The following is a 42,251-nucleotide window of genomic DNA, read 5'->3' on the forward strand; positions in this document are numbered from 1 at the left end:
CAAGCTGCCTTTCTGGCCCAGCATCGCCTACATGGCGGTGGGAAAATTGCTGCGCTACCTGACCATGACCACTCTGCTGTTGTACGTGCCGGACGGGGTTTGGCATAGGATAGGCCAATTGCTCGGCTAATTTGGTGCAAGCTATCATATTGCCATACGCCTCTGCGCATGAATTTCATTCAGTTTTATATCGGGTATTTATCCGTTATTGCCAACAAAAGCCGGAATTTGCAAATTTTTGGTGGGTTATTGCATGCCGGATAGCCCCTCGGCGGCCTAAGGGTGTTCCGGCGTGGTGCGCCGCAATACGCTAGAATGACCCTCCCGGGTTCAGTCTACAAGTCCAATCTCACAATGAATGCCCCTGCACAAATCCAAGCTTTGCTGGCGGAAACGCCCCACGGTCCCGAGGCCACGCGCCTTCGTGAAATTCCTTATAACTACACGTCGTTTTCCGATCGCGAGATCGTCATCCGGCTGCTGGGCGAGGAGTCGTGGAGCTTGCTGGATGCCTTGCGCGGCGCCCGCCAGACCGGCCGTTCGGCGCGCATGCTGTATGAGGTGCTGGGCGATATCTGGGCCGTCCGCCGCAATCCGTATCTGCAGGACGACATGCTGGACAACCCGAAGCGGCGCCAGGAACTGATCGACGCTTTGCATCACCGCCTGGCCGAGGTGGACAAGCGCCGCCTGACGGTCGACGACACCGGCGAGTATCAGGATGATGAGGCGGCGCGCGAACGCAGCACCAACGTCGCCAAGCTGCTGCGCGCGGCCGGCAAGGCGGTGGCCGACTTCGGCGAGGAATTCAAGCAGGTCTACGATCTGCGCAAGCGCACCAACAAGGTGCTGGGCCGCTACACCGACAAGCACAACATCTGCTTCGACGGCATGAAGCGCATCTCGCACGTGACCGACGCCACCGACTGGCGCGTCGAGTACCCGTTCGTGGTGCTGACCCCGGACACCGAGGAAGAAATGGCCGGCCTGGTCAAGGGCTGTATCGAACTGGGGCTGACCATCATCCCGCGCGGCGGCGGCACCGGCTACACCGGCGGCGCGATCCCGCTGACGCCGATGTCGGCCGTCATCAACACCGAGAAGCTGCTCAACATGGGCGCGGTGGAAATGAAAGTGCTGCCCGGCCTGGACCGCGAATACGCGACCATCTACACCGGCGCCGGCGTCATCACCAACAAGGTTTCCGAAGCGGCCGAGAAGGCCGGCTTCGTGTTCGCGGTCGATCCGACCTCGGCCCACGCCTCCTGCATCGGCGGCAATATCGCGATGAACGCGGGCGGCAAGAAGGCCGTGCTGTGGGGCACGGCGCTGGACAACCTGGCCTCGTGGCGCATGGTCGACCCGAACGGCGACTGGCTGGAAGTCACCCGCCTCGACCACAACCTGTCGAAGATCCACGACACGCCGCTGGCCCGCTTCAAGCTGGAGTGGACCCATCCGACCGCGCGCGGCGAATCGAAAGGCGAGCCGTTCAAGACCGAGCTGCTGGAAATCGAAGGCCGCAAGTTCCGCAAGGAAGGCCTGGGCAAGGACGTCACCGACAAATTCCTGGCCGGCCTGCCGGGCATCCAGAAAGAGGGGTGCGACGGCCTGATCACGTCGAGCCGCTGGATCCTGCACAAGATGCCGAAGTTCGCCCGCACCGTCTGCCTGGAGTTCTTCGGCCAGGCGCGCGACGCGATTCCATCGATCGTCGAAATCAAGGATTACCTGGACGGCCTGCCGGCCAAGGGCGAGCAGTTCAGCACGCTGCGCCTGGCCGGCCTGGAGCATCTGGACGAGCGCTACCTGCGCGCGGTCGGCTATGCCACCAAGTCGAAACGCGGCGTGCTGCCTAAGATGGCGCTGTTCGGCGACATCGTCGGCGACGATGAAAACGCCGTCGCGCTGGCCGCGTCGGAAGTGGTGCGCATCGCCAATACCCGCGTGGGCGAGGGCTTTGTCGCCGTCAGCCCGGAAGCGCGCAAGAAATTCTGGCTGGACCGCGCCCGCACCGCCGCCATCGCCAAGCACACCAACGCCTTCAAGATCAACGAAGACGTGGTAATCCCGCTGAACCGCATGGGTGAATATACCGACGGCATCGAGCGCATCAACATCGAACTGTCGATCAAGAACAAGCTGCAGCTGGCGGATGAATTGCAGCAGTTTTTCGCCGCCGGCAATCTGCCGATCGGCAAGAGCGACGACGCCGACGACGCCGTCGGCGACGAAGAAATGATGGGCGACCGCGCCGAGCAGGCGCAAGCGCTGCTGACCCAGGTGGCGGCGCGCTGGACCTTCCTGCTGGCCGAGCTGGACAAGCCGCTGACCGCCGTCACCGCGCAACTGGCCGAGCTGGGCCTGGAGCGCCTGCTGCCGGTGTTCGACGAACGCCTGAAAACCCAGCCGGACGCGACCTTGTTCGACGTGGTGCAGGACCGCACCATCCGCGTTACGTGGAAGCAGGAAATCCGCGCCCAGTTGCGCCAGATCTTCAACGGCGCGGCTTACAAGCTGATCCTCGACGAAGCGACCACCATCCACAAGCGCGTGCTGCGCGGCCGCGTGTTCGTGGCGCTGCACATGCACGCCGGCGACGGCAATGTGCACACCAACTTGCCGGTCAACTCGGACCATTACGAGATGCTGCAACTGGCGCACCAGGCCGTCGCGCGCATCATGAAGCTGGCCCGTTCGCTCAACGGCGTGATCTCGGGCGAGCACGGCATCGGCATCACCAAACTGGAATTCCTGACCGAAGAAGAAATCGGCCCGTTCCGCGACTACAAGCTGCGGGTCGATCCGGAAGGCCGCTTCAACAAGGGCAAGCTGCTGAACCTGGCCGGCATGGAAGCCGATTTGTCCAATGCCTACACGCCGTCGTTCGGCCTGATGGGCCACGAATCGCTGATCATGCAGCAAAGCGATATCGGCGAGATCGCCAACAGCGTCAAGGACTGCCTGCGTTGCGGCAAGTGTAAGCCGGTGTGCTCGACCCACGTGCCGCGCGCCAACCTGCTGTACTCGCCGCGCGACAAGATCCTCGCGACCTCGTCGCTGATCGAAGCTTTCCTGTACGAAGAGCAGACCCGCCGCGGCATTTCGATCAAGCACTGGGAAGAATTCGAGGACGTGGCCGACCACTGCACGGTCTGCCATAAATGCGTGACCCCATGCCCGGTCGACATCGATTTCGGCGACGTGTCGATGAATATGCGCAACCTGCTGCGCAAGATGGACAAGAAGAGCTTCAATCCCGGCAAGTCGGCGGCGATGTTCTTCCTCAACGCCACCGATCCGGCCACCATCAACGCCACCCGCGCGGCGATGGTCGGCATCGGCTACAAGGCCCAGCGCCTGGGCAACGACTTGCTGAAGAAGTTCGCCAAGAAGCAGACCAAGGCACCGCCTCCAACGGTGGGCAAGCCTAAGGTGCGCGAGCAGGTGATCCACTTCATCAACAAGAAAATGCCGGGCGGCCTGCCGAAGAAAACCGCGCGCGCCTTGCTGGATATCGAGGACGACAAGGTCATCCCTATCATCCGCAATCCCAAGGCCACCAATGCCGATACGGAAGCGGTGTTCTACTTCCCGGGCTGCGGCTCGGAGCGCCTGTTCTCGCAGGTGGGCCTGGCGACGCAAGCGATGCTGTGGGAAGTGGGCGTGCAGACCGTGCTGCCGCCGGGCTATCTGTGCTGCGGTTATCCGCAGCGCGGCGCCGGCGAGTACGACAAGGCCGAGAAGATGATGACCGATAACCGCGTGCTGTTCCATCGCATGGCGAATACGCTCAACTACCTGGACATCAAGACCGTGCTGGTCTCGTGCGGCACCTGCTACGACCAGCTGGCGACCTACGAGTTCGACAAGATCTTCCCGGGCTGCCGCATCATGGACATCCATGAGTACCTGATGGAAAAGCAGGTCCGGCTGGAAGGCGTGACCGGCACGCGCTATATGTACCACGAGCCTTGCCACACGCCGATGAAGCTGCAGGAAGCGACCAAGACCGTCAATACGCTGATCCAGACGCACGACAACGTCAAGATCGAGAAGAACGACCGCTGCTGCGGCGATTCGGGCACGCTGATGATCGCGCGTCCCGACATCTCGACGCAGGTGCGCTTCCGCAAGGAAGAGGAAGTCATCAAGGGCGCGGACAAGCTGCGCGCCGATGGCTTCGAGGGCGAAGTGAAGATCCTGACCAGCTGCCCGGCCTGCCTGGGCGGCGTGTCGCGCTACGGTGAAGATGCCGGCACGACGGCCGACTACATCGTGGTCGAGATCGCCAAGCACCTGCTGGGCGAGAACTGGATGGCCGACTACGTCAAGCGCGCCAACGACGGCGGCATCGAGCGGGTGCTGGTGTAATGGCCTGCGACCTGTGCAAGCTGCTGGAAGCGCCGATGCCGGTATCGGCGCTGATCTGGGGCGATCACCAATTGTCGGTGGTCGCCGTGGACGAGGCCGAGTATCCGGGCTTCACGCGCGTGGTGTGGAATGCCCACGTCAAGGAAATGACGGATCTGTCGCCGGCTGAACGCAGCCGCGTGATGGAGGTGGTGTGGGCGGTCGAGTCCGCACAACGCGCGGTGATGGCGCCGGAAAAAATCAACCTGGCCAGCTTTGGTAATATGACGCCCCATGTGCACTGGCATGTGATTCCGCGTTATGTGGACGATGCACATTTCCCGAATCCGACCTGGGCTGTTGCGCAGCGCTCGTCGGCGCCGGAAGTGCTGGCCGCGCGCCGCGCGCTGCTGCCGGCTTTGCACGCCGCGATAATCGAACGTTTGAAAGCATAAGCAATGAGCAAGCAAGTATGAGCAAGCAACCCATCGGCCTAACCGTCCACAACAAGTCCAAAGTGTTGGACATCGAATTTGACGACGGCGCCTCGTTCTCGATTCCGTTCGAGCTGCTGCGCGTGTATTCGCCGTCGGCCGAGGTGAAGGGACACGGGGAAGGGCAGGAGGTGCTGCAAGTGGGCAAGCGCGAAGTGGGCATCGCGGCGATGGACCCGGTCGGCAACTACGCGGTGCAGCCGACCTTTACCGACGGCCACAACACGGGGCTGTACACCTGGGACTATCTGTACAAGCTCGGCAATGAAAAAGAAGCGCTGTGGGCCAACTATATGGACCGCCTGCACGCCTCCGGCTTCGAAGGCGACAGCGGCCGCGAGACCGGCGTCACCCTGACCGGCCCAGGCTCAAAGAACCACACCGGCTGCGGCCACAAGCATTAATGCTCAGTATGTGACGTCGTCACGATGTGCGAAGACGAAGATGGCGCGTAGCTGGGGCGGCATTTTTCTCAGCGCTTCCACATCGATGGACGGAGGCGAGGGAGGTGGGCATTCTTTAAACCGCACGACTGCTGGTTGCCAGTCCCGTAAAGGCGATGCTGCCAGTCGCTGAGCTGCTTCTCTCCGGTATCGTCTGATTTCAACCAGCGTGGCTTCAAGCTCAGCCCTCGTCTTGTCATCCAGCTCGGGAATTTCCAGATCGGCGGGGATCTCTACGTCATAAATTTTCATAGCTGTTCTCCATGATTTCAAACGGGGCAACCAATTCCGGCAATGCGAATTTATCGCTGTACATAAGCAATCGCAGTAATGGCATTTTTCCCGTGTTCGCTATGTTTTTACAGTCCCAGGTCAACAGGATCTCGCAATGACTTAATGCTGCGCGTGCGATATGCCGACCTGCCGCAGAGGCTCCTGCTTTTGGACCACCTCCCAGTATTAAAAGTTCGCCAGCATATGCGACACGTGAGCTCGATAGGCATTGGGCCAGGTGCTGAACGGCCTTGATGCATCGGGTCGCCCTGAGCGGATCGCGCTCTTTTATGTCCTCCAAGACATACTCGGAAATGAAGGTCTTGCTTGGAACGCAGCGGGTGTGCCACCACAGCTGCGTCAACTGCTGGCACGCGTGGGTAATGGGGTTGGAACTCGGCGGGTCGGTCAGGTGAAAAATGACGGAAGTATCGAGATAGATCGTTGGAGACATGATTGGACCTCTGGTGACTTCACCCAGATTAGCCCGTCCAGTTGGCTGCGGTTTCGGCTAAATCAAACGGATTTCATCAAGCTGTCACAGCGCCGTGGGATAGTTGGCGGTTTTATTGCGCTGGATGGGAGATGGCATGAAGGATGTTTGCAAAGGGTTGGTGCTGGCGTTGGCCTTGATCGTCGCGCCGTTGCGTGCGCAGGAGTATTTCGGCGATGCGCGGCCCGATGCGCCTGAGCTGGCGGCGCGCGGACCATTGCAGGTCGGCGTGCGCACGCTGGTGGCCGAGCATGCGGACCAGCTCGACATCCTGCGCTACAGCGACGCCACACCGAACCCGCGTTACAGCCGCAAGCTGGTGCTGGAAGTCTGGTACCCGGCCCAGCTCCAGCCCGGCCAAAAAGAACATACCGTTTATACCGATGTGCTCGGATCCGGTCCGAACGATCCGGCCCGTCCCAACACGCAGTTCGAGTTCAACGGCCGCGCCGCGCGCGATGCCGCGCCGCAAGCTCCGGCAGCCACCGCGCCGGCCGGCGGCTATCCGCTGGTGATCGTCTCGCACGGCTATCCCGGTTCGCGCCTGCAAATGAGCTACCTGACCGAGAACCTCGCCTCCAAAGGCTACATCGTGGTGGCGATCGACCATCCCGAATCGACCCGCGCCGACAAGGCCGGCTTCGCCAGCACCTTGCTGAACCGCGCGCAGGACGACTTGTTCGTGCTGCAAACCGTGGCCGCCTGGGGCAAGCCGGGCAGCGGGCATTTCCTGTCCGGCCTGGTCGACGCCGACAACACCGCCTTGATCGGCTACTCGATGGGCGGCTACGGCGCGCTCAACACCGTCGGCGCCGGCGTCGGCCCGGTGGCGGCCGCGTATGTCCCCGGCGGCAAGCTGGCCGTCAACCAGCAGGGCAACGCGCAATATGAAGCGCGGCGCGATCCGCGCATCAAGGCGGTGGTGGCGTTTGCGCCATGGGGCGGCGCGCACCAGGTGTGGGAACCGGCCGGCCTGGCCGGCGTGCGCACGCCGATGCTGTTCGTCAGCGGCGACCAGGACGACGTGGCCGGCTACCAGGACGGCGTGCTGCGCCTGTTCCAGGGCGCCATCCACGCCGACCGCTACCTGCTGACCTATGTCGGCGGCCGCCACAATTCCGCGCCGAATCCGCCGTCGCCGGCCATGCTGGCCAATTTCGACGACTTCATGTCCTATTCCGAGCCGGTGTGGGACAGCCGCCGCATCAACAACATCAACCAGCACTTCGTCACGGCCTTCCTCGGCATCCACCTCAAGCAGCAGCCGTTCCAGCCGTATCTGGAGCTGCCGCCGCTGGGCGCGGACGGCACCATCAAGCCGGATCCTGCCCCGTGGAAGGGCTTTCGCCCGCGCACCGCGCTCGGCCTGGCCTGGCGCCATTTGCCGGCGCAGTAAGCGCAGCAAGCGTCAGGGACGCTCTTTCAGCCTTTCGTTGATGCAGCCCGACCGGTAGCACTCATCCAGGCGTTCCCGCAGGAAGCGGGTGCGTGTGACGGCGCGGCTGCTGCCGCAGTCCAGGTCGACGAAGACGCTGTTGCCCTCGCGCCTGGTGCAGCGTTCGACCCGGGTCTTCTTCCACTCCTGCTGGCTGCGTTCGAGCTGCTCCCTGCCGCGGCTGTCCAGCCTGAGGTTCAGGGAGCTGTAGCGCTCATTCAGCTCGCGCTCCGTCCGCTGGTATTCCTGGCTCAGGCAGGGCACGCCTTCGAGATCGTTATGCCAGCCGCATGGGGAGTAGGCGAGGGCGCTGCCCGAGGCGCACAGCAGTAACGCAGCAAACACTTTTTTCATCGTGGGACTCGTGGTGGGACGGAGTTGCCGATTTTGCCATAGTTGCGGCCCGCCCTCAATGCTGTCAGCTTGTATAATGCAGGCAAACTAACAGGCCTGCCTACCATGACCAATACCACTCACTTCGGTTACAAAACCGTCGCGGAAGACGACAAAGTCCGCGAAGTCGCCAAGGTTTTCCATTCTGTCGCCGCCAAGTACGACATCATGAACGACGTCATGTCGGCCGGCCTGCACCGCCTGTGGAAGACTTTCACCATCGCCAACGCCGCCGTGCGTCCCGGTTTCAAGTGCCTGGACATCGCCGGCGGCACCGGTGACCTGGCCAAGGTATTCGCCAAGCAAGCGGGCCCGACCGGCGAGGTCTGGCTCACCGACATCAACGAGTCGATGCTGCGCGTGGGCCGCGACCGCCTCTTGAATCGCGGCCTGTTGACCCCCACATTGCTATGTGACGCAGAAAAACTGCCGTTCCCGGATAATTACTTCGACCGCGTCAGCGTCGCCTTCGGCCTGCGCAATATGACCCACAAGGACCAGGCGCTGGCTGAAATGCGCCGCGTGCTCAAGCCGGGCGGCAAGCTGCTGGTGCTGGAATTCTCGAAAGTGGCCGAGCCGCTGCAGAAACCTTACGATTTCTATTCGTTCAAGATCCTGCCGTGGATGGGCCAGAAGATCGCCAACGACGCCGAAAGCTACCGCTACCTGGCCGAGTCGATCCGCATGCACCCGGACCAGGAAACGCTGAAGACCATGATGGAAGAGGCGGGCCTGGAACGGGTAACGTATTACAACCTGACGGCAGGTGTGGCCGCTTTACACACCGGTATCAAACTGTAGTGATAGGAATGCCATGAACATCAAGAAAATCCTGATCGGCGCCGTGCTGGCCGTTTCCGCGCTGTCGATGCTGGGCGAGGCGCTGGCCCGTCCAATGGGCGGCGGCCGTTCGATCGGACGTCAATCGCAAAGCGTCAACCGCATGCCGCCGGCCGCCGCGCCTGCGCCAACAGCGCCGCGTCAGGCCGCGCCAACGCCGGCCGCCCCGCCGGCCGCGATCCCGCCGAAGCCGGCCAGCCCATGGAAAGGTATCCTGGGCGGCGCGCTGCTGGGCCTGGGTATCGGCGCACTGTTCTCGCACTTCGGTCTGGGTGGCGCCATGGGCGGCATGCTCGGTTCGCTGCTGATGCTGGCGCTGCTGGCCGGCGCGGTGTTCTTCGTCATCCGCCTGATCCGCGGCCGCTCGCAGCCTGCAGCTGCGGCGCCGGCCGCATTCGGCGGCAACAACGGCGGCAACAACGTGTATTCGATGCCGCCATCCAGCGGCACGCCGGAGATCGGTTCGCGCTTGCAGCCTGAGCCAGTGCAGCAAGCCGCCGCGCCGGTCGCCCACACGCCTTGGGGCGTGCCGGCCGACTTCGACGCGCCGTCCTTCCTGCGCGTGGCCAAGAGCAACTTCATCCGCCTGCAAGCGGCCTGGGACAAGGGCGATTCGGCCGATATCCGCGAATTCACCACGCCCGAGGTGTTTGCCGAGCTGAAGATGCAGATCAGCGAGCGCGGCGCGCAAAAGGACTACACCGACGTCGTCACCATCGACGCCGAGCTGCTGGGCATTGAAACCAGCGACAGCGATTACCTCGCCAGCGTCAAGTTCACCGGCACCATCAAGCCCGCGCCGGATGCGCTGGCCGAGCCGTTCAACGAGGTCTGGAACCTGTCCAAGCCGGTTTCCGGTGCGTCTGGCTGGCTGCTGGCTGGTATTCAACAGCTCGCGTAATTGCCGACAATTCGCGGCAAGCTGGTAAGATCAAGACCGCCCGTACTTCCGGGCGGTTTTGTTTTGCGGTTTTTGTTTTCACGGTAGACGAATGACACCACCGAATTTCTCCGCTGCGGCGCCGGCCAGCGCCGCCATCAATCACTTGCTGGCGCAGGAGCCGTGGGCGCGCAAGGAGTTGCAGCGCCACGCCGGCAAGATCGCCGCCATCGACACCGGCGCGGTGGTGCTGCGCCTGCGCGTGACGGCCGACGGCATGCTGGAAGCCGCGCCGCCCGAAGAGCCGGCCCGCGTCACCATCCGCGTCAAGCTGTCCGACCTGCCGCTGATCGCGCAGAACCGCGAGCGGGCGTTTTCCTACGTGCAGATCGAGGGCGACGCCGAATTCGCCAACGCCATCTCCAACCTGAGCAAGTCGCTGCGCTGGGAAGCCGAGCACGACCTGGAAAAAGTGGTGGGCCCGATCGCCGCCGTGCGCATGGTGTCCGGCGCCAGGTCGGTCTTTGAAGCGGTCAGGAACGGCCACCAGAAGCTGGCCGAAAACGTCGCCGAATTCCTGCTCGATGAAAAACCTGTGCTGATCCGCCCGCAAACGGTGGAAGCCTTCTCGGCCGACGTGGTGCGCCTGCGCGACGACGTCGAACGCGCCGCCAAGCGCCTGGCCAAACTGGAACAGAAACTGGATCCCAAATGATGTTGAAATTTTTACGCCTGCTGAAGATCCTGCGGGTATCGGTGCAATACGGCCTCGACGAAATCGCCATCTCCGGCCTGAAAAAACCGCGCATCGCCAAGCTGATCGATACCGTGTTCTTCTGGCGCGACCTGTCGGCGCCGCGCGGCGTGCGCCTGCGCATGGCGCTGGAAGACCTGGGGCCGATCTTCGTCAAGTTCGGCCAGGTGCTGTCGACCCGGCGCGACCTGATCCCGGCCGACCTGGTCGAGGAACTGTCGCGTCTGCAGGACCGCGTGCCGCCGTTCGATTCCGACCTGGCCATCGCGCAGATCCGCAAGTCGCTGGGCGCCCATCCCGACCAGCTGTTCGCCAGCTTCGAGCGCACGCCGGTGGCGTCGGCCTCGATCGCGCAGGTGCACTTCGCCACGCTCAAGGACGGCAAGCAGGTGGCGGTCAAGGTGCTGCGTCCGGGCATGAAGAAGTCCATCGACGAGGACGTGGCGCTGATGCACATCGCGGCCGAATGGATAGGCCGCATCTGGGCCGACAGCAAGCGCCTGAAGCCGAAGGAAGTGGTCGCCGAGTTCGACAAATACCTGCACGACGAGCTGGACCTGATGCGCGAGGCGGCCAACGCCAGCCAGCTGCGCCGCAACTTCGCCGACTCCAAGCTGCTGCTGGTGCCGGAGATGCATTGGGACTACTGCTCCAACAGCGTGATCGTGATGGAGCGCATGCACGGCATTCCGGTGTCGCAGATCGACCGGCTGGAGGCGGCCGGCGTCGACCTGAAAAAACTGTCCAGCGACGGCGTCGAGATCTTCTTCACGCAGGTGTTCCGCGACGGCTTTTTCCATGCCGATATGCATCCGGGGAATATCCTGGTGTCGATCGACCCGGCCACCTTCGGCCGCTACATCGCGCTCGACTTCGGCATCGTCGGCACGCTGAACGACTTCGACAAGGATTACCTGTCGCAGAACTTCCTGGCCTTCTTCCGTCGCGACTACAAGCGCGTGGCCGAGGCCCACATCGAGTCCGGCTGGGCGCCCAAGGAAACCCGGGTCGACGAGCTGGAGTCCGCCGTGCGCGCCTGCTGCGAGCCGATCTTCGACCGTCCGCTGAAGGACATCTCCTTCGGCCAGATCCTGCTGCGCCTGTTCCAGACCTCGCGCCGCTTCAACGTCGAAGTGCAGCCGCAACTGGTGCTGCTGCAAAAGACGCTGCTCAATATCGAAGGCCTGGGCCGCCAGCTGGACCCCGACCTGGACTTGTGGAAGACCGCCAAGCCCTACCTGGAGAACTGGATGGCCGAGCAGGTCGGCTGGCAGGGCATGTGGCAGCGCCTGAAGGCGGAAGCGCCGCGCTACACCCACATCCTGCCGCAACTGCCGCGCCTGCTGCACCGCGCGCTGGAGCAGCAGGGCGAGCGGCCGTCCGATAACACCGAGCTGATCAAGGTGCTGATCCACGAACAGCAGCGCACCAACCGTCTGCTGAGCCTGGTGATCTACTTCGCCGGCGCGTTCGGCATCGGCGTCGCCGGCTACCAGCTGTACCTGCGCTGGCATCACTTCCTCTGACCATGGTGGACTTCGCACAGCGCGACCCGATGTCGCCGGCGTTCTGGGACGAGCGCTTCGAGCGCCGGTTCACGCCCTGGGACCGGGGCGGCGTGCCGCAGGCCCTGCGCGACTTCGCCGCCAGCGGGCCGCTGACGACCTTGATACCGGGCTGTGGCTCGGCCTACGAGCTGGCGTTTCTGGCCGATGCGGGCTGGGACGCGGTGGCCATCGATTTCTCGCCGGCCGCGGTGGCGGCGGGCAAGGCGGCGGTCGGAGCGCACGCGGCGCGCGTGGTCGAGGCCGATTTCTTCGCCTGGCAGCCGGAAAGTCCCTTGCAACTGATCTACGAGCGCGCCTTCCTGTGCGCCTTGCCGCGCGCGATGCGGCCTCAGGTGGCGGCGCGCTGGGCGGCCTTGCTGGCGCCGGGCGCGCTGCTGGCCGGCTACTTCTTCTTCGACGACGCGCCCAAGGGCCCGCCGTTCGGCATCACGCGCGCCGAGCTGGAAGCCTTGCTGGAGGCCGACTTCGAGTGCATCGCCGACGACGCCGTCAGCGATTCCATCCCGGTGTTCGAGGGCAAGGAGCGCTGGATGATCTGGCGCCGTCGCTAGCGCTTAGTCGCGGCGGGGATTGTTGGGATGGTTGTCGACGCCGTTCGGGATGCCGTCATGGTCGGCGTCGCCGCGCGCCCAGCTGCCACGCGTCATTTCCCAGTGACCGTTGCGTTCGGCCCATGCCGGCTGGTGATAGACGTAGCCGCGGCGTTCGCGCTCCCAGTGGCCTTTGACCCAGAAGTGGCGGTTGTTTTTCCAGTCCCAGTAGCCGGGCGCCCAGACGTAGCCGTGTCGTGGCGGCGGCGCCACTTCGTTGCGCGGCGCCGGCGGCGCGGTTTGAACAACAATGACAGCGGCCGACGCTGACAGCGTCACGGTACCGGCGGAAGCTGCGATGGCGGCGGCAAGCAGTAGTTTCTTGATCATGTTGAACTCCTTTAGGTTGGTGCTACCGTTATAAGGAGTTCCTGCCGCGCTGTATGTGCGGACGGCCGCACTAGCGCGCAAATCAACGCCGGGGCCGCAATCAGTCGGCGGCCAGCATTTGCAGCGTGTGTTTCTGCTTGCGGAAATGGCGGTCGTAGGTGTGCAGGCCGACCAGCAGCGCCATGCAGCCCACGATGGTGCGGCGGCGCAACGGCTCATCCGGCGTGGATGGCTGGAATTTGTTTTGTGCAAAGGCGGGGGTGGCGAGCGCGATGCCCAGCAGGGCGGTGTAAACGTGTTTTTTCATTATTTTTCCCAATCATAGGTCTGTAGAGTGCGTCGAAAGTCCTGGACGGCGCTGAGACGGCGATTCATGGATTGGGAAATCGGCACGTGGCATATTAAAACATGGAGACCGGCAACTCGCGAATTGATTTTTGCTATGAAAACGGTTAATTGCGCGCCCCGTCTGCCCTTGGTTGTAGGAAACAGGCAGGCGGCCGGCAAAAAGCTTTATAATTCAGGGTTTTGATGATTTTTGCGGAGTAATAGATGCCGATCTACGCTTACCGCTGCGAGGCATGTGGTTTTGCCAAGGATGTCTTGCAGAAGATGTCCGACCCGCAGCTGACTGTTTGCCTGTCGTGTGGCAAAGAAACGTTTAAGAAACAATTGACCGCCGCCGGCTTCCAGTTGAAGGGTTCCGGCTGGTATGTGACCGATTTCCGTGGCGGCACGCCGCCGGCCACCGGCACCGCGACCGGACCGGCCGCGCCTGCTCCGACGGAGACGCCGGCGGCCGCGCCTGCCGCGCCCGCTTCCGGCACGAAGTCGGACTGAAGCACACCCACCCTAAGAGTAATCGATGCGTAAATATTTCATTACCGGCTTGCTGATCCTGGTGCCCCTGGCGATTACCGCCTGGGTGCTGAACCTGGTCATCAGCACCATGGACCAGTCCCTGCTGTTTGTGCCGGAACGCTGGCAGCCGCGTACCCTGATCGGCTTCGATATTCCCGGCCTGGGCACGGTGCTGACGATCCTGATCGTGTTCGTGACCGGCCTGTTGACCAACAACCTGGTCGGCAACTACGTGGTCAAGCTGTGGGAAAAACTGCTGACCCGCATTCCGGTCGTCAGCTCGCTGTATTCCAGCGTCAAGCAAGTGTCCGACACGCTGTTCTCGTCGTCCGGCAATGCCTTCCGCAAGGCGGTGCTGATTCCGTACCCGCACCAGAACTCGTGGACCATCGCCTTCCTGACCGGCACGCCCGGCGGCGACGTCAAGAACCACCTGGTGGGCGACTACGTCAGCGTCTACATCCCGACCACGCCGAATCCGACGTCGGGCTTTTTCCTGATGATGGCGCGCAAGGACGTGGTCGAGCTCGACATGTCCGTCGATGCGGCCCTGAAGTACATCGTTTCGATGGGCGTGGTGGCGCCGGAAGACGCGCCCAAGGCCATCGAGATCGCCAGCAAATAAAGATCTGAGTAATCAAGATTAATTGAGTAATTTAACCTGAACCGAGAAATAAACATGTCCTCAATGCGTACTCACTACTGCGGCCTCACCACTGAAGCGCTGCTTGGCCAAACTGTCAGCCTGTGCGGCTGGGTACATCGTCGCCGCGACCACGGTGGCGTGATCTTCATCGACCTGCGCGACCGCGAAGGCCTGGTGCAGATCGTGTGCAATCCGGAGCAGGCTGAAGTATTCAAGGCGGCCGAAGCCGTGCGTAACGAGTTCTGCCTGCGCGTGACCGGCGTGGTCAAGGACCGCCTGGCCGGCACCGTCAACGCCAACCTGGCGTCGGGCAAGATCGAAGTGGTCTGCTCGCAACTGGAAGTGCTGAACGCCTCCGTGGCCGTTCCATTCCAGCTGGACGACGACAACCTGTCCGAAACCACCCGCCTGACCCACCGCGTGCTGGACCTGCGTCGTCCACAGATGCAGAACAACCTGCGCCTGCGCTACAAGGTCACGATGGAAGTGCGCAAGTACCTCGACGACCTGGGTTTCATCGACATCGAAACCCCGATGCTGACCAAGTCGACCCCGGAAGGCGCGCGCGACTACCTGGTGCCGTCGCGCGTCAACGCCGGCAACTTCTTCGCGCTGCCGCAATCGCCGCAGCTGTTCAAGCAGCTGCTGATGGTCGCCAACTTCGACCGTTACTACCAGATCACCAAGTGCTTCCGCGACGAAGACTTGCGCGCCGACCGCCAGCCTGAATTCACCCAGATCGACTGCGAGACCTCGTTCCTGACCGAACAGGAAATCCGCGACCTGTTCGAAGACATGATCCGCAAGGTGTTCCGCAACACCATGAACGTCGAACTGCCTAACCCGTTCCCGGTGATGGACTTCGCCGAAGCCATGGGCAAATACGGTTCGGACAAGCCGGACATGCGCGTCAAGCTGTCGTTCACCGACCTGACCGAAGTGATGAAGGACGTCGACTTCAAGGTATTCTCCGGCGCCGCCAACATGCCTAACGGCCGTGTTGTGGGCCTGCGCGTACCGAAGGGCGGCGACATGCCACGTTCGGAAATCGACGCCTACACCCAGTTCGTCGCCATCTACGGCGCGCGCGGCCTGGCTTACATCAAGGTCAACGAGAAGGCCAAGGGCCGCGACGGTCTGCAATCGCCTATCGTCAAGAACCTGCACGACGCCGCGCTGGCCAAGGTGCTGGAACTGACCGGCGCCGAAGACGGCGACCTGATCTTCTTCGGTGCGGATAAAGCCAAGGTGGTCAACGATGCCATCGGCGCGCTGCGCGTCAAGATCGGCCATTCGGAATTCGGCAAGAAAGCCGGCCTGTTCGACGACGTCTGGGCGCCGCTGTGGGTGATCGACTTCCCGATGTTCGAATACGACGAAGAAGCCGACCGCTGGACCGCGACCCACCATCCGTTCACCGCGCCGAAAGACGGCCATGAAGACTGGCTGGAAACCAATCCGGGCGCCTGCATCGCCAAGGCCTACGACATGGTCCTGAACGGCTGGGAACTGGGCGGCGGTTCGATCCGTATCCACCGCGAGGAAGTACAGTCGAAAGTGTTCCGCGCGTTGAAGATCGACGCCGACGAAGCCCGCCTGAAGTTCGGCTTCCTGCTGGACGCGCTGCAATACGGCGCGCCGCCGCATGGTGGCCTGGCATTCGGCCTGGACCGTATCGTGACCCTGATGACCAAGTCCGATTCGATCCGCGACGTGATCGCCTTCCCGAAAACCCAGCGCGCCCAGTGCCTGCTGACCCAGGCGCCGTCGGAAGTGGACGAGAAGCAGTTGAAAGAACTGCATATCCGTCTGCGCGCGGCTGAGCCAAAAGTAGTCAGCTAATTGCAATGGAAAGGGCGCTTCGGCGCCTTTTCTTTTATCCGAACTATGAAGCCTTACAAGATTCCCGAGTCGGTGCTGGTGGTGATCCACACGGCCGACCTGCAAGTGCTGCTGATCGAACGCGCCGACCGGCCGGGTTACTGGCAATCGGTGACCGGTTCGCTGGACGCGCTCGACGAGCCGTTGCTGGACACCGCGCGCCGCGAGCTGTTCGAGGAAACCGGCATCGTCGCCGACGGCGAACGCATCGTGCTGCGCGACTGGCAGTTGTCCAACATCTACACGATCTATCCGGTGTGGCGCCACCGCTACGCGCCCGGCGTGACGGAAAATACCGAGCACGTCTTCAGCGTCGAAGTCCCGCGCGACATCGCCATCAAGCTGGCCCCGCGCGAGCACCTGAACCACGTCTGGCTGCCGTATCTGGAAGCGGCCGACAAATGCTTCTCCTCCTCCAACGCCGAAGCCGTGCTTCAGCTACCCCAGCAGATCCGCTAGCTTGTGTCGCCTCAAATGGCGACTAGCAGTCCCGACGCATACTCGGAAATCCGTATCGATTTCTGGAGCATGTCATGCCAGTGCTGTTGCGGTTCAAAGGCTACCGGTTCTATTTTTTTAGTCACGAGTTTGGTGAGCCTCCGCACGTCCACGTAGATAAGGATGGCAAGACCGCAAAATTCTGGATTGAAAGCCTGACCGTAGTGCGGAACAGGCGCTTTACGCCGCTTGAATTGCGTGAAATTGAGCGTATTATTTCTCGCTATCGTCTGGATTTCTTGAGGAGATGGAATGACTACTTTGACGATCCCTGATGAACGTATCAAAGGTGTCTCGTTCGATGCGGATTCACTCACTGTTGAGCTTATGGATGGGCGCCGCATCAGTACTCCTCTCGCCTGGTATCCTCGGTTGGCTAGCGCGACTCTTTTGGAGCTTGAGCGATGGGAAATCATCGGTGACGGTGATGGTTTGCATTGGGAGCAGTTTGACGAGGACTTGAGCGTTGAGGGAATGTTGCGAGGTTTTCCGGCAGCAGGTTTTCGAACCGGCGTTAAACGCTGAGCGCCAGCCGGCTGTATGTGCGGCGGCGTACGCCCGGATCCCGGACTCAGGGTTAGAATAGACGGATGAAAATCCGAGTCGCGACCTACAACATCCACAAAGGCGTATCCGCCATCCGCAGCGAGCCGCGGGTGCTGGCGCTCAAGCAGGCGATCGGCCTGTTCGACGCCGATGTGGTTTTTTTACAAGAGGTACAGGGCAAGCACGACCTGAACGCCGCCAAGTACGGCGCCGAACACTTCGGCCACAAGCACTGGCCCGCCGCAGCGCAGCACGAGTATTTCGCCGGCGAGTCGCGCCATGCCCACACCGCCTACGGCATGAACGCGATCTACGACCATGGCCACCACGGCAACGCGCTGCTGAGCGCCTTCCCGATCGCCAACCAGGCCAACCATGACGTCTCCGACCACGCCTACGAACAACGCGGCATCCTGCACTGCGTGCTGAACACGCCGCACGGCACGGTGCATTGCTATGTGGTGCACCTGGGCCTGTTCGAGGCGGGCCGCCGCCGCCAGACCCAGGCCTTGATCTCAGCCGTGCGCGCATCCGCGCCGGACGGCGAGCCGGTCATCATCGCCGGCGATTTCAACGATTGGCGCAACACCCTCAGCGGCGAACTGCGCAACGCGCTCGGCGTGGTCGAGGCCTTCGACCAGATCGGCTCCAACTCCGCGCTGGACGAGATCGTGCGCACCTTGCGCCGCAAATCCAGCATGAATTCGAGCATCAAGCCGGGCGTCAATCCGGCCCGCACCTTTCCGGCGGCGCTGCCGTTCTTCCGGCTGGACCGCATCTACGTGCGCGGCTTCAAGGTCGAGGCGGCCGAGGTGATGCACGGCAGCCTGTGGGCCAAGCTGTCCGACCACGCGCCCATCGTCGCCAGCCTGACGCTGGGCTGAACTATTTGCGGCCCAGCGTCGCGCTGTCGAGCTTGACGTCCAGGCCTTGCAGGCTGGCGTTCAGCATGGCGATATTGGTCTTGTTGGCCACCAGCTCCTTGAGCCGCGCTTCAAACGCGTCGAGATGGCGGGTGCACGGGCTGTACTTGGAGAAGGCGTAGTAGTTCTTGTCTTCCGCCAGGAAGGGGCGCATCGCCACGATCTGCGCGTTGCGGCCATGGCGGGCCAGCCAGGCCTCGCCGGTGAACAGGCCGCTCACGAAATAGTCGATGCGGCCCAGGCCCAGCTTGCGGAAATTGCTGTCCGCCGTGCCCGATTCCTCCAGCCGCAGATTGGCGGCGGCAAACTGCGAGAACTCCTGGCCGAAGGTATTGCCCAGCGCGATGCCGCCCTTGTGGCTGGCCAGGTCCTGCCAGGTGTTGAAGATGAAGGCGCGCTGGCGCGGCACAAACACCGCCACCGGATTGGGAAACGCCGGCGTGCGCACAAAATCCAGGTAGCGTTCGCGTTCGGGCTGGATTTTCAGCGTCGCCACCAGGTCGATCCTGCCGATCGAGGCGTTGGCCAGCACCCGCTTCCACGGGCCGACATAACGCACTTCATAAGGGATCTTCAGGTCGGCCAGGATACGGGTGGCGAGGTCGATGCTTGGCCCGCGCAACTCCTTGCCGTCGTACCAGTGCAGCGGCGGATAGTCGGGATCGGCGGACACCACCACTTTGGGGCAATCGGCCTGGAGCTCGGCGGCAGTGGCCTGGGCCCAGCACACTGCCAGCATCATCAGTAGACTACGGGTCGGCATCCGTCTTGCTCCAAGGAGGTTGCAATTTATTATAGACTCGTTTCCATGGAAGCGCCTTATTTCGGAACTCAAGGGTAGAATCCAGCTATGCGCACAGTAAATTTCATCGCCGACAATGAAGTCACCTTGCTCCACACGGGCACCGATTTCTTTCCGGCGCTGATAGCCGCGATCGACGCCGCCCGCTACGAGGTGTATTTCGAAACTTATATCTTTGCCGGCGACGACACCGGCACCGCGGTGCTGGCGGCGCTGAGCGGCGCCGCGCAGCGCGGCGTGCAGGTGCGCATGATCACCGACTGGTGGGGCACCGGCCGCCGCCAGATCAACAGCATGCATGCGAAGCTGGTCGCGGCCGGCGTCGAGCACCGCGTCTTCAATCCCTGGTTCAAGCGCGGCGTCACCCGCACCCACCGCAAGATCTGCGTGGTCGACCGCGAGCTCGCCTTCGTCGGCGGCATCAACATCAACGACGATATGTACTGCGATTACAACCACGCGATCAGCCTGTCGGCGCCGCGCTGGGATTTCGCGGTGCAGGTGCGCGGGCCGCTGGTGGCCGCCATCCAGCTGGAGGCGCTGACCCAGTGGCGCCGCCTGGGCAAGCTGGGCATCATCAAGCGGATCGGCCTGTTCCGCGACATGCGCAAGGTGAACAAGATCGCCCGCGAAAACATGGTGGAGGCCGGCTTCGTGGTGCGCGACAATCTGCGCAACCGCAGGACGATACAGCGCGCCTACATGCACGCGCTGGGACGCGCGCGCAAGAGCGTGCTGCTGGCCAATCCGTATTTCGCGCCGGGCGCCAGGTTCCGCCACGCGCTGGCGGCGGCGGCCCAGCGTGGGGTCGAGGTCACGCTGCTGATCGGCGTCGGCGAGATCTGGCTGCAGGACGCGGTCGCGCATTCCTTCTACCCGAAGCTGCTTGCGGCCGGCGTCAAAGTGGTGGAATATCACAAGACCCAGTTACACGCCAAGGTGGCGGTGATCGACGACGACTGGGCCACCGTGGGCTCCAGCAATGTGGATGGCTTGAGCCTGTTTTTAAACCAGGAAGCGAACGTGGTGATCAAGGATGCGGTCTTCGCGCAAAACCTGCGCCAGCACATCGAGGCCGCCATCGCCGACGGCGTGGTGGTCAATTACGCCGACTTCGAGCATGTCGGCCGCTTCCGCCGCGTCGGCTACGAGATCGCGTTTTTCGCGTACAAGCTGGCGATGCGGATCTTCGCAGTGGGGAAATACGCTTGAGCGATAGTGTCAGACTGGATAAATGGCTGTGGGCCGCGCGCTTCTTCAAAACCCGTTCGCTGGCCACCGAGGCGGTCGATAGCGGCAAGGTCAAGCTCGACGGCGACAAGGTCAAACCGGCGCGCGCGGTGCGCGTCGGCGACACCCTGGACATCGACAACGGCTCCGACCGCTGGGAGGTGGACGTGATGAACCTGTCCGACGTGCGGGCGGCGGCGCCGATCGCCCGCAACCTGTACGAGGAAACCGACGCCAGCGTCGCGCGCCGCGCCACCGTGGCCGAGCAGCGCAAGATGTTCCGCGAACCGAGCGCGGATTTCAAAGGGCGGCCGACCAAGCGCGACCGCCGTCAACTGGGCAAGGCCAGCGATTACGATTGATCCGCCGGCGCCGGCCGCGCTTGCAGGCGCGCCAGGCACAGCACGCACAGCAGCGCGAACACGGCGCCGCTGAGCAGGGTCAGCCGATAGTCGTGGCCGGACAGGTCGAGCACCGGCCCCTGCACGCCGCTGACCAGGATATTGCCCAGCACGACCATCAAGTCCTTGCTTGAGTTGTACTGCACGAACCGGGCCTTGGGAAACAGCGCCATCGGCATCGACGCCGCCGCCGTGAACCACGCGCCTGACACCACCACATGCGCCAGATAGAACCACGGGAAGGCGGCCGCGTTGCCCAGGCTCAGGTAGCCGAGCGCGGCGGCGCAGCAGTACAACGCCATGATGCGGCTCGACACCCGCAGCGCGCCGTAGTGGTCGACCAGCCAGCCGATGCCGAAGGCGGACGCGATGGAGACGGCGTAGCCATACGCTGTCAGCGTGCCCAGCGTCGCCTTCGGGATGCCGGACAGGTGGGCGTAGTACTGGTAAAACGTGTTGAACGGACTGAAGGTGACGCTGGCCAGCATGAAGGCCGCCACCGCCCACAGGAAGGGGCGGTGCGCGAAGCATGCCAGCACGTGGGCGCGCGGCATGGCCAGCGCGCGCCAGCCGCCGGGGCGCAGGCCGCCGGGCGCAGCGCCGCAGGCCGGCTCGTCTACCATCAAACACACCAGCAGCAGCGCCAGGCCGAACACCAGGCCGATGGCGACCAGGATCTGGCCCAGGTACTGGTCGGTCAGCGCGAACACCCAGGTGTTGAAGGCGATGCCGACGCCCAGCCCGACGATGCGGAAGGCGGCGTAGAAGCGTCCCAGCAAACCCTGCGGCACGACATCGTTGACCAGGCCGGTGAACAGCGACACGGCGCTGATGCCGGCGCATTCGAAGATGGTCCAGAACAGGCTGAACGTCGCCAGGTTGCACAGCCGGCGTCCCGGCGACAGCGTGCCCAGCGCGGCGTCGGCCAGCGCCCCCAGCGCCGGCGAGCAGGCCAGGCCCAGCATGGCGGCGCAGCCGACCGGCGCCACCACCAGCAGGAACGGCCGGCGCCGGCCCCAGCGGCTGCGCAGGCGGTCCGAATGGTAGCCGAGCAAGGGCACCAGCAGCACGCTCAGCAGGGCGGGCACGGTCGACATCAGCAGCGAGGTGGTGGTGTCGGAGGCGCCGTTGCGGCGCAGCAGCTCCAGCCCGCTGGGCAGCGCGGCCCGCTCGCGGATCGAGATCGCCAGGTCGCCCACCAACAGCCAGAACAGCACCGCCAGCAAGCCGGCCGAGGCGAAGCCCCAGGCGGCGCGTTTGCCGCCGGCGCGCGGACCGGCCACGGCGCCGTCGCCGTCCATCAGCCAGGCCGGCGCAGCGGCCCGGTCGAGCTGCGCAGCACCAGGTTCATCGGGAAGCCGATGCGCTTGGCCTGCTTGTCGCCGCCCTCTATCAACGCCAGCAATTCGCCGACGGCGCGCGTCGCCATGTCGGCGTTGGGCTGGCGCATCGTGGTCAGCGGCGGATGGACGAAGCTGGACGTTGAGATATCGTCGAAGCCGATCACCGAGATATCGTCCGGCACCTTCAGGCCACGGCTGTGGATGGCGTCGATGGCGCCGAATCCGGTCTCATCGTTGGCGGCGAAGATCGCGGTGGGCGGCACGGCCAGCGACAGCAGTTGTTCAGCGGCCGCATAGCCGCCCGTCTGCGAGAAATTGCCGTCCACCGCCAGCGCCGGATCGGGCGTCACGCCGGCCGCCAGCAGCGCGTCGTTATAGCCCTTGAGGCGCTCGGCGCCCTGGCCGGTGCCGGCCGTGCCGCCGATGAAGGCGATGCGGCGGTGGCCCAGCGACAGCAGGTGCTCGACCGCCGTGCGGGCGCCGATGCGGTTTTCCACCACCACCACCGGCAAGTTCATCGGACGCGCTTCGAAGCCGACGAACACGCAGGGCAGGGGCTGGCGCTCGACCACGTCGAGGTAGCCGTCGGCCGCGTTCGGCAGCAGCAGCACCAGGCCGGCGCACAGCTGGCTCAGCATGGCGCAGGTTTCGGTGCGGCTGGGCAGGTCGAAGCGTTCGGCGTTGAACAGCAGGATGTCGTAACCCTGGCGCCGCGCCTCGTCGCTGATGGCCTTGGTGATCTCGTGCAGCACCAGCGAGCCGTAGTGGTTGACGAACACGCCGATCAATTTGCTTTTGTCGCCGCGCATGCGGCGCGCCAGCATGTCGGGCGTGTAGTTCAGCTGCGCGGCCGCCGCCAGCACGCGCGTGCGCGCCGCCTCGGATACGTAGCCGTTGCCCCGGATTGCGCGCGAAGCGGTGATCGGCGAGACCCCGGCGATTTTCGCGACTTCACTGAGTTTGCTTGCTTTTGCCATGTGGTCACGATACCACATTCGGCAGAAAAACTGCATATTTGCCAGCCTTTGCGGAAAAATTAAGTTGTACGATGAGTTCGATGGGTGGTAACGTGACCATATGCGAAATGCCAAAAAATCAGGCAGCAGCGCGACGCGCTTTTAGGGAGACACCGGCGCGGCGTGAAAAAAACTACACAGTGAACTTTAGATTGTTGCATACAACAACGGGGGAAATAATGCGTAAAAAACTACTCGCTTCTCTGCTGCCGCTGGCGCTGGCGGCTGCCTACGGGGCGGACGCCGCCGCGCAGGATACTGCGGCAACCGCCGCACCTGCCGCGCCGGCGGAGGGCGCTGCCGAACCGACCACGGTGGTGGTCACCGGCTTCCGCTCCAGCCTGCAAAAAGCCTTGAACCTGAAACAGCAGGCCATCGGCGTGCGCGATTCCATCGTGGCCGAGGACATCGGCAAATTCCCCGAGGCGAATATCGCCGAATCGCTGCAACGGGTGCCCGGCATCATCCTCAACCGCGACGAAAGCTCGGGCGAAGGCCAGCGCATCTCGATCCGCGGCCTGCCGACCGAGTACTCGGTGACCACGCTCAACGGCGCGCCGGTCAACACCACCTCCACCAGCACCATCGGCAGCGCGGCGCGCGGCTTCAACTACGACGTGTTCGCGTCGGAACTGTTTGGCCGGGTCGATTTCTACAAGTCGCCGCTGGCCGAGCTCAGCGAAGGCGGCCTGGGCGGCGTGGTCGACCTGCAAACCCCGCGTCCGTTCGACAATCCCAAGCGCACCATCCGCTACGCGCTGACCGAGTCGTACAACACCATGTCCAAGCATGCCGACCCGATGGGCTTCGCGCTGTTTTCCAACACCTGGGGCCACTGGGGCTTCCTGGCCGGCGTCTCGCATTCGTCCAGCACCAACAACCGCTCCGGCTTCGAGGCCACCGGCGGCTACAACAGCTCGGCGCGCGGCAGCCAGAGTCCGGTCAAGGGCAACTTCGCGATGCAGCTCGACTACGACGATCCGCGCGCCAACCTCGGCGGCTACAGCCGCAGCCAGATCGATAATGCGCTGCTGCCGCGCATCTACCGTTTCTACGGCTCGGCCAATGAGCGCACCCGCGACGGCCTGGTGTCGTCGCTGCAATACAAGACCGCCGACCTGAACCTGAGCCTGGACGTGCTGGGCTCCAAGCTGACCAACAGCCGCGACGAGATGTACATGGGCCTGTTGATCCGCAACAGCAAGACCACCAACCGCGCCGCGCCGGCCGGCCAGACCGGCCACAGCGGCCTGGTGCCGCTGAACGTGCAGATCGATCCGGCCTCCAATCTGCTGACCGGCACCTTCGGCAACACCTCGTACAGCAGCGGCGTCACCTACAGCGAAGACGAGACCAAGTTCGGCTATGCGGCGCTGAACGGCCGCTGGGCCGCCAGCGACAAGCTGGTGCTGACCGGCCAGCTGAGCGGCAACAACAGCAACGCCGTCAGCTACCAGGACACCTTGTCGGGCCAGATCTTCGGCGTCGACTCCACCATCGGCTATGGTTCCGACCACGTCTATCCATCGCTGTCGTCCACCGCCAGCTACACCGATGTGAACAACTACCAGGGCTTCGGCATCGGCACTACCTGGACCCGGGAAACCGACAAGGGCAAGCAGGGCCGGCTGGTGGCGGACTGGGACTACAACCTGCCCGGCGACTGGACCGGCCACCTGAAGACCGGCCTGGTGTATGTGGAAACCACCAAGGGCATCGCCAAGCGCAACGGCACCAGCGCCGCCACCGCCAAGCTCAACGGACTGGGCAACGCCGGCATGCGCGGCCTGATGACCACCACGCTGCCGGTCGACAATCTGGACATGGGCGCCGGCTGGCCGCACGCCTGGGGCACGTTCACCCGCGCCGCCACCTTCTCGACCTTCGATCCGCTGGCCTACAACTCGGAAGCGACCTTCACGCCGGCGCAGAGTTTTGGCGCGACGGAAAAAGTCTCGACCGGTTTCATCCAGTCCGACTTCAAGGGCATGGTCGGCGGCCACGAGCTGCGCTTTAATGCCGGCGTGCGCTACTCGCGCACCGAAACCGATATCGACAACTTCAAACAGCAGGGCGCCAGCCTGGTCTACGCCGCCAACCACGAGCAAGGCACTTACAGCAATGTGCTGCCGGCCTTCAGCGCGGCGCTGGACCTGACGGACAGCCTGATGTGGCGCGCCTCGTGGGGCAAGACCGTGAGCCGGGCTTCGCTGTCGATCATCGCGGCGCAGACCGTCATCCCCAACCCGTTCGACAACTCGGCCACCGCCGGCAACGCCAGCCTGAAGCCGCAGCAGTCGAAGAACCTGGACACCAGCCTGGAGTGGTACTTCCAGCCGGGCAGCTTGCTGTCGGGCGCCGTGTTCAAGAAGAAGCTGACCGACGCCACCGTGGCCAACACCACCAACACCACCTTCGGCGCGCTGGGCTTGCCGGACACGGCGCTGGGCGCGATCTTCCAGGACGCCAATGGCCGCGTCGACCCGAGCCTGCCGATGACCTTGCGCAGCTACACCAACGCCGGCGAGCAGACGCTGAAGGGTTACGAGCTGTCCTACCAGCAGGCGTTCACCTTCCTGCCGGAACCGTTCAAGGGCCTGGGGGCGCTGGCCAGCTACACCCACATCGATCCGTTCAACAGCGCCAAGTGGATCACCAACGCCGGCCAGGAGATCGCGGTCAACTCGGTGCCCAAGTATGCCTACAGCACCACCGCCTATTATGAACGGGGACCGCTGGCGCTGCGCATGTCCTACAACTACAAGGGCCGCTCGCTGCATCCGGACAATCCGCGCAACCTGGGCGACGACCTGATCCGCTGGCGCGCGGGACGGGGCTACCTGGACGCCAACATCAGCTATAAGATCAACGAGCAGCTGGAGTTGCGCATCGACGGCATGAACCTGTCCAACACGCTGGCCTTCGATTACTTCGAGGACGCCAGCGGCCAGTACGGTAGCGGCAAGAAAACGCGGATGGACTACGCCAAGTATGACGGCCGTACCGTCAAGGTTGGGCTGCGTGGCAAGTTCTAAGCATCTGCTACTGCTGCTGGCCTGCGTGGTCTGCGCAGCGCGGGCCGGCGCCGCCGGTCCCGTGCGCGTGGTCGACGTCGCGCCGGGCTGGGCCAACAATTCGGTCAACGCCGTGGTGTTCCGCAAGAACTCGCTGGTGTCGGACGGCGATACGCAGTACATCGCCTTCTATGACAAGGATGCGGTCGTGGTGCTGGGCAAGCGCAAGCTGGGGACCACGCGCTGGACCCTGCGCCGCACGCAGTATCGCGGCAACGCGGCCGATGCGCACAACAGCATCAGCATCATGGTCGACGGCGCCCACACCCTGCACCTGGCGTGGGACGTGCACAACCAGCGCCTGCGTTATGCGCGCGGCACGCAGCCCGGCGGACTGGAGCTGACGGCGGAAACGGCGATGCTGGGGCGCGACGAGGAGTCGGCCAGTTATCCCGAGTTCTTCCGCTGCCCGGACGGCGGCCTGCTGTTCCTCTACCGCGACGGCGGCTCCGGCCACGGCAACCTGGTGATGAACCGCTACGACGTGGCGAGCGCCAGCTGGACCCGGCTGCACAGCAATCTGATCGGCGGGGAAGGGCAGCGCAGCGCCTACTGGCAGGCGTTCGTCGATCATGCCGGCACCATCCACCTGTCATGGGTGTGGCGCGAATCGCCGGACGTGGCCAGCAACCACGACATGGCCTACGCCCGCTCGCGCGACGGCGGCCTGACGTGGGAGCGCAGCAGCGGCGAGCGTTATGTGTTGCCGATCACCGCCGACAGCGCGGAGTACGCGGCGCGCATCCCGCAGAACAGCGAGCTGATCAACCAGACCTCGATGGCGGCCGGCGTCGATGGCCAGCCGGTGATCGCCAGCTACTGGCGCGCGGCCGGCTCGGCGGTACCGCAGTACCACCTGCTGTACCGCGACGGCGGCGCATGGCGGCAGCTGGACCTGGATTTTCGCCGCACGCCGTTTTCGCTGAGCGGCCTGGGCACCAAGGCGATACCGGTGTCGCGGCCGCAGATCATGGTGGACGGTAATCGCAACGGCCGTCGCGCCTTGCTGCTGTTCCGCGACGCCGAGCGCGGCAACAAGGTGTCGGTGGCCAGCATCGCCGATCTGCACCGGCCGCGCTGGACCGTGCGCGACTTGGGCGAGGCCCCGGTGGGCGCATGGGAGCCGTCGTTCGATACGGAACTGTGGAAACGTCGCGGCGAGCTGCACCTGTTCGTGCAGGACGTGCGGCAGCTGGACGGCGAGGGCGCGTCCGCCGGCGCGTCGTCGCCGGTGCAAGTGTGGCAGTGGAAGCCTTGATGTGGTTGACAGTGCACTCCAGACCGGGTCCCCTTCATGGTTCCCGGGTGTTTATGCCGAAGGCGGCCCGCCTGCGCCTTCGGCCCTTTTTTAAAAAGACCCCATGAATTTCAAAAAATACGCGCAAGGATTTTTGCTGCTGCTGGCCTTTGCTGTGGGCGGCTGCGCCACCCGGCCGGGCGGCGGCGCGGCCATCGGCGGCAGCCGGGCGGAGGTGATCGCCATCATCGAGCAGGTCAACGGCCACTGGCAGCGCAGCACGCCGGCGCAGCAATGGGCGTTCTGGCATGTGGCGGCCTATCAGACCGGGAATATGGCGGCCTACCAGGTCACGCATAACGAGGACTACCGGCGCTATGCCGAAACCTGGGCCGCGCACAATCAGTGGATGGGCGCGCGCTCGCCGGACAAAAGCCGCTGGCAGCTGAGCTATGGTGAAACCGACGAGCACGTACTGTTCGGCGACTGGCAGATCTGCTTCCAGACCTATGCCGACCTGTACCAGCTGGACCGCGATCCGCGCAAGATCGCCCGCGCCCGCGAGGTGATGGAATACGAGATGAGCACGCCGCGCGACGATTACTGGTGGTGGTCCGACGGCCTGTACATGGTGATGCCGGTGATGACCAAGCTGTACAAGGCCACCGGCGACCGCCGCTACCTGGAAAAGCTGCACCAGTACTTCGAGTACGCCAACAGCATCATGTACGACCCGGCCGAGCAGCTGTACTACCGCGACGCCAAGTATGTCTATCCGGCGCACGCCAGCGTCAACGGCAAGAAGGATTTCTGGTCGCGCGGCGACGGCTGGGTGTTCGCCGCGCTGGCGCGCGTGCTGGACGAACTGCCGGCCGACGATCCGCACCGCTCGCAATACCTGGCCCGCTTCCAGGACATGGCGCAGGCGCTCAAACGCGCCCAGCAACCGGAAGGCTACTGGACCCGCAGCCTGCTCGATCCGCAGCACGCGCCGGGGCCGGAGACCAGCGGCACCGCCTTCTTCACCTACGGCTACCTGTGGGGCATCAACCACGGCGTGTTGGCGCGCGACGAATTCCTGCCGGTGGTGCGCAAGAGCTGGCACTACCTGAGCAAGGTGGCCTTGCAGGCGGACGGCCGCGTCGGCTATGTCCAGCCCATTGGCGACCGCGCGATACCGGGGCAGGTGGTGGACCAGGATTCCACCGCGGATTTCGGCGTCGGCGCTTTCCTGCTGGCGTCGGCGGAGCTGGTACGCTTACTCGATCAACAATAAGGGGACAAGATGGAACGTCGTAATTTCATGCAAGCGGTGCTGGCCGGCTCGGCCGCCACCGGTTTGATGGGCGCCGGCGCTGTCGCCGCCGCCAATAGCGCGCCGGCCGCCGGCGGCGAGCGCGCCTACATGGCCGGCCTGCTGCAAAAGATGGCCGAACCGGTGCTGTCGAATATGGCGCAAGGTAAGCTGAAGAAGAACTTCCCGCTCGAACTCAGCCCGACCTGGGACGGCCGCGACCAGGGCGTGACCTATCTGGAATGCTTCGGCCGCCTGATCGCCGGCGCCGCGCCGTGGCTGGCGCTGCCGGAAGACGGCAGCGCCGAAGGCAAGACCCGCAAGCGCTTGCAACAGTTGGCGCTGCAAAGCTATGCCAATTCCGTCGATCCGAAGAACCCTGACTACCTGCTGTGGAAGGGCCCGGAGCAGGCGCTGGTGGATTCGGCCTATTTCACCAACGCCCTGATGCGGGCGCCGAAAGCCTTGTGGGAGCCGCTCGACAGCGTGACCAAACAGCGCATCATCGCCGAGATCAAGAGCCTGCGGCGGGTCGATCCGCCGTACACCAACTGGCTGTTGTTCGCCGCCATGAACGAAGCCTGGCTGATGTCGATCGGCGAGCAATACGACCAGATGCGCATCAGCCTGGCGGTGCGCAAGATCAACGAGTGGTATGCCGGCGACGGCTGGATCAAGGACGGCGACGCCTTCCACTTCGACTACTACAACTCCTACGTGATCTACCCGATGCTGGTGGAAATCCTGGAAGTGCTGGCAAGGGCCAGGACGCCTTTCTGGGGCGGCAATTCGGAAGAGCTGCTGGCGCAGGCCGTCAAGCGCATGCAGCGCTACAGCGAGCACCTGGAGCGTTTCATTTCGCCGAGCGGCACCTACCCACCGATAGGCCGTTCGCTGACCTACCGCACCGCCGTATTCCAGCCGCTGGGCCTGCTGGCCTGGCGCAAGCAGCTGCCGGCCAGCTTGCCTGCCGGGCAGGTGCGGGCGGCGTTGCACGCGGCGCACCAGGCCGTGTGGTCCGAACCGAGCAACTTCACCCGCGACGGCTTCCTCACCATCGGCTTCGTTGGCCACCATCCGGAGCTGGGCGACTGGTATTCCAACAACGGCAGCATGTACATCGCGTCCGAAGGTTTCCTGTCGCTGGGCTTGCCCGAAAACGATCCCTACTGGACCGCGCCGGCACAGGACTGGACCCAGAAGCTGGCCTACTCGGGCCGCCAGTTCCCCAAGGACTATCCGGTCAAATACTGAGCCGCGGCCACCGTCGTCCAGCCATCTCCCACCTCTGCCATCGCCCACGCTGTTGCCGAAAGTTGTTCCTCTCGGCAACAGCGCTGTCGCGTCGCGATAATAGAACGCCACCTCTAACGGTACTGTTTGACTTTTACCCCTCAGTGGATAATAGTACGAGCGTTCGCAATTCTTTTCACACGGAGTAAATTCAAGTGGAGCAGAATGCTCTTTTCTCTCCATGAATGTTACTTTGGGATGCAATATTATTAATACCTCAACTAAATTTATGCGCAAAGGCGAACTGACACGTGCGGCAATCCTGGATGTGGCGCTGGACCTGGCCAGCCGGGATGGTCTGGAAGGCCTGACCATCGGATTGCTCGCGGACAAGATGAACATGAGCAAGTCCGGCGTGTTCGCCCACTTCGGCTCGCGTGAAGATTTGCAGTTGGAAGTACTGAAGCTGTACCACCATCGTTTCGAGCAGGAAGTGTTTTTCCCTAGCGTCAAGGAGCCGCGCGGCATTCTGCGGCTCAAGTCGATGTTTGCGCGCTGGGTCAAGCGGGTCAGCGTGGAAGTGGCCTCGGGCTGCATCTACATCAGCGGCGCGGTGGAGTATGACGACCGTCCAGGTCCGATCCGCGAAGAGTTGATGGCCATGGTCGGCGCCTGGCAGGGCGCGCTGCTGCGCTGCGTGCAGCAATGCGTCGAATGCGGCGACCTCAAGGGCGACACCGACCCGCAACAGCTGGTGTACGAGATGTACGGCCTGATCCTGGCACTGCACCACGATGCGCGCTTCCTGCGCATCCCGGGCAGCCTGGGCCGGGCCGGCACCGGCTTCGAACGCTTGATCGAAACCTACCGTAATCCGCAAACGCCGTCCGCGGTGGTGGCACAGCAATAACGTAAAAAACACTCATTCACATCGTAGTCATTACAAAAGTCATCAGGAGAAAATCATGGGTCAATACGTCGCGCCAATCCGGGATATGCAATTCGTTCTGCACGAATTCCTGAAAGTGGAAGAAGAACTGAAGTCGCTGCCGGACTACGCTGAAGTCGATGCCGACATCATCAACCAGGTACTGGAAGAAGGCGGCAAATTCACCGCCGAAGTGCTGTTCCCGCTGAACCACTCGGGCGACCGCGAAGGCTGCAAGCACGACGCAGCGACCCACACCGTGACCACGCCTAAGGGCTTCAAGGAAGCGTACAAGCAGTACGTTGAAGCGGGCTGGGGCGCGCTGGCCTGCGATCCGCAATACGGCGGCCAGGGCCTGCCTGTCGTGCTGAACAACTCGTTCTACGAAATGCTGAACTCGGCCAACCAGGCCTGGACCATGTACCCAGGCCTGTCGCACGGCGCCTACGAGTGCCTGAAAGAACACGGCACCGACCACCAGAAGGAAGTCTACCTGCCTAAGCTGGTCTCCGGCGAATGGACCGGCACCATGTGCCTGACCGAACCGCACTGCGGCACCGACCTGGGCATGCTGCGCTCGAAAGCGCTGCCACAGGAAGACGGCTCGTGGCTGATCACCGGCAACAAGATCTTCATCTCGGCCGGCGAGCACGACATGGCGGAAAATATCCTGCACCTGGTGCTGGCCCGCGTGCCGGACGCGCCGGAAGGCTCGAAAGGCATTTCGCTGTTCCTGGTGCCTAAGTTCCTGCCGAAGGCGGACGGCACGGTCGGCGAACGCAACCCGATCACCTGCGGCGCCATCGAAGAGAAGATGGGCATCCACGGCAACTCGACCTGCCAGATGAACCTGGACGGCGCCCGTGGCTGGATCATCGGCCAGCCGAACAAAGGCCTGAACGCCATGTTCGTGTTCATGAACGCGGCCCGCCTGGGCGTGGGCATGCAGTCGCTGGGCCTGACCGAGATCGCCTACCAGAACGCGCTGATCTACGCCAAGGACCGCATCCAGATGCGTTCGCTGTCGGGCGTGAAAAATCCGGAAATGCCGGCTGACCCGATCATCGTCCACCCAGACGTCCGCCGCATGCTGTTGACCGGCAAGGCCTACGCCGAAGGCGCGCGCGCCTTTACGTCCTACGTGGCGCTGCAGATCGACCGCGAACTGCACCACCCTGACGAAGAAGTGCGCAAGGAGGCCGCCGACGAAGTCGCGCTGCTGACCCCGGTCATCAAGGCCTTCATCACCGACAACGCCTGGATCGCCACTTCGGAAGCAATGCAAGTGTTCGGCGGCCACGGCTACATCTCCGAATGGGGCATGGAGCAGTACGTGCGCGACGCCCGTATCAACCTGATCTACGAAGGCACCAACACCATCCAGTCGCTGGACCTGCTGGGCCGTAAGATCCTGGGCGACAACGGCGCCAAGCTGCGCAAGTTCGGCGAGAAGATCAAAGCCTTCGTGGAAGACAACGGCACCGACGAAGCGATGAGCGAATTCGTCACCCCGCTGGGCGACCTGGGCGACAAGGTCACCAAGCTGACCATGGAAATCGGCATGAAAGCCTTCCAGAACCCGGACGAAGTCGGCGCGGCATGCGTACCTTACCTGCGCGTGGTCGGCCACATGGTGTACAGCTACTTCTTCGCACAGATGGCGAAAATCGCCCTGGCCAAAGAAGACAGCGGCGACAATTTCTACAAAGCCAAGCTGGCCACGGCGCGCTTCTACTTCGCCCGCCTGCAGCCAGAAACTGCAACCTTGATTCGCCAGGCACGTTCGGGCTCCGCCAACCTGATGGCACTCGACGCCGACCTGTTCTAAGAACTTAAAGGAAACGACATGACCAATTTCATCGTTAAAAAAGTAGCCGTGCTGGGCGCCGGCGTGATGGGCGCGCAAATCGCCGCTCATTGCGTCAACGCCAAAGTGCCAGTGGTGCTGTTCGACCTGCCGGCAAAGGAAGGCCCTAAGAACGGCATCGTGCTGCGCGCCATCGAGAACCTGAAAAAACTGTCGCCTGCACCACTGGGCAACAAGGACCACGCCGCGCTGATCGAAGTCGCCAACTACGAAGACGACCTGGCCAAGCTGGCCGAGTGCGACCTGATCATCGAAGCCATCGCCGAGCGCATGGACTGGAAACACGACCTGTACAAGAAGGTCGCTCCGCACATCGCTCCTAACGCGATCTTCGCCTCGAACACCTCGGGCCTGTCGATCACCAAGCTGTCCGAAGGCTTCGACGCCGACCTGAAATCGCGCTACTGCGGCGTGCACTTCTTCAACCCGCCGCGCTATATGCACCTGGTCGAAATCATCCCGACCGAGTTCACCAAGCCGGAAATTTCCGACCAGCTGGAAGGCTTCCTGACCACCACCCTGGGCAAGGGCGTGGTACGCGCCAAAGATACGCCTAACTTCATCGCCAACCGCGTCGGCGTGTTCGGCATCCTGGCGATCGTGCACGAAGCAGAGAAGTTCGGCCTGTCGGTGGACGTGGTCGACGACCTGACCGGCGCCAAGCTGGGCCGCGCCAAGTCGGGCACCTTCCGCACCGCGGACGTGGTCGGCCTGGACACCATGGGCCATGTAATCAAGACCATGCAGGACTACCTGCCGAACGATCCGTTCGCCGCCGTCTACAAGACCCCGGCCGTGCTGGCTGGCCTGGTGGAAAAAGGCGCGCTGGGCCAGAAATCCGGCGCCGGCTTCTACAAAAAAGTTGGCAAGGAAATCCAACGCCTGGACTTCGCCACCGGCGAATACGTGGCCGGCGGCGGCAAGGCTGCCGACATCGTTGCCCGTATCCTGAAGGAAAAAGATCCGGTCAAGAAAATGAAGGCCCTGCGCGAATCGACCAACCCACAAGGCCAGTTCCTGTGGGCGATCTTCCGCGACGCTTTCCACTACATCGCGATCCACCTGGACACCGTGGCCGACAACGCCCGCGACATCGACTTCGCCATGCGCTGGGGCTTCGGCTGGAACGTCGGCCCGTTCGAAACGTGGCAAGCCGCAGGCTGGTCGCAAGTGGCCACCTGGGTCAAGGAAGACATCGACGCCGGCCAGGCACTGTGCAACGCACCGCTGCCAGCCTGGGTATTCGAAGGTCCGGTCGCTGAAAAAGGCGGCGTCCACACCGCTGAAGGTTCGTGGTCCGCAGTGTCGAAATCGTTCGTGCCGCGCTCGTCGCTGGCCGTCTACGACCGCCAGGCATTCCGCGCACCGGTACTGGGTTCGGGCGCCATCGATGGCCGCACCGCCGGCACCACCGTGCACGAAGACGACGACGTCCGCCTGTGGCACTCGGGCGACGACGTCCTGGTGATCTCGCTGAAAACCAAGATGCACGTGATCAGCCCTGGCGTGATCGCCGGCTTCCGTAAAGCACTGGCCGAAGCCGAGAAGAACTTCAAGGGCCTGGTGATCTGGAGCGCGGACGCGGCCGACGGCGGCGCGTTCTCGGCCGGCGCCGACCTGCAATCGGCACTGCCTGCGTTCATGCAGGGCGGCGCGAAAGCGGTCGACCCTATCATCCGCGAACTGCAAGACACCTTCATGGCGATGAAATATTCGAACGTGCCGGTGGTGGCTGCTGTTGCTGGCCTGGCGCTGGGCGGCGGTTGCGAAATGGCGCTGCACGCATCGAAGCGCGTGGCATCGATCGAATCGTACATCGGCCTGGTGGAAGTGGGCGTCGGCCTGATCCCTGCGGGCGGCGGCTTGAAAGAAGCGGCAGTGCGCGCGTTCAAGGAAGCCAAGGGCACCGACATCCTGCAATTCCTGAAAACCGGTTTCACCAATGCCGCTACCGCCAACGTGTCGAAGTCGGCACTGGAAGCGCAGGCCATGGGCTACCTGAAAGAAGACGACGTGATCGTGTTCAACCCTTACGAGCTGCTGCACGTGGCCAAGGTTGAAGCGCGCGCCATGTTCGACAAGGGCTATCGTCCGCCACTGAAGACCCCTGTGCAGGTCACCGGCCGCTACGGCTGGGGCACCATCAAGGCGCAACTGGTCAATATGCGCGACGGCGGCTTCATCTCCGCGCACGACTTCAAGCTGGGCGAGATGATCGCCGAGATCGTGTCGGGCGGCGATATCGACCAGGGTTCGTTCGTGAGCGAGCAGTGGTTCCTGGACATGGAGCGTAAAGCCTTCCTGGAACTGCTGAACCATCCGAAGACCCAGGAACGCATCATGGGCATGATGCAGACCGGTAAGCCAGTCCGCAATTAATCGGTATGTCGATCCTGAAACTGGTTTTTAAAGTATTACTGCGCGTGAGGCCAAGCATGGTGTATGACCGTATCAAGCAACAAATGATGGACACCTTGCCCTTCGTGCGTCTGCTGGGGATCAGGATCGACGAGATCGGCAGCGGCACTTCGAAAGTGTCGATGCCGGAGGACCCGAAGCTCAATAACCACCTGGGCACGCAGCACGCCGGGGCCTTGTTCACGCTGGCCGAAACGGCTTCCGGCGCGGCCATGGCTGGCGGCTTCGCGGAGCTGATCCTGGGCTTGCGCCCGGTCGCCAAGGAATCGCGCATCCAGTACCAGAAAGTAGCCAAGGGCGCCACCCGCGCCGAAGGCCGCGTCCCTGGCGATCTGGCCGCGCTGAAGGCCGAGCTGAAAGAGCAGGGCAAGGTGGCGTTCCCGGTGGAAGTCGACATCTTCGACGCCGCCGGCACGCTGGCCGCACAGGTTCAAGTGGATTGGTATTTATCCGAGAAGCGGGCTTAACGTTCCGCATAGTCTTCGATCAAAAATTTTCGAAAGAACAAAATGAGCAAACAAATTCAAGACGCATACATCGTCTCTGCCACCCGCACCCCGATCGGCAAGGCGCCGCGCGGCATGTTCAACAAGACCCGCCCGGACGACCTGCTGGTGCGCGTGCTGCAATCGGCCCTGGCGCAAGCGCCTGGCCTGGACCCGGCGCTGATCACCGACGCCATCATCGGCTGCTCGTTCCCGGAAGCGGAACAGGGCTTCAACATCGCCCGTCAATCGGTGCTGCTGGCCGGCCTGCCTAAGACCATCGGCGGCGTCACCATCAACCGCTACTGCGCATCGGGCATCACCGCGCTGGCCATGGCCGCCGACCGCATCCGCGTTGGCGAAGCCGATGCGATGATCGCCGGCGGCGTCGAGTCGATGTCGATGGTGCCGATGATGGGCCACCACCCATCGATGAACCTGAACATGTTCACCGACGACAACGTCGGCATGGCATACGGCATGGGCCTGACCGCTGAAAAAGTGGCGACCCAATGGAAGATCTCGCGCGAAGCGCAGGATGCGTTCGCCGTTGAATCGCACCGCCGCGCCATCGCCGCGCAGCAGGCCGGTTTCTTCAAGGACGAGACCACCCCGGTCGAGATCATCACCCGCACGCCAGACCTGGCGACCGGCGAAATCAAGATCAAGACCCGCACCGTCGACACCGACGAAGGCGCGCGCGCCGATTCGACCGTGGAATCGCTGGGCAAGCTGAAGCCGGTGTTCGCCGCCAAGGGTTCGGTCACCGCCGCCAATTCGTCGCAGATGTCCGACGGCGCCGGCGCGCTGCTGGTCGTGTCGGAGAAATTCCTGCGCGAACACAACCTGACCCCGCTGGCCAAGTTCTCGTCGTTCGCCGTCAAAGGCGTACCACCGGAAATCATGGGCATCGGTCCTAAGTTCGCGATTCCAGATGCGTGCAAAGCTGCCGGCATCACCCAGGATCAGCTGGACTGGATCGAACTGAACGAAGCGTTTGCAGCACAGGCACTGGCCGTCATCGGCGACCTGGGCCTGGATCCAGCCAAGGTCAACCCGATGGGCGGCGCGATCGCCCTGGGCCACCCGCTGGGCGCAACCGGCGCGATCCGCGCTGCGACCGTGGTGCACGCACTGCGTCGCAACAACCTGAAATACGGCATGGTCACCATGTGCGTAGGCGCAGGCATGGGCGCTGCTGGTATCATCGAACGCGTCTAACCCAGCATCCTTTGGCTATACGCACGCGTTACCGCTTAGGGGTCTGACCCCGTACGGGGTCAGACCCCGCATGGCGGTGCGGGTTAAAAAAGGGCGCCACGGCGCCCTTTAATCATTTGGAGATCACATGGATATTTTGAGCAGCAAGACCAACGGCGTGCTGACGCTGGAATTCAACCGCCCGGAACGCAAGAACGCGATCACCTCGGCGATGTACCAGAGCATGGCCGACGCCATCAACGAAGCGGAGCAGGACGCCGCCGTGCGCGCCATCCTGATCGTCGGCAAGCCGGAGATCTTCACCGCCGGTAACGACCTGGAAGACTTCATGAAGACCGCGCGTCCGGCCGACGGTTCCGGCATCGAAGAGCGTTCGGTGTACAAGTTCATGATGGCGCTGAGCGGCTCGACCAAGCCGGTGGTGGCGGCGGTGGCTGGTGCGGCGGTCGGCATCGGCACCACGCTGCTGATGCATTGCGACCTGGTCTACGCGGCCGACAACGCCAAGTTCTCGACGCCGTTCGTGCAGCTGGGCCTGTGCCCTGAGTTCGCTTCCAGCATCCTGCTGACGCAGATCGCCGGCTACCCGCGCGCCGCCGAAAAGCTGATGCTGGGCGAAGCCTTCCTGGCGCAGGAAGCGTTGGAGATGGGCCTGGTATCGAAGATCGTGCCGGCCGCCGAACTGCGCGCCTTTGCCGAAGGCCAGGCCGCCAAGCTGGTCGCCTTGCCGGCCAGCTCGATCCGCGCCACCAAGCAGCTGATGAAGGCCGCCCGCAAAGGCCCTGTGACCGAAGCCATCGCCGCCGAAAACAAATTCTTCGGCGCCATGCTGGCCGCCCCGGAAGCCAAGGAAGCGTTCACCGCCTTCTTCGAGAAGCGCAAGCCGGACTTCACCAAATTCAACTGACCTGAATTCAAGGGCCGGGCACAAGCAACCCTGATTGCGCCCGGCCTGTGAGTTGCCGTTATGCCGCAGAGCCTGTGGTAGGCTACAAAAACCAATTGTTCGCTGGAGTCGCGAAAAATGTTTTTCCTGCCGCGGTACATCCGTTTTTTCGCTTGCATGCTGTTTGTGTCGAGCCCTGCGTTCGGAGCGACGGAGACCGCAACCACACCGGCATCCAACGCCGCGCCGCTTGAGCTGCGCATCGCGGTGCTGTCCGACGGCCATGCCACCTACTTCATCCGCCTGCTGGAAGAGTCATTGCGGTTGATACATCAGCCTTACCATCTCCACTACGTGAAGGACATTCCGGCCCGCCGCATGTGGTGGATGCTGGGCAAAGGCGACATCAATCTCTTCTACGGCATGCGCACCAAGGACAAGGACAGCAATAAGCAGATCGTTCCGGTGCGTAACGGTTTGACCAATGGCTTGATCGGCCAGCGGGTGTTATTGATCCGTCGTACCGATGCGGAAGTCTTTGCACAGGTCAAATCAGTGGACGATTTGAAGCGAACCCGGCTGATCGCCGGGTTCGGCGCCGGCTGGGGCGATGCCAAAGTGTGGAAGGCGGCGGGCTTGCCGCTGTACGAGCACGCCGCGCCGTGGACCACGATTTACGCGATGGTGGCGGCGGCAAACCGGCACGTCGATTATCTGCCGCGCGGCGTCATCGAGGTGTCGAAAGAGGCGCGCGGACATCCCGAATTGGTGGTGGAACAACACCTGTTAATGGATTATCCTGGCGACTTTGGTTTTTATCTGGCGCCTTCGGCCGCCAGCTATCGGCCCATTATCGAGCGGGCCTTGAGAGAAGCGGAAGCCACGGGGCTCAAGGCGCGCCTGATCGAGGAGGAATTCGGCGCCGATATCAGGGCGCTGGACCTGAATCGTCGTGTGCATCTGCACCTTACCGCCACCCCGGATTGATATGATTGCTGGAGACGTCTTGATGAAGTTCAGAGCAGGTTTGGTGGCGTTGTTGTTGGCCGGGCAGGCGTTGGCCGGCGTGGCGGTCCAGCCGGATGATGCGCAACTGCGCTACACCGGGCGCATCGATTTTTCCGACCGCGCCCGACCCATGTTGTCGTGGCCCGGCACCAGCATTGAAGGGAACTTCACTGGCGCCAGCCTGGCGGTCAAGCTGGACGACCAACGGGGCCAGAACTTCTTCAACGTGTTCATCGATGGCGACCTCGCCAGGCCGGTGGTCATCGAAGCCGCGCAGGGCAGCAAGACTTATGCGGTGGCCAGCGACTTGAGACCCGGCGCGCATCGCTTCCTGATCACCAAGCGCACCGAAGGCGAGGAGGGCGGCACCGTGTTCCAGGGCCTGGAGCTGGCCGATGGCGGCAAGCTGCTGCCACCGCCGGCGCCCAAGCGGCGCCGCATCGAGTTCTTTGGCGATTCGATCACCACCGGCATGGGCAACGAGTCGCCGGACGACGGACCGGATCATCTGGCGAAGGACAAGAACAACTTCATGTCCTATTCGTCGATCACGGCGCGGGCGCTGGATGCGGAGGCGCACATCATTTCGCAAAGCGGCATCGGCGTGATGATCAGCTGGTTCCCTTTCACGATGCCGGATTTTTATGACCAGCTGAGCGCGGTCGGCGACAACGACACCCATTGGGATTTCAGCTCATGGACGCCCGATGTGGTGGTCATCAACCTGTTCCAGAACGACCGCTGGCTGATCGACCGCGAGCAGCGTCTGTCACCGCCGCCGGACGACGCGCAGCGCGTGCAGGCGTATCGCGCTTTCGTGCGGAAGATACGCGCGCTGTATCCGCAGGCTTACATCGTCTGCGCATTGGGCAGCATGGATGCGGTGCAGGAAGGCTCCAAATGGCCGGGCTATGTGCGCGCGGCGGTGGACCAGATCCGGCAAGGCGGCGATCGCCGCATCGATACCATCGTGTTCCCCTGGACCGGCTTCGGCGGCCATCCGCGCGTCAAACAGCACCAGGCCAATGCGGCGCAGCTGACGGCGCTTGTCCGCAAGAAAATGGGATGGTGAGCGTTGCATGGCACTGTCGCGCACGCGAGACAACCTGACTTGAACATAAACGAGCTGATGCTATCCTGATTTCTCATCTTATCAATTTTATATTGCTAAAGGGGAAGACATGAAAGCTCTTGCGATTGCGCTGGCCTGCATGGCCTGCGCGGGCAGTGCACTGGCTGACAACGTGGCGCTGAATGGCGCCGTGACGCTGACCGGTGGCGGTTTCGGTAACAGCGACGGCTGGGGTGGTGGCGCGCTGGCCGCCGCGTCCACGGTCACCGATGGCATCTACCTGCCGATCGGCACCCAGTGGAATACCGGCACCGTGTTCTGGACCGGCGACGCTGGCGCCGATACCGTCATGGTGACGCTGAACCACACCGCCCTGGTCAGCCAGCTCTACCTGCAGGCCGACAACGACAACGATTATCTGATCCAGTATCGCGACACCGCCAACGTCTGGCACGATGCCGCCGTGATCTCGCCGAACCGCTCCTGGGGCCAGGACAATGGCGGCGTGCTGCTGGGCGTGCCATTGATCGCCACCGCGTTCATGATTTCCGGCACCGCCGGCGTCGGCGACAACCATTTCTCCGTGTCGGAATTCGTCGCCGTCGGCCGCGTCGTCCCGGTGCCTGAGCCCGAAACCTATGCGATGCTGGGCGCCGGCCTGGCCATGCTCGGCCTGGCGGCGCGCCGCAAGCAGCGGCGCTCCTGAGCGTCTACCTTCCGGCACATGCGCGTCCATGAGGACGTCTCCAGAATGCAGGCTGGTTCATTCAAGAACCGCCTCATTCAGGAGACTCCATGGACAAGACAGGCTGCACTCTTTTTCTTGCCGCGCTGGTTGCGCTGCTCAGCGGCTGCGGTAGCGGCAGTGGCGCACCGGCAGCGGCGACGCCGCCGCCGACTTCGGCCCCGGTAACGCCCACCACACCCACCGGCGAAGCCGATACCTCCGGCGCGCGCGGCGCCTTGCTGTTCAATCCGCCGCCATTGGAGCAGTCGCTCGACCCGGCCGGCCTGGCGAAGGCGCTGGGCCGGCTCGGCACGGCGGGCGCGCAAATCCTGACCGCCGCCGGCCAGCCCAAGTGCAGCATCGACTTCCATCATTTCGAATACAGCACCGTCGGCGCGGCCGGCGAAACCACCATGGCCTCCGGCTCGCTGATGGTGCCGAACGGCGCCGATCCCGCGTGCAACGGCAAGCGTCCTGTGCTGATGTACGGCCACGGCAGCTCGGTGGTGCGCAACGTCCGCCTGGGCGACCTGACGCCCGGCGCGCCGTATGCCGAAACCAGCGCCACCGCGGCCGCGCTGTACGCGGCGCAGGGTTATATCGTGATCGCTCCCAACTATGCCGGCTACGACACCTCGACCCTGGGCTACCACCCGCACCAGGTGGCAGAGCAACAGGCCAAGGACATGGTCGATGCGCTCACCGCCGCCCGCAAGGCCTTCGCCAAGCTGCCGCACCCGGTGGCGGAAAATGGCAAGCTGTTCCTGACCGGGCATTCCGAAGGCGGCTATGTGATGATGGCCACGCACCGCGCCATGCAGGCGGCCGGCATCAGCGTCACGGCGGCGGCGCCGATGAGCGGCCGCTACGCCGAAAGCGCCAGCTACGAAGCGACCCTCGGTTCGGCTGGCGGGCAGCGCGGCCTGAGCCAGCTCTACGGCACCGCCATGCTGGAGTTCCCGCTCCAGTTCACCGCCTGGCAGAAGGCCTACGGCAATCTGTATGCGGCCCCGACCGAGTTGTACCAGGCCGGCTTTGCGGCGTCGATGGAGACGCTGGCGCCAACCCTGGTGCCGATCGCCACGCTGATTGCGAGCGGCAAGCTGCCGCCGCATTTGCTGGCCAACGACATGCCGGGCTACGCCAGCTTGCCGGCGGCCGAGCAGGCCGCGTATGGCACGCCGGCGCAGAGCCTGCTCAAATCGTCCTACGTGGCGGCGCTGCTCGACGATATCGCCGCCCATCCGTGCCCGGCCACGTCGGCCATCGCGCCGCTGGACTGCGCCTCGCGCCATCCGATGCGCAACGCCTGGTTCAAGAACGACCTGCGCACCTGGGTGCCGACCGCGCCGGTGTTGATGTGCGGCGGCCATGGCGATGCCAAGGTGCCGTTCTTCAACACCACGTTGACGCAAGCCTATTTCAACGCCCATGGCGTCGCCTCCGGGCTGGTGACGGTGCTCGACGTCGATACGCCGGTGCAGGCCAACGATCCCTACGCCGGCGCCAAGAACTTGTTCGCGGAGGCAAAACGGCTGGTGGTCGCCGCCAATGGCGATCCCGCCGACCCGGCCAACTATCACACCTACATGGCCTTCGCCGGCTGTAATGTGGCGGCGCGCGATTTCTTCAAGACCTATCAATAGGCTGCTACATCCACCAACCACCTGATTCAGGAGACTCCATGAACAAGACAGGCTGCACTCTCATTCTCGCAGCGCTGGCCGCGCTGCTCGGCGGCTGCGGCAGCGGCGGCAGCGCACCGGCTGCGGCCACGCCGCCGGCGTCGGCGCCCGTGACGCCGACCG

Annotated in this window: 41 protein-coding genes (1 of these 41 cut by a window edge); 33 read left to right on the plus strand and 8 right to left on the minus strand. The window is 63.5% G+C overall.

Annotated elements, in window-relative coordinates:
- From V6M89_RS11690 to V6M89_RS11705, 4 genes are all read left to right on the plus strand, one after another.
- Positions 1-130, plus strand: the 3' portion of a protein-coding gene (locus tag V6M89_RS11690) for a YqaA family protein (RefSeq protein WP_332853323.1). Its footprint begins 362 nt before the window's first position; 130 of the gene's 492 nt are visible here — the last part of the coding sequence; its start codon lies beyond the left edge, outside the window; its stop codon occupies positions 128-130.
- 224 nt (positions 131-354) lie between these two features.
- Positions 355-4,374 carry an FAD/FMN-binding oxidoreductase gene (locus tag V6M89_RS11695; protein ID WP_332853324.1) on the plus strand — a complete coding sequence of 1,340 codons (4,020 nt, stop codon included), beginning with the start codon at positions 355-357 and terminating at the stop codon, positions 4,372-4,374.
- Positions 4,374-4,808 (plus strand): HIT family protein, encoded by a 435-nt coding sequence (locus tag V6M89_RS11700; protein ID WP_332853325.1) that lies wholly within the window; start codon positions 4,374-4,376, stop codon positions 4,806-4,808. The genes V6M89_RS11695 and V6M89_RS11700 overlap by 1 nt, the downstream gene beginning before the upstream one ends.
- A gap of 17 nt (positions 4,809-4,825) precedes the next feature.
- Positions 4,826-5,251, plus strand: a complete 426-nt coding sequence (locus V6M89_RS11705; protein WP_332853326.1) for a DUF971 domain-containing protein — start codon at positions 4,826-4,828, stop codon at positions 5,249-5,251.
- Positions 5,252-5,254: 3 nt separating this feature from the next.
- Here the strand turns inward: V6M89_RS11705 and V6M89_RS11710 are convergent, their stop codons facing one another.
- Positions 5,255-5,542, minus strand: coding sequence for a hypothetical protein (locus V6M89_RS11710; RefSeq protein WP_332853327.1), 288 nt, complete (start codon positions 5,540-5,542; stop codon positions 5,255-5,257).
- Positions 5,529-6,017 carry a hypothetical protein gene (locus tag V6M89_RS11715; RefSeq protein ID WP_332853328.1) on the minus strand — a complete coding sequence of 163 codons (489 nt, stop codon included), beginning with the start codon at positions 6,015-6,017 and terminating at the stop codon, positions 5,529-5,531. Before V6M89_RS11715 ends, V6M89_RS11710 begins: the two co-directional genes overlap by 14 nt.
- Positions 6,018-6,153: 136 nt before the next feature.
- On the opposite strand from V6M89_RS11715, the gene V6M89_RS11720 reads away from it, so the two are divergent.
- Positions 6,154-7,452, plus strand: a complete 1,299-nt coding sequence (locus tag V6M89_RS11720) for an alpha/beta hydrolase family protein (protein ID WP_332853329.1) — start codon at positions 6,154-6,156, stop codon at positions 7,450-7,452.
- 12 nt (positions 7,453-7,464) lie between these two features.
- Here V6M89_RS11720 and V6M89_RS11725 read toward each other — a convergent pair whose 3' ends face one another.
- Positions 7,465-7,836, minus strand: a complete 372-nt coding sequence (locus V6M89_RS11725; protein WP_332853330.1) for a lysozyme inhibitor LprI family protein — start codon at positions 7,834-7,836, stop codon at positions 7,465-7,467.
- Positions 7,837-7,950: 114 nt separating this feature from the next.
- Here V6M89_RS11725 and ubiE point away from each other — a divergent pair, with 114 nt between their 5' ends.
- The 5 genes from ubiE to V6M89_RS11750 all read left to right on the plus strand — a co-directional run bounded on the left by ubiE (position 7,951) and on the right by V6M89_RS11750 (position 12,477).
- Entirely contained in the window at positions 7,951-8,685 is a 735-nt protein-coding gene (gene ubiE, locus V6M89_RS11730) for a bifunctional demethylmenaquinone methyltransferase/2-methoxy-6-polyprenyl-1,4-benzoquinol methylase UbiE (protein ID WP_116992725.1), read from the plus strand.
- A 13-nt stretch (positions 8,686-8,698) separates the two neighbouring features.
- On the plus strand, positions 8,699-9,625 hold the full coding sequence (locus V6M89_RS11735) for a Tim44 domain-containing protein (protein ID WP_332853331.1): 927 nt from the start codon (positions 8,699-8,701) through the stop codon (positions 9,623-9,625).
- A 91-nt stretch (positions 9,626-9,716) separates the two neighbouring features.
- Positions 9,717-10,319 (plus strand): ubiquinone biosynthesis accessory factor UbiJ, encoded by a 603-nt coding sequence (locus V6M89_RS11740; protein ID WP_332853332.1) that lies wholly within the window; start codon positions 9,717-9,719, stop codon positions 10,317-10,319.
- Positions 10,316-11,884, plus strand: coding sequence for a ubiquinone biosynthesis regulatory protein kinase UbiB (gene ubiB, locus V6M89_RS11745; protein ID WP_332853333.1), 1,569 nt, complete (start codon positions 10,316-10,318; stop codon positions 11,882-11,884). The genes V6M89_RS11740 and ubiB overlap by 4 nt, the downstream gene beginning before the upstream one ends.
- Positions 11,885-11,886: 2 nt before the next feature.
- Positions 11,887-12,477 (plus strand): methyltransferase domain-containing protein, encoded by a 591-nt coding sequence (locus V6M89_RS11750; RefSeq protein ID WP_332853334.1) that lies wholly within the window; start codon positions 11,887-11,889, stop codon positions 12,475-12,477.
- A gap of 3 nt (positions 12,478-12,480) precedes the next feature.
- On the opposite strand, the gene V6M89_RS11755 is transcribed toward V6M89_RS11750, so the two are convergent.
- Together V6M89_RS11755 and V6M89_RS11760 are read right to left on the minus strand one after the other, a co-directional pair.
- Entirely contained in the window at positions 12,481-12,846 is a 366-nt protein-coding gene (locus V6M89_RS11755) for a YXWGXW repeat-containing protein (RefSeq protein ID WP_332853335.1), read from the minus strand.
- A 100-nt stretch (positions 12,847-12,946) separates the two neighbouring features.
- Positions 12,947-13,153 (minus strand): hypothetical protein, encoded by a 207-nt coding sequence (locus V6M89_RS11760; protein ID WP_332853336.1) that lies wholly within the window; start codon positions 13,151-13,153, stop codon positions 12,947-12,949.
- A 245-nt stretch (positions 13,154-13,398) separates the two neighbouring features.
- Between V6M89_RS11760 and V6M89_RS11765 the strand changes: the two genes are divergently transcribed.
- The 7 genes from V6M89_RS11765 (at position 13,399) to V6M89_RS11795 (ending at position 18,162) form a co-directional block, all read left to right on the plus strand.
- Complete coding sequence (locus V6M89_RS11765) at positions 13,399-13,686, plus strand: FmdB family zinc ribbon protein (protein ID WP_332853337.1); 288 nt, start codon at positions 13,399-13,401, stop codon at positions 13,684-13,686.
- 25 nt (positions 13,687-13,711) lie between these two features.
- Positions 13,712-14,332, plus strand: coding sequence for a DUF502 domain-containing protein (locus V6M89_RS11770; protein WP_332853338.1), 621 nt, complete (start codon positions 13,712-13,714; stop codon positions 14,330-14,332).
- A 63-nt stretch (positions 14,333-14,395) separates the two neighbouring features.
- Positions 14,396-16,195, plus strand: a complete 1,800-nt coding sequence (aspS, locus tag V6M89_RS11775) for an aspartate--tRNA ligase (RefSeq protein WP_332853363.1) — start codon at positions 14,396-14,398, stop codon at positions 16,193-16,195.
- Positions 16,196-16,240: 45 nt separating this feature from the next.
- Positions 16,241-16,693, plus strand: coding sequence for a dihydroneopterin triphosphate diphosphatase (gene nudB, locus V6M89_RS11780; RefSeq protein WP_332853339.1), 453 nt, complete (start codon positions 16,241-16,243; stop codon positions 16,691-16,693).
- A gap of 74 nt (positions 16,694-16,767) precedes the next feature.
- Positions 16,768-17,007, plus strand: coding sequence for a DUF4160 domain-containing protein (locus V6M89_RS11785; protein WP_116992716.1), 240 nt, complete (start codon positions 16,768-16,770; stop codon positions 17,005-17,007).
- Positions 16,985-17,257 carry a DUF2442 domain-containing protein gene (locus V6M89_RS11790; RefSeq protein WP_332853340.1) on the plus strand — a complete coding sequence of 91 codons (273 nt, stop codon included), beginning with the start codon at positions 16,985-16,987 and terminating at the stop codon, positions 17,255-17,257. Before V6M89_RS11785 ends, V6M89_RS11790 begins: the two co-directional genes overlap by 23 nt.
- A 65-nt stretch (positions 17,258-17,322) precedes the next feature.
- Positions 17,323-18,162 (plus strand): endonuclease/exonuclease/phosphatase family protein, encoded by an 840-nt coding sequence (locus V6M89_RS11795; protein ID WP_332853341.1) that lies wholly within the window; start codon positions 17,323-17,325, stop codon positions 18,160-18,162.
- A 1-nt stretch (position 18,163) separates the two neighbouring features.
- On the opposite strand, the gene V6M89_RS11800 is transcribed toward V6M89_RS11795, so the two are convergent.
- Positions 18,164-18,964 carry a substrate-binding periplasmic protein gene (locus V6M89_RS11800; RefSeq protein WP_332853342.1) on the minus strand — a complete coding sequence of 267 codons (801 nt, stop codon included), beginning with the start codon at positions 18,962-18,964 and terminating at the stop codon, positions 18,164-18,166.
- A gap of 87 nt (positions 18,965-19,051) precedes the next feature.
- Between V6M89_RS11800 and clsB the strand changes: the two genes are divergently transcribed.
- Together clsB and V6M89_RS11810 are read left to right on the plus strand one after the other, a co-directional pair.
- Complete coding sequence (clsB, locus tag V6M89_RS11805; RefSeq protein ID WP_332853343.1) at positions 19,052-20,215, plus strand: cardiolipin synthase ClsB; 1,164 nt, start codon at positions 19,052-19,054, stop codon at positions 20,213-20,215.
- Positions 20,212-20,595 carry an RNA-binding S4 domain-containing protein gene (locus tag V6M89_RS11810; protein ID WP_332853344.1) on the plus strand — a complete coding sequence of 128 codons (384 nt, stop codon included), beginning with the start codon at positions 20,212-20,214 and terminating at the stop codon, positions 20,593-20,595. Before clsB ends, V6M89_RS11810 begins: the two co-directional genes overlap by 4 nt.
- On the opposite strand, the gene V6M89_RS11815 is transcribed toward V6M89_RS11810, so the two are convergent.
- The gene (locus tag V6M89_RS11815) at positions 20,586-21,935 is read right to left on the minus strand and encodes an MFS transporter (RefSeq protein ID WP_332853345.1); all 1,350 of its coding nucleotides are present in this window, start codon (positions 21,933-21,935) and stop codon (positions 20,586-20,588) included. The genes V6M89_RS11810 and V6M89_RS11815 overlap by 10 nt on opposite strands.
- Positions 21,935-22,954 carry a LacI family DNA-binding transcriptional regulator gene (locus V6M89_RS11820; protein WP_332853346.1) on the minus strand — a complete coding sequence of 340 codons (1,020 nt, stop codon included), beginning with the start codon at positions 22,952-22,954 and terminating at the stop codon, positions 21,935-21,937. Before V6M89_RS11820 ends, V6M89_RS11815 begins: the two co-directional genes overlap by 1 nt.
- Positions 22,955-23,172: 218 nt before the next feature.
- Here V6M89_RS11820 and V6M89_RS11825 point away from each other — a divergent pair, with 218 nt between their 5' ends.
- The 14 genes from V6M89_RS11825 (at position 23,173) to V6M89_RS11890 (ending at position 42,089) form a co-directional block, all read left to right on the plus strand.
- Positions 23,173-26,028, plus strand: a complete 2,856-nt coding sequence (locus V6M89_RS11825) for a TonB-dependent receptor (RefSeq protein WP_332853347.1) — start codon at positions 23,173-23,175, stop codon at positions 26,026-26,028.
- Positions 26,015-27,325: a BNR repeat-containing protein gene (locus tag V6M89_RS11830; protein WP_332853348.1), complete on the plus strand. Its 1,311-nt coding sequence runs from the start codon at positions 26,015-26,017 to the stop codon at positions 27,323-27,325. The genes V6M89_RS11825 and V6M89_RS11830 overlap by 14 nt, the downstream gene beginning before the upstream one ends.
- Before the next feature lie 103 nt (positions 27,326-27,428).
- On the plus strand, positions 27,429-28,580 hold the full coding sequence (locus V6M89_RS11835; protein WP_332853349.1) for a glycoside hydrolase family 88/105 protein: 1,152 nt from the start codon (positions 27,429-27,431) through the stop codon (positions 28,578-28,580).
- A gap of 9 nt (positions 28,581-28,589) precedes the next feature.
- Complete coding sequence (locus V6M89_RS11840; protein WP_332853350.1) at positions 28,590-29,852, plus strand: DUF2264 domain-containing protein; 1,263 nt, start codon at positions 28,590-28,592, stop codon at positions 29,850-29,852.
- Positions 29,853-30,120: 268 nt separating this feature from the next.
- Positions 30,121-30,741, plus strand: coding sequence for a TetR/AcrR family transcriptional regulator (locus V6M89_RS11845; RefSeq protein WP_332853351.1), 621 nt, complete (start codon positions 30,121-30,123; stop codon positions 30,739-30,741).
- Between the two features lie 55 nt (positions 30,742-30,796).
- A complete protein-coding gene (locus V6M89_RS11850; protein WP_332853352.1) occupies positions 30,797-32,587 on the plus strand; it encodes an acyl-CoA dehydrogenase C-terminal domain-containing protein in 1,791 nt (596 codons plus the stop codon).
- Between the two features lie 18 nt (positions 32,588-32,605).
- The gene (locus V6M89_RS11855; RefSeq protein ID WP_332853353.1) at positions 32,606-35,005 is read left to right on the plus strand and encodes a 3-hydroxyacyl-CoA dehydrogenase/enoyl-CoA hydratase family protein; all 2,400 of its coding nucleotides are present in this window, start codon (positions 32,606-32,608) and stop codon (positions 35,003-35,005) included.
- 56 nt (positions 35,006-35,061) lie between these two features.
- Positions 35,062-35,511 (plus strand): PaaI family thioesterase, encoded by a 450-nt coding sequence (locus V6M89_RS11860; protein ID WP_026334897.1) that lies wholly within the window; start codon positions 35,062-35,064, stop codon positions 35,509-35,511.
- Positions 35,512-35,553: 42 nt separating this feature from the next.
- Positions 35,554-36,750: an acetyl-CoA C-acyltransferase gene (locus V6M89_RS11865; protein WP_116992707.1), complete on the plus strand. Its 1,197-nt coding sequence runs from the start codon at positions 35,554-35,556 to the stop codon at positions 36,748-36,750.
- A gap of 127 nt (positions 36,751-36,877) precedes the next feature.
- Positions 36,878-37,657: an enoyl-CoA hydratase gene (locus V6M89_RS11870; RefSeq protein ID WP_332853354.1), complete on the plus strand. Its 780-nt coding sequence runs from the start codon at positions 36,878-36,880 to the stop codon at positions 37,655-37,657.
- Positions 37,658-37,774: 117 nt separating this feature from the next.
- The gene (locus V6M89_RS11875; protein WP_332853355.1) at positions 37,775-38,623 is read left to right on the plus strand and encodes a hypothetical protein; all 849 of its coding nucleotides are present in this window, start codon (positions 37,775-37,777) and stop codon (positions 38,621-38,623) included.
- A gap of 22 nt (positions 38,624-38,645) precedes the next feature.
- A complete protein-coding gene (locus V6M89_RS11880) occupies positions 38,646-39,716 on the plus strand; it encodes an SGNH/GDSL hydrolase family protein (RefSeq protein WP_332853356.1) in 1,071 nt (356 codons plus the stop codon).
- Positions 39,717-39,825: 109 nt separating this feature from the next.
- Complete coding sequence (locus tag V6M89_RS11885) at positions 39,826-40,422, plus strand: PEP-CTERM sorting domain-containing protein (protein WP_332853357.1); 597 nt, start codon at positions 39,826-39,828, stop codon at positions 40,420-40,422.
- An 89-nt stretch (positions 40,423-40,511) separates the two neighbouring features.
- Positions 40,512-42,089, plus strand: a complete 1,578-nt coding sequence (locus V6M89_RS11890; protein ID WP_332853358.1) for an alpha/beta hydrolase family protein — start codon at positions 40,512-40,514, stop codon at positions 42,087-42,089.
- The last annotated feature ends 162 nt before the right edge of the window (positions 42,090-42,251 follow it).

Origin of the sequence: Duganella sp. S19_KUP01_CR8, assembly GCF_036688705.1 — a bacterium.
In the GTDB taxonomy this organism is placed as follows: Bacteria; Pseudomonadota; Gammaproteobacteria; order Burkholderiales; family Burkholderiaceae_D; genus Rugamonas.

What these genes read in the sequence shown, in the direction of transcription:
- V6M89_RS11785 (WP_116992716.1), top strand. Translation starts at nt 16,768, where the DNA reads ATGCCAGTGCTGTTGCGGTTCAAAGGCTACCGGTTCTATTTTTTTAGT.
- V6M89_RS11770 (WP_332853338.1), top strand. Translation starts at nt 13,712, where the DNA reads ATGCGTAAATATTTCATTACCGGCTTGCTGATCCTGGTGCCCCTGGCG.
- V6M89_RS11815 (WP_332853345.1), bottom strand. Translation starts at nt 21,935, where the DNA reads ATGGACGGCGACGGCGCCGTGGCCGGTCCGCGCGCCGGCGGCAAACGC.
- V6M89_RS11835 (WP_332853349.1), top strand. Translation starts at nt 27,429, where the DNA reads ATGAATTTCAAAAAATACGCGCAAGGATTTTTGCTGCTGCTGGCCTTT.
- V6M89_RS11715 (WP_332853328.1), bottom strand. Translation starts at nt 6,017, where the DNA reads ATGTCTCCAACGATCTATCTCGATACTTCCGTCATTTTTCACCTGACC.
- V6M89_RS11720 (WP_332853329.1), top strand. Translation starts at nt 6,154, where the DNA reads ATGAAGGATGTTTGCAAAGGGTTGGTGCTGGCGTTGGCCTTGATCGTC.
- V6M89_RS11735 (WP_332853331.1), top strand. Translation starts at nt 8,699, where the DNA reads ATGAACATCAAGAAAATCCTGATCGGCGCCGTGCTGGCCGTTTCCGCG.
- ubiB (WP_332853333.1), top strand. Translation starts at nt 10,316, where the DNA reads ATGATGTTGAAATTTTTACGCCTGCTGAAGATCCTGCGGGTATCGGTG.
- V6M89_RS11885 (WP_332853357.1), top strand. Translation starts at nt 39,826, where the DNA reads ATGAAAGCTCTTGCGATTGCGCTGGCCTGCATGGCCTGCGCGGGCAGT.
- V6M89_RS11860 (WP_026334897.1), top strand. Translation starts at nt 35,062, where the DNA reads ATGGTGTATGACCGTATCAAGCAACAAATGATGGACACCTTGCCCTTC.
- nudB (WP_332853339.1), top strand. Translation starts at nt 16,241, where the DNA reads ATGAAGCCTTACAAGATTCCCGAGTCGGTGCTGGTGGTGATCCACACG.
- V6M89_RS11850 (WP_332853352.1), top strand. Translation starts at nt 30,797, where the DNA reads ATGGGTCAATACGTCGCGCCAATCCGGGATATGCAATTCGTTCTGCAC.
- V6M89_RS11700 (WP_332853325.1), top strand. Translation starts at nt 4,374, where the DNA reads ATGGCCTGCGACCTGTGCAAGCTGCTGGAAGCGCCGATGCCGGTATCG.
- V6M89_RS11710 (WP_332853327.1), bottom strand. Translation starts at nt 5,542, where the DNA reads ATGAAAATTTATGACGTAGAGATCCCCGCCGATCTGGAAATTCCCGAG.
- V6M89_RS11800 (WP_332853342.1), bottom strand. Translation starts at nt 18,964, where the DNA reads ATGCCGACCCGTAGTCTACTGATGATGCTGGCAGTGTGCTGGGCCCAG.
- V6M89_RS11865 (WP_116992707.1), top strand. Translation starts at nt 35,554, where the DNA reads ATGAGCAAACAAATTCAAGACGCATACATCGTCTCTGCCACCCGCACC.
- clsB (WP_332853343.1), top strand. Translation starts at nt 19,052, where the DNA reads ATGCGCACAGTAAATTTCATCGCCGACAATGAAGTCACCTTGCTCCAC.
- V6M89_RS11825 (WP_332853347.1), top strand. Translation starts at nt 23,173, where the DNA reads ATGCGTAAAAAACTACTCGCTTCTCTGCTGCCGCTGGCGCTGGCGGCT.
- V6M89_RS11870 (WP_332853354.1), top strand. Translation starts at nt 36,878, where the DNA reads ATGGATATTTTGAGCAGCAAGACCAACGGCGTGCTGACGCTGGAATTC.
- V6M89_RS11880 (WP_332853356.1), top strand. Translation starts at nt 38,646, where the DNA reads ATGAAGTTCAGAGCAGGTTTGGTGGCGTTGTTGTTGGCCGGGCAGGCG.
- V6M89_RS11790 (WP_332853340.1), top strand. Translation starts at nt 16,985, where the DNA reads ATGACTACTTTGACGATCCCTGATGAACGTATCAAAGGTGTCTCGTTC.
- V6M89_RS11755 (WP_332853335.1), bottom strand. Translation starts at nt 12,846, where the DNA reads ATGATCAAGAAACTACTGCTTGCCGCCGCCATCGCAGCTTCCGCCGGT.
- V6M89_RS11840 (WP_332853350.1), top strand. Translation starts at nt 28,590, where the DNA reads ATGGAACGTCGTAATTTCATGCAAGCGGTGCTGGCCGGCTCGGCCGCC.
- V6M89_RS11875 (WP_332853355.1), top strand. Translation starts at nt 37,775, where the DNA reads ATGTTTTTCCTGCCGCGGTACATCCGTTTTTTCGCTTGCATGCTGTTT.
- V6M89_RS11890 (WP_332853358.1), top strand. Translation starts at nt 40,512, where the DNA reads ATGGACAAGACAGGCTGCACTCTTTTTCTTGCCGCGCTGGTTGCGCTG.
- V6M89_RS11765 (WP_332853337.1), top strand. Translation starts at nt 13,399, where the DNA reads ATGCCGATCTACGCTTACCGCTGCGAGGCATGTGGTTTTGCCAAGGAT.
- V6M89_RS11820 (WP_332853346.1), bottom strand. Translation starts at nt 22,954, where the DNA reads ATGGCAAAAGCAAGCAAACTCAGTGAAGTCGCGAAAATCGCCGGGGTC.
- V6M89_RS11760 (WP_332853336.1), bottom strand. Translation starts at nt 13,153, where the DNA reads ATGAAAAAACACGTTTACACCGCCCTGCTGGGCATCGCGCTCGCCACC.
- aspS (WP_332853363.1), top strand. Translation starts at nt 14,396, where the DNA reads ATGCGTACTCACTACTGCGGCCTCACCACTGAAGCGCTGCTTGGCCAA.
- V6M89_RS11695 (WP_332853324.1), top strand. Translation starts at nt 355, where the DNA reads ATGAATGCCCCTGCACAAATCCAAGCTTTGCTGGCGGAAACGCCCCAC.
- V6M89_RS11855 (WP_332853353.1), top strand. Translation starts at nt 32,606, where the DNA reads ATGACCAATTTCATCGTTAAAAAAGTAGCCGTGCTGGGCGCCGGCGTG.
- V6M89_RS11740 (WP_332853332.1), top strand. Translation starts at nt 9,717, where the DNA reads ATGACACCACCGAATTTCTCCGCTGCGGCGCCGGCCAGCGCCGCCATC.
- V6M89_RS11845 (WP_332853351.1), top strand. Translation starts at nt 30,121, where the DNA reads ATGCGCAAAGGCGAACTGACACGTGCGGCAATCCTGGATGTGGCGCTG.
- V6M89_RS11795 (WP_332853341.1), top strand. Translation starts at nt 17,323, where the DNA reads ATGAAAATCCGAGTCGCGACCTACAACATCCACAAAGGCGTATCCGCC.
- V6M89_RS11750 (WP_332853334.1), top strand. Translation starts at nt 11,887, where the DNA reads ATGGTGGACTTCGCACAGCGCGACCCGATGTCGCCGGCGTTCTGGGAC.
- V6M89_RS11705 (WP_332853326.1), top strand. Translation starts at nt 4,826, where the DNA reads ATGAGCAAGCAACCCATCGGCCTAACCGTCCACAACAAGTCCAAAGTG.
- ubiE (WP_116992725.1), top strand. Translation starts at nt 7,951, where the DNA reads ATGACCAATACCACTCACTTCGGTTACAAAACCGTCGCGGAAGACGAC.